This window comes from Paenibacillus radicis (ex Gao et al. 2016) (assembly GCF_014641555.1).
Lineage (GTDB): Bacteria > Bacillota > Bacilli > Paenibacillales > Paenibacillaceae > Pristimantibacillus > Pristimantibacillus radicis.
On sequence record NZ_BMHY01000008.1, the window covers coordinates 1 to 57,671 of the forward strand.

General features: G+C 50.7%; 48 protein-coding genes (1 of these 48 running past the window's edge). 35 read left to right on the forward strand and 13 right to left on the reverse strand.

Annotated features, from left to right (window positions below; genetic code table 11):
* Nucleotides 1-66: 66 nt before the first annotated feature.
* Both IEX98_RS19125 and IEX98_RS19130 read right to left on the reverse strand, forming a co-directional pair.
* The gene (locus IEX98_RS19125) at nt 67-369 is read right to left on the reverse strand and encodes a hypothetical protein (RefSeq protein ID WP_188890810.1); all 303 of its coding nucleotides are present in this window, start codon (nt 367-369) and stop codon (nt 67-69) included.
* A 5-nt stretch (nt 370-374) separates the two neighbouring features.
* A complete protein-coding gene (locus IEX98_RS19130) occupies nt 375-1,271 on the reverse strand; it encodes a DMT family transporter (RefSeq protein WP_188891008.1) in 897 nt (298 codons plus the stop codon).
* 168 nt (nt 1,272-1,439) lie between these two features.
* Between IEX98_RS19130 and hisA the strand changes: the two genes are divergently transcribed.
* Nucleotides 1,440-2,201, forward strand: coding sequence for a phosphoribosylformimino-5-aminoimidazole carboxamide ribotide isomerase (gene hisA, locus IEX98_RS19135; protein WP_188890811.1), 762 nt, complete (start codon nt 1,440-1,442; stop codon nt 2,199-2,201).
* Between the two features lie 85 nt (nt 2,202-2,286).
* Here the strand turns inward: hisA and IEX98_RS19140 are convergent, their stop codons facing one another.
* Nucleotides 2,287-3,090 (reverse strand): 3'-5' exonuclease, encoded by an 804-nt coding sequence (locus IEX98_RS19140; RefSeq protein ID WP_188890812.1) that lies wholly within the window; start codon nt 3,088-3,090, stop codon nt 2,287-2,289.
* Between the two features lie 195 nt (nt 3,091-3,285).
* On the opposite strand from IEX98_RS19140, the gene IEX98_RS19145 reads away from it, so the two are divergent.
* Nucleotides 3,286-4,272, forward strand: coding sequence for a diaminopimelate dehydrogenase (locus IEX98_RS19145; RefSeq protein ID WP_188890813.1), 987 nt, complete (start codon nt 3,286-3,288; stop codon nt 4,270-4,272).
* Nucleotides 4,273-4,831: 559 nt separating this feature from the next.
* On the forward strand, nt 4,832-6,211 hold the full coding sequence (gene gdhA / locus IEX98_RS19150; RefSeq protein ID WP_188890814.1) for an NADP-specific glutamate dehydrogenase: 1,380 nt from the start codon (nt 4,832-4,834) through the stop codon (nt 6,209-6,211).
* Between the two features lie 1,627 nt (nt 6,212-7,838).
* On the opposite strand, the gene IEX98_RS19155 is transcribed toward gdhA, so the two are convergent.
* Nucleotides 7,839-8,993, reverse strand: coding sequence for a winged helix DNA-binding domain-containing protein (locus IEX98_RS19155; protein ID WP_188890815.1), 1,155 nt, complete (start codon nt 8,991-8,993; stop codon nt 7,839-7,841).
* Nucleotides 8,994-9,105: 112 nt separating this feature from the next.
* Here IEX98_RS19155 and IEX98_RS19160 point away from each other — a divergent pair, with 112 nt between their 5' ends.
* On the forward strand, nt 9,106-9,402 hold the full coding sequence (locus tag IEX98_RS19160) for a 4a-hydroxytetrahydrobiopterin dehydratase (RefSeq protein WP_188890816.1): 297 nt from the start codon (nt 9,106-9,108) through the stop codon (nt 9,400-9,402).
* Between the two features lie 94 nt (nt 9,403-9,496).
* Nucleotides 9,497-9,931 (forward strand): DUF4395 domain-containing protein, encoded by a 435-nt coding sequence (locus IEX98_RS19165; RefSeq protein ID WP_188890817.1) that lies wholly within the window; start codon nt 9,497-9,499, stop codon nt 9,929-9,931.
* Nucleotides 9,932-10,022: 91 nt separating this feature from the next.
* Here the strand turns inward: IEX98_RS19165 and IEX98_RS19170 are convergent, their stop codons facing one another.
* Together IEX98_RS19170 and IEX98_RS19175 are read right to left on the reverse strand one after the other, a co-directional pair.
* Entirely contained in the window at nt 10,023-10,229 is a 207-nt protein-coding gene (locus tag IEX98_RS19170) for a hypothetical protein (RefSeq protein WP_188890818.1), read from the reverse strand.
* A gap of 5 nt (nt 10,230-10,234) precedes the next feature.
* Nucleotides 10,235-11,011: a collagen-like protein gene (locus IEX98_RS19175; RefSeq protein ID WP_188890819.1), complete on the reverse strand. Its 777-nt coding sequence runs from the start codon at nt 11,009-11,011 to the stop codon at nt 10,235-10,237.
* 253 nt (nt 11,012-11,264) lie between these two features.
* Here IEX98_RS19175 and IEX98_RS19180 point away from each other — a divergent pair, with 253 nt between their 5' ends.
* The 4 genes from IEX98_RS19180 (at nt 11,265) to IEX98_RS19195 (ending at nt 16,381) form a co-directional block, all read left to right on the forward strand.
* Complete coding sequence (locus IEX98_RS19180) at nt 11,265-11,933, forward strand: bifunctional 2-keto-4-hydroxyglutarate aldolase/2-keto-3-deoxy-6-phosphogluconate aldolase (RefSeq protein ID WP_188890820.1); 669 nt, start codon at nt 11,265-11,267, stop codon at nt 11,931-11,933.
* Between the two features lie 223 nt (nt 11,934-12,156).
* The gene (fumC, locus tag IEX98_RS19185) at nt 12,157-13,545 is read left to right on the forward strand and encodes a class II fumarate hydratase (RefSeq protein WP_188890821.1); all 1,389 of its coding nucleotides are present in this window, start codon (nt 12,157-12,159) and stop codon (nt 13,543-13,545) included.
* 189 nt (nt 13,546-13,734) lie between these two features.
* A complete protein-coding gene (locus IEX98_RS19190) occupies nt 13,735-15,687 on the forward strand; it encodes an ABC-F family ATP-binding cassette domain-containing protein (RefSeq protein WP_188890822.1) in 1,953 nt (650 codons plus the stop codon).
* Between the two features lie 64 nt (nt 15,688-15,751).
* Entirely contained in the window at nt 15,752-16,381 is a 630-nt protein-coding gene (locus tag IEX98_RS19195; protein ID WP_188890823.1) for a fumarylacetoacetate hydrolase family protein, read from the forward strand.
* A gap of 107 nt (nt 16,382-16,488) precedes the next feature.
* Here IEX98_RS19195 and IEX98_RS19200 read toward each other — a convergent pair whose 3' ends face one another.
* Nucleotides 16,489-16,938 (reverse strand): Dps family protein, encoded by a 450-nt coding sequence (locus IEX98_RS19200; RefSeq protein WP_188891009.1) that lies wholly within the window; start codon nt 16,936-16,938, stop codon nt 16,489-16,491.
* A 329-nt stretch (nt 16,939-17,267) separates the two neighbouring features.
* Nucleotides 17,268-18,215, reverse strand: coding sequence for a thioredoxin-disulfide reductase (gene trxB / locus IEX98_RS19205; RefSeq protein WP_042167333.1), 948 nt, complete (start codon nt 18,213-18,215; stop codon nt 17,268-17,270).
* Between the two features lie 144 nt (nt 18,216-18,359).
* On the opposite strand from trxB, the gene IEX98_RS19210 reads away from it, so the two are divergent.
* The 7 genes from IEX98_RS19210 (at nt 18,360) to IEX98_RS19240 (ending at nt 26,397) form a co-directional block, all read left to right on the forward strand.
* Nucleotides 18,360-19,034, forward strand: a complete 675-nt coding sequence (locus tag IEX98_RS19210) for a response regulator transcription factor (protein ID WP_188891010.1) — start codon at nt 18,360-18,362, stop codon at nt 19,032-19,034.
* Nucleotides 19,031-20,407, forward strand: a complete 1,377-nt coding sequence (locus tag IEX98_RS19215; RefSeq protein WP_188890824.1) for a sensor histidine kinase — start codon at nt 19,031-19,033, stop codon at nt 20,405-20,407. The genes IEX98_RS19210 and IEX98_RS19215 overlap by 4 nt, the downstream gene beginning before the upstream one ends.
* A gap of 70 nt (nt 20,408-20,477) precedes the next feature.
* Nucleotides 20,478-21,353 (forward strand): UTP--glucose-1-phosphate uridylyltransferase GalU, encoded by an 876-nt coding sequence (gene galU, locus IEX98_RS19220; RefSeq protein WP_188890825.1) that lies wholly within the window; start codon nt 20,478-20,480, stop codon nt 21,351-21,353.
* 83 nt (nt 21,354-21,436) lie between these two features.
* Nucleotides 21,437-23,137, forward strand: coding sequence for a ribulokinase (locus IEX98_RS19225; protein WP_188890826.1), 1,701 nt, complete (start codon nt 21,437-21,439; stop codon nt 23,135-23,137).
* Nucleotides 23,138-23,248: 111 nt separating this feature from the next.
* A complete protein-coding gene (locus IEX98_RS19230) occupies nt 23,249-23,761 on the forward strand; it encodes a DinB family protein (protein WP_188890827.1) in 513 nt (170 codons plus the stop codon).
* A 229-nt stretch (nt 23,762-23,990) separates the two neighbouring features.
* Complete coding sequence (locus tag IEX98_RS19235; RefSeq protein WP_188890828.1) at nt 23,991-25,232, forward strand: FxLYD domain-containing protein; 1,242 nt, start codon at nt 23,991-23,993, stop codon at nt 25,230-25,232.
* 25 nt (nt 25,233-25,257) lie between these two features.
* A complete protein-coding gene (locus IEX98_RS19240; protein WP_188890829.1) occupies nt 25,258-26,397 on the forward strand; it encodes a S1C family serine protease in 1,140 nt (379 codons plus the stop codon).
* Nucleotides 26,398-26,497: 100 nt separating this feature from the next.
* Here IEX98_RS19240 and IEX98_RS19245 read toward each other — a convergent pair whose 3' ends face one another.
* Both IEX98_RS19245 and IEX98_RS19250 read right to left on the reverse strand, forming a co-directional pair.
* Entirely contained in the window at nt 26,498-27,238 is a 741-nt protein-coding gene (locus IEX98_RS19245) for a hypothetical protein (protein WP_188890830.1), read from the reverse strand.
* A 150-nt stretch (nt 27,239-27,388) separates the two neighbouring features.
* Nucleotides 27,389-28,000, reverse strand: coding sequence for a superoxide dismutase (locus IEX98_RS19250; RefSeq protein WP_188890831.1), 612 nt, complete (start codon nt 27,998-28,000; stop codon nt 27,389-27,391).
* Nucleotides 28,001-28,356: 356 nt separating this feature from the next.
* On the opposite strand from IEX98_RS19250, the gene IEX98_RS19255 reads away from it, so the two are divergent.
* The 7 genes from IEX98_RS19255 (at nt 28,357) to folE (ending at nt 32,750) form a co-directional block, all read left to right on the forward strand.
* Complete coding sequence (locus tag IEX98_RS19255) at nt 28,357-28,779, forward strand: GNAT family N-acetyltransferase (protein WP_188890832.1); 423 nt, start codon at nt 28,357-28,359, stop codon at nt 28,777-28,779.
* A gap of 114 nt (nt 28,780-28,893) precedes the next feature.
* Nucleotides 28,894-29,457 carry a DUF402 domain-containing protein gene (locus tag IEX98_RS19260; protein WP_188890833.1) on the forward strand — a complete coding sequence of 188 codons (564 nt, stop codon included), beginning with the start codon at nt 28,894-28,896 and terminating at the stop codon, nt 29,455-29,457.
* The gene (gene lepB / locus IEX98_RS19265) at nt 29,435-30,025 is read left to right on the forward strand and encodes a signal peptidase I (protein ID WP_229692268.1); all 591 of its coding nucleotides are present in this window, start codon (nt 29,435-29,437) and stop codon (nt 30,023-30,025) included. Before IEX98_RS19260 ends, lepB begins: the two co-directional genes overlap by 23 nt.
* Nucleotides 30,026-30,038: 13 nt before the next feature.
* Nucleotides 30,039-30,476, forward strand: coding sequence for a ribonuclease HI (rnhA, locus tag IEX98_RS19270; RefSeq protein ID WP_188890834.1), 438 nt, complete (start codon nt 30,039-30,041; stop codon nt 30,474-30,476).
* 54 nt (nt 30,477-30,530) lie between these two features.
* Nucleotides 30,531-31,697: a tRNA epoxyqueuosine(34) reductase QueG gene (gene queG, locus IEX98_RS19275; protein WP_188890835.1), complete on the forward strand. Its 1,167-nt coding sequence runs from the start codon at nt 30,531-30,533 to the stop codon at nt 31,695-31,697.
* 195 nt (nt 31,698-31,892) lie between these two features.
* On the forward strand, nt 31,893-32,114 hold the full coding sequence (locus IEX98_RS19280; protein WP_042167307.1) for a YneF family protein: 222 nt from the start codon (nt 31,893-31,895) through the stop codon (nt 32,112-32,114).
* Between the two features lie 42 nt (nt 32,115-32,156).
* Nucleotides 32,157-32,750 carry a GTP cyclohydrolase I FolE gene (gene folE, locus IEX98_RS19285; RefSeq protein ID WP_188890836.1) on the forward strand — a complete coding sequence of 198 codons (594 nt, stop codon included), beginning with the start codon at nt 32,157-32,159 and terminating at the stop codon, nt 32,748-32,750.
* 79 nt (nt 32,751-32,829) lie between these two features.
* On the opposite strand, the gene IEX98_RS19290 is transcribed toward folE, so the two are convergent.
* Complete coding sequence (locus IEX98_RS19290) at nt 32,830-33,921, reverse strand: alpha/beta hydrolase (RefSeq protein ID WP_188890837.1); 1,092 nt, start codon at nt 33,919-33,921, stop codon at nt 32,830-32,832.
* Nucleotides 33,922-34,160: 239 nt separating this feature from the next.
* Here IEX98_RS19290 and IEX98_RS19295 point away from each other — a divergent pair, with 239 nt between their 5' ends.
* The 8 genes from IEX98_RS19295 (at nt 34,161) to IEX98_RS19330 (ending at nt 42,144) form a co-directional block, all read left to right on the forward strand.
* Nucleotides 34,161-34,904 (forward strand): IclR family transcriptional regulator, encoded by a 744-nt coding sequence (locus IEX98_RS19295; protein ID WP_188890838.1) that lies wholly within the window; start codon nt 34,161-34,163, stop codon nt 34,902-34,904.
* A gap of 222 nt (nt 34,905-35,126) precedes the next feature.
* Nucleotides 35,127-36,341 carry a flagellin lysine-N-methylase gene (fliB, locus tag IEX98_RS19300; RefSeq protein WP_188890839.1) on the forward strand — a complete coding sequence of 405 codons (1,215 nt, stop codon included), beginning with the start codon at nt 35,127-35,129 and terminating at the stop codon, nt 36,339-36,341.
* A gap of 131 nt (nt 36,342-36,472) precedes the next feature.
* Nucleotides 36,473-37,780: an amidase domain-containing protein gene (locus tag IEX98_RS19305; protein ID WP_308421811.1), complete on the forward strand. Its 1,308-nt coding sequence runs from the start codon at nt 36,473-36,475 to the stop codon at nt 37,778-37,780.
* A 26-nt stretch (nt 37,781-37,806) separates the two neighbouring features.
* Nucleotides 37,807-38,916, forward strand: a complete 1,110-nt coding sequence (locus tag IEX98_RS19310; protein ID WP_188890840.1) for a D-alanine--D-alanine ligase — start codon at nt 37,807-37,809, stop codon at nt 38,914-38,916.
* Between the two features lie 21 nt (nt 38,917-38,937).
* Nucleotides 38,938-39,255, forward strand: coding sequence for a hypothetical protein (locus IEX98_RS19315; RefSeq protein ID WP_188890841.1), 318 nt, complete (start codon nt 38,938-38,940; stop codon nt 39,253-39,255).
* Nucleotides 39,256-39,258: 3 nt separating this feature from the next.
* Nucleotides 39,259-40,284, forward strand: a complete 1,026-nt coding sequence (gene uvsE, locus IEX98_RS19320) for a UV DNA damage repair endonuclease UvsE (protein ID WP_188890842.1) — start codon at nt 39,259-39,261, stop codon at nt 40,282-40,284.
* Between the two features lie 67 nt (nt 40,285-40,351).
* Nucleotides 40,352-41,170, forward strand: coding sequence for a sulfite exporter TauE/SafE family protein (locus tag IEX98_RS19325; protein ID WP_374705368.1), 819 nt, complete (start codon nt 40,352-40,354; stop codon nt 41,168-41,170).
* Nucleotides 41,171-41,289: 119 nt separating this feature from the next.
* Nucleotides 41,290-42,144, forward strand: coding sequence for an inositol monophosphatase family protein (locus IEX98_RS19330; RefSeq protein ID WP_188890844.1), 855 nt, complete (start codon nt 41,290-41,292; stop codon nt 42,142-42,144).
* 510 nt (nt 42,145-42,654) lie between these two features.
* Here the strand turns inward: IEX98_RS19330 and IEX98_RS19335 are convergent.
* Together IEX98_RS19335 and IEX98_RS19340 are read right to left on the reverse strand one after the other, a co-directional pair.
* Nucleotides 42,655-44,286, reverse strand: coding sequence for a response regulator transcription factor (locus IEX98_RS19335; protein WP_188890845.1), 1,632 nt, complete (start codon nt 44,284-44,286; stop codon nt 42,655-42,657).
* A 3-nt stretch (nt 44,287-44,289) separates the two neighbouring features.
* Complete coding sequence (locus tag IEX98_RS19340; protein ID WP_188890846.1) at nt 44,290-46,083, reverse strand: sensor histidine kinase; 1,794 nt, start codon at nt 46,081-46,083, stop codon at nt 44,290-44,292.
* A 274-nt stretch (nt 46,084-46,357) separates the two neighbouring features.
* Between IEX98_RS19340 and IEX98_RS19345 the strand changes: the two genes are divergently transcribed.
* From IEX98_RS19345 to IEX98_RS19360, 4 genes are all read left to right on the forward strand, one after another.
* Nucleotides 46,358-47,212, forward strand: a complete 855-nt coding sequence (locus IEX98_RS19345; RefSeq protein ID WP_229692289.1) for an ABC transporter permease — start codon at nt 46,358-46,360, stop codon at nt 47,210-47,212.
* Between the two features lie 15 nt (nt 47,213-47,227).
* Complete coding sequence (locus IEX98_RS19350) at nt 47,228-48,106, forward strand: carbohydrate ABC transporter permease (RefSeq protein ID WP_188890848.1); 879 nt, start codon at nt 47,228-47,230, stop codon at nt 48,104-48,106.
* A 123-nt stretch (nt 48,107-48,229) separates the two neighbouring features.
* Nucleotides 48,230-49,990 carry an extracellular solute-binding protein gene (locus IEX98_RS19355; protein WP_188890849.1) on the forward strand — a complete coding sequence of 587 codons (1,761 nt, stop codon included), beginning with the start codon at nt 48,230-48,232 and terminating at the stop codon, nt 49,988-49,990.
* Between the two features lie 137 nt (nt 49,991-50,127).
* Nucleotides 50,128-57,671: the 5' portion of a hemoblobin-interacting domain-containing protein gene (locus tag IEX98_RS19360; protein ID WP_188890850.1), read on the forward strand. Its footprint extends 1,198 nt past the window's final position; 7,544 of the gene's 8,742 nt are visible here — the first part of the coding sequence; the start codon lies at nt 50,128-50,130; the stop codon falls past the right edge of the window.

Below are 57,671 nucleotides of genomic sequence, written 5' to 3' on the forward strand. Positions count from 1 at the left end.
CATGTAACAGCATGAAATAATGAGCTTTTCTTCAAGCACCTGTTATTTGTAGGGTAAAACTCCGGATTACGGGGGCCAAACCGAAACCGCTCGTTCAAACTGTACTTTTACATTTTGAAGCGTAAAAACGGCTATTTTCATTGAAACAAAATGCACTTTTGCATTTTGTTCGATAGGTGACCGAGCACCGCTTGCCGGATGGCACCGTGCGCCGGAAGTAAGCTGCCTTTTGCACGGTGCAAGGCGGCTATTCGCTATGTCTTTCCATACACGCGGCAGGCTTGCATCTGCTTCATGCAGCGGAAAAAGTGCGATTGCGTTTTTTGCATACGAGGGCTGTTGCGCTTCATAGTAGTCGGAAGAAGGCAATCGCTCTAGGCTCCAGCCGGCTCCTTCTCTTTGCCATAACGGATGAAAAGCCAAACGCCGAACAAGATGAATAGGCCCGCGCCAAGCTGGTAGCCGGTCAGCGGCTCCTTCAGCAGCATCCAAGCAAGCAGCGAAGCGATGACAGGCTCGCCAAGCACGGACATCGACACGGCAGCAGCCTTCATGTACTGCAGCAGCCAGTTGAACAAATAGTGGCCGAACAGCGTCGGCACGATCGCCAGCAGCAGGAAAATGCCCCATTCCTTGCTGCTATAGCCGCCGAAGGCATTGCCTTTGACAAGGTTGTAGAACGCCAGCGCCGTTGCTGCGAAGAGAAATACCCAGAAGTTATAGGCGAAGGCGTTCACTTCCTTGCGAAGCTCTTTGCCGATTAGCATATGGACAGCGACTGCGGCTGCTCCAAGGAGAGACAGCAAATCGCCAAGCAGCGCCTGTGGCGAAAGCCCGAAATCACTGGAACCGATCACGATGGAGCCGATTAAGGCGATGCCCATACCGAGCAGCATCATCCGGTTCGCTTTTGTCCGGAACAGGAAGTAGGAGCCGATCATGACGAATACAGGCTCGAGCGTAAGAATCACGGTGGAGCTCGCGACGGTCGTCAGCCGAAGGCTGGCCATCCAGAGCAGGAAGTGGAGGGCAAGCATAATGCCGGAAGCGGCAAGCCAAGCCCATTGCCGGGCGCTTAGACGGAACATGCTGCTGCGATATTTCCAGACGAAGGGTAGCAGCAGAAGGTTAGTCAAATACAAGCGATACATCGCAATGACGGCGACGTCGGCCTCCGACCAGCGGACGAAAATAGACGAGAACGAAATGCCGATAATACCGATTATAAATAGCAGCTCATGGGTTGTGAATATTTTGACGCTGCGGTTCATGCCTTGCGCGGTTTCCAATGCCGATAACACTCCAAACGGGTTGAACTTCGCCTGTAATACTACTACAGTGGGAAAGCACGTTGCAAATGGTAATTTCGTCAGCTGCTCAACGAAGCGCGGCAATTCTGGTACAATAGGAGCAGAATATGTCGGGAAAGAGGAGATTGGATGAAATTCAGGCCATGTATCGATCTGCACAGCGGCAAAGTGAAGCAAATCGTCGGGGAGACGCTCGACGAGAATCCGCAGCAGGTTGTCGAAAACTTCGTGTCGGAGCATGACTCGGCTTATTACGCTAATATGTTCAAGCGGGACGCCTTAACCGGCGGCCATGTTATCATGCTGGGCGGCGGCAATGAGGAAGCGGCGATTCAAGCGCTGCGCGCGTACCCGGGAGGTCTTCAGCTTGGCGGAGGCATCAAAGCCGAAAACGCAGCCTTTTATCTGGAGCAGGGAGCCTCGCAGGTTATTGTGACGTCTTCGATCTTCCGTGACGGCGAGCTGGATTGGGACAGTCTGAGAAGCATTGTCTCTGAGGTTGGCAAGGATAGGCTCGTCATCGATCTCAGCTGCAAGCAGCGGGACGGGGAATGGCATGTCGTCACGAATCAATGGCGTACGTTCAGCAGCCTGGTCGTGAATGAAGCGAACTTGCGGGAGCTGGAATCGTATTGCAGCGAATTTCTTATCCATGCGGTTGATGTGGAAGGAAAGCGGACAGGCATCTTGGAAAGTCTGGTTCAGCAGCTTGCGGAGTGGGTACACATTCCGACCACCTATGCAGGCGGAGCTCGCTCCATGGAAGACCTCGAATTGTTCCGGCGATTGTCGGGCGGCAAGCTGGACATTACGGTGGGCAGCGCGCTGGATATTTTCGGAGGTAATCTGTCCTACGATCAAGTCGTTGCCTATTCGGCGTCGATTCAATAAATGAGTTAAAAAAAGAGAGCCAGTTTTGCTGAGTACAGGCATATTGTGTATGCTCAGCGACTGACTCTCTTTTTGTGTTTGGAAATTAATTTGCAGTTGCGGAATCGACGGCTGCCGCAGGTTTTTGCGGCTTCTGCTGTGCTTTGAGCAGCTCGGCGTCAAAGCATTCGCGCAGCTCGACGATTTTACGCAAATCGGTCAAAACGACCTTATCCTTCAGATACTTGTCGTGGAACAGCTCCCATGTTGGGGCTGTTTTTTGCGCCATCAGCGTACGGACTGCATTTTTAACCATTCGTCTTTCTTTCGCGTTGGTATATGTATCCTTATACAGCTGCTTCCGCTCGAAATCGAGGTCCTGGAATACGGCCCGGAATACATCCGCCGTCATGCGTGCGTCGTCAAGCGCCCGGTGCGCCGTGCCTTCCGGCGTAATCTCGAGGTCCTGAAGGGCTGCTTCCACGCTGACGTCGTTCGTGACATTTTTATAGCGCAGGTAGCCTTTGAGCAGGTCGAAATAGTAGGCGGACATCCAGAAGTTGTCGTCAAGCTTGTGCATACGCGTATCATAGACGATTCGCTTCAAATCCTCGCCGCCCCAGGTGAGAAGGAGAAATTCCTCTTCGCCCCGGCCCAGCCATGCGATAAAGTCGGTAATTACTTTTTTAAATCCGCTTGCGCGGTCGATATCTTCTTGCGGGATACCTGTTTTTTTCTTGATGAAGCTATTTAGCTTGGAAAAATAAACCGGCTTGATTAAAGCCGAAAACTCATCCGTCTGACGCAATTCCGAATTAAGGCGGACAGCGCCGATCTCGATGACTTCCATAGGCAGCTCGCTCGCGAACTTGCGGCCGTTGAACTCGATATCTAGTACGATATAATCCATCGTTTTACCCCCGAATAAATGACTCCCTGCTATTTTACCACAACAGGCGGGGTAAGCACTAAATTTGACGTTTTAGTGCCTTTTTTTGATTAAATTTTAGAAAAAAGCCAATCCATAGTTTACATCCAATGTAGCATCTATATACTTAGAAGGTGGAATCACTGTGGTTATCTACACCTTGAAGGAGGACTATTTATGCAAAAAACGATTAAAATCGGCATCGTAGGATATGGAAACCTGGGTAAAGGCGTCGAAAAAGCGATCGCTCAAAACCCGGACATGGAGTTGACTGCGATCTTTACACGCAGACAGCCGGACCAGCTTCAAAGCACAGGCGGAGGCGCGAAATTCGAGCATATCTCCGCTGCTGAAACGTATAAAGGAATCATCGATGTTATGATTCTTTGCGGCGGTTCGGCAACAGACCTTCCAGAGCAAACACCGGTATTGGCTAGCATGTTCAATACGGTTGACAGCTTTGATACGCATGCCAAAATCCCTGAGTTTTACGAGTTGGTTAATGCAGCGGCTAAGCAAGCAGGTACGCTCAGCGTTATTTCTACTGGCTGGGACCCGGGCTTGTTCTCGCTCAACCGTCTGCTCGCGGAAGCTATTCTTCCAGAGGGCAAAGACTACACGTTCTGGGGCAAAGGCGTTAGCCAAGGCCACTCCGATGCGATTCGCCGCGTACCAGGCGTGAAAGCTGGCGTTCAATACACAGTGCCTGTACAAGCTGTTATTGACCGTATCCGTTCCGGCGAGACGCCAGAGCTGGAAACACGCGAGAAGCACCTTAGAGATTGCTACGTTGTAGCGGAGGAAGGCGCAGATCTGGAGCAAATCCGTCAAGCGATCGTGACGATGGAGAACTATTTTGCCGATTACGATACGACGGTTAACTTCATCACTGAAGAGCAGTTGAAAGCCGAGCACCAGGGCATGCCGCATGGCGGCTTTGTTATCCGCAGCGGTGTTACGGGTGAAAACACGAAGCAAATCATTGAGTTTGGCTTGAAGCTGGAGAGCAATCCAGAATTCACAGCCAGCGTTCTCGTTGCTTGCGCGCGTGCGGGCTACCGCATTAGCCAAGAAGGCGGCACTGGCGCGAAAACGATCTTCGATCTGCCGATCGGCTACCTGTCGCCGAAATCGGCTGAAGAGCTTCGCCGCGACCTTCTGTAATCCAGAGAGGAAGCAGCAAATATGTATAGAGAAGGGCCTTGTCCTCGGAGATTCCGGGGCAAGGCCCTTTTTTTCGCGTTAGAAGGGCTTACACAGTCATGTGGCTTTGTATGGCATCTTTGTTTTATGGTGCTGATTTTAAAATATTGCTTGTTTAAAAGTTATCGTTATTGACGTACGATTTTTAATTTTGGGCTGCGAATTGTAGTCAATTGACTTTGTTTCGGGAGGAAAATAGAGGGAGGAAACGGTCGGATATTTTATTTTTTGGTCAGGGGAAGGTTTCCTTACATTTCCTTTCGCAGTCAGGATCTGGCTTGATTTTAGGGGACGTTCACTTTCTTAAATTATTTAAATTTTAGGAATTGTAAAAGTTTGAAAGCGTTTCAAATCCTGTAGTAAAGCCGAACAATGTCAGGTTATAGAACGAATTAATCAAGGTAAAAAATAATTTTTATTGGCATGTCATAATATATATGTTTTAGTATTTATGCAACAGAGTGCAAAGTATCTTCAAAAAATGCAAATGACTCGTGAGCCAGCCAAATAAGGAGTGTGTATGACCTTGACAACAGCGGTAACAGAACAGCAAGCGACGGCAAAAAAATACGTGCAATCGGTTTTTGAGACGATCTCCAAACGCAATCACCATGAGCCTGAGTTTCTTCAAGCGGTTAAAGAAATCGTAGATTCCCTTATTCCAGTGTTTGAAAAACAGCCCCAGCTTATGGAGCTTGGTATTCTGGAAAGAATCTCAGAGCCGGAGCGCGTCGTGTATTTCCGCGTACCTTGGGTTGACGACAAAGGTAAAGTACAAGTCAACCGCGGTTACCGCGTACAGTTCAACAGCGCACTTGGTCCATACAAGGGCGGTCTGCGTTTCCATCCTTCCGTTAATGCCAGCATTATCAAGTTTTTGGGCTTCGAGCAAATTTTCAAAAACAGCTTGACCGGCCAACCGATTGGCGGCGGCAAAGGCGGCTCCGATTTTGATCCAAAAGGCAAGTCGGACAACGAAATCATGCGCTTTACACAAAGCTTCATGACAGAGCTGTACAAATACCTCGGACCAGACGTTGACGTACCAGCAGGCGACATCGGTGTTGGCGCTCGTGAGATCGGCTTCATGTTCGGTCAATACAAACGCATTCGCGGCGGTCACGAAGCTGGCGTACTTACAGGTAAAGGCCTTGGCTACGGCGGCAGCTTGGCTCGTAAAGAAGCAACAGGCTACGGCACTGTATACTTCGTACAAGAAATGCTTGCTTCCAAAGGACTTAGCTTCAACGGCAGCCGGGTTGTCGTATCCGGTTCCGGTAACGTATCGATCTATGCGATCGAGAAAGCTCAGCAATTGGGCGCTCATGTTGTTGCTTGCAGCGACTCCAACGGTTACATCATCGACGAAGACGGCATCAAACTGGATACCGTTAAACGTCTGAAAGAAGAAGAACGTAAACGGATTAGCGATTATGTATTAGAGCATCCGAATGCGGTTTATGTGGAAGGCTGCCAAGGTATTTGGTCGGTCGCTTGTGATATTGCACTTCCTTGTGCAACACAAAACGAAATCGACGAGAATGATGCGGCTAAGCTGATTGAAGGCGGAGTTAAAGCAATTGGTGAAGGTGCGAACATGCCTTCGACGCTGGAAGCGATTGACGTATTCCTGAAAAACGACGTATTGTTTGGACCAGCGAAAGCTGCCAATGCAGGCGGCGTAGCGGTATCGTCGCTGGAAATGTCGCAAAACAGCATGCGTTTGTCTTGGACTTTCGAAGAAGTTGACGCGAAACTGCATATCATCATGAAAAACATCTACGACAACAGCGTTAAAGCAGCTGAAGAATTCGGCTACCCGGGCAACCTCGTAGTTGGCGCAAACATCGCAGGCTTCATGCGTGTTGCCAATGCAATGGTATCCCAAGGCGTTGTGTAAAATATACGGATTGTAAAGAAGGATTGGACCTTATCAAATGGCTGTTTACGGCCATTTGATAAGGTCCTTTTTTTACGTTTAGCGTGTTAGCAAGTATGCTGATAGTTGCATTGGCAGTCGTGTTGGCAGTGCTGTCAGCTGGCGTGTCAGCAAGCGTGTCACAGGAAACGTACCGCAGCTGACATAGCTGCTAGGCCGGGTGTAATTTGCGAAGCTGCTTCGCTAAATAGTGAAGCTGGGTTCGCTCTAGAGGCTTGTTTGAAGGACTGAAATGGGATTAGCGAAGCTAGCTTCGCTTTCCGTGAACCTAGGTTCTCCAATAGCGAAAAAGGGTTCGCTATCACGCCCCGGGGCACTGTCAGTATAGTGCTGCAGCGAAGTTCGCTTCGCTGTATTGCGAATCTGATTCGCTATAGGCTGTAATAAGTGCCAGCATACAGCTGTAACGAAATTCACTTCGCTATATTGCGAACATGGTTCGCTAAATGCATTGTTTGAGCCAGCCGGGTGATGATAGCGAAGCTGCTTCGCTAAATAGTGAAGCTAGGTTCGCTCTAGAGGCTTGTTTGAAGGACTGAAATGGGATTAGTGAAGCTAGCTTCGCTTTCCGTGAAACTAGGTTCTCCAATGCGAAAAAGGGTTCGCTGTACGCCTCAGGACAGTATCTGGATAGAGCTGTAGCGAAGTTCACTTCGCTGTATAGCGAACCTGATTCGCTATAGGTCATTGTCAGTGCCAGCATAGAGCTGTAGCGAAGTTCACTTCGCTGTATTGCGAACCTGATTCGCTATAGGCCATTGTCAGAGCCAGCATACAGCTGTAGCGAAATTCACTTCGCTATATTACGAACATGGTTCGCTAAATGCATTGTTTGAGCCAGCCGGGTGATGATTGCGAACCTGATTCGCTATAGGCCATTGTCAGTGCCAGTATAGAGCTGTAGCGAAGTTCGTTTCGCTATAGGCTGTAGTAAGTGCCAGCATAGAGCTGTAGCGAAGTTCGCTTCGCTATATTGCGAACATGATTCGCTGTAGCAGGTAATAGTTGGTGGAGAATGAGATGGGGATGTGTAGAGAGGTAAGTTAGTGGGAATGAGACCAGTATGGGGTAAGCTGCAGGGTAAGTTGTTGGGTGCGCGCCGATTGATCAAGGTACGTATCTTAAGTAACCATGATGAGTTGTTGAGGAACAAGCCGACCGCTGGAGTAGCTCGTGTGACGTTATCTGTCGGCGATCAATCGAGTATTAGTTAGTTTGGTTAATGCGCTCTAGAGGCAGGAGGTTGGGGAGCGCGCAGAGTGATCAAAGTACGTTACTTGAGTAACCAGGATCATGTGGTTTTAGGAGCCTATCGACGGATTTACCAGCGAATGAACGTTGTAGCAGCTGTTGAGTAACTGTAGCTAACAGAGTAGTGTTAGATTAGCTGAACTAATCTGAGGTATATTGGGCTGAACTAATCTGAGCTATGCCGATCTGAGCTGACGCCCAGAGCAAATCATTAGATACTTAGTTCATTAATCTAGTTAATCCAATCGAGACAACCGATGCAGTGAGCTCGACTTTAGCGTCCAGAAGAAGACAAAAGCGGCCTTCTTCGCAGGAGGCCGCTCACAATTCAAAATAGCTAACTATTCACTCCGCCAATGCGAATCTCCCGCTTTGACGCATCAGGCTCGGCAAATGCAAGCAGACGCTCACCTTCGGCGGCTAAAGCTTCTTTTTCCGCTGCCGAGTGCTCACTGAATAGTTCAATATGAAGAATGGCAACGATGCCATCCTTCTCTTTCAGGTTCTCCAGCCGCCAGATTCCGGTTACAAAACCGTCGACCAGTATCGTGGCTTTAATAATACCGTTCACCGTAAAAACAAGCGGTTTATACTCGTCTGGCAGAATGCGCGATCTGTCCGCATAGGAGAGAAGCATGTTGTCGAACTCGGATAAAAATCGCGGAGGGGCGGGAGTATCAGGATCGGGTAAGGACATGTCCGCCAGATCGAACAGCTCGACGCCATTATCGTCGCGGTAGACGACAAGCTGGCCGCGCAGCCGCTGTACATGCGCCCGTAAGCCAGTCAAGCCGCACCATGTTTGCATGTCTTTGACGGAAGCCGGCCCGAACGCGGCAAGGTAGCGGAGAATAAGCCTCTCCGGCTCAACGCTCTCGGAAAGCGGCTGGCCGAGCCAAGCTTCGGCAGTCGTATGGCGGGCTTGTCCGCTTTTGCCCCAAATGCCTCTGGGCGGCACCTGTATGAGAGGCAGCACTGCTCTTGAAATTTGCGCCAAGGTCCCGGATTCGTGTCCGGGAGCGAGCGGCTGCAGCAATTCGCCAAGCTCCTGGAAGCTGAGTGGGTCTTGTTCCACATGTATACGGCTCGCTTCCGCTATCACGGTTATATCGACGCCTTCGAGACGTTTGCGATAGGCGCTTCGAAATGCCTGATCCAGCATGGGTTGCAGAACGGGACGCATCCAGAGACAGTCTTCGGCGCTGACGAGATGAATCGTTGAACGCATGAGACTGATACGGACGGCCTCACGACTAAGGAGCAATTCGGCGAGCTGCTCCTGACGGAAATTGCTCAGCCGCGTCCATAATGCAAAGTAAGGCGGGAGCGGCGCCTGGGACTGCAAGCCGGCCAAATGCTCGATGGCCTCAAGGACACCCATATTGGAACGACGCAGCAGGAGCTGACGATCCAGCAGAGCGCGGTTAAGGGCTCTACGGCTTAAAAGCTGAGGCTCCGCTGAGGCAGAGCGTTGCAACGGATTCTTTTTCATGACAGAGGCGGCTTCCTTTCTGCTTGCATGCCCCGGCGGGCAACATATCTTTTCCAATAATTATAGTTAACTTTATAATGGATGAAAAGAAACGATCAGGAGGAGCGATCATATGGCTAAACAACCGTTGCTTACCGAACAAGAGCTGCAGGAGGCGTTGTCCAGCGCGGAAGGCTGGAGACTCGAAGGGGAAAAATGGCTCGTGAAATCGTATCTGCATCCTACTTTCCCAGAAGCTGTCGATTTCGTTAACCGGGTAGCCGAGGCTGCAGAGGAAGAAGAGCATCATCCGTTCATTGCGATCGAATATCGGAGAGTCCAATTGAAGCTGACCACTTGGCATTCCGGAGGCTTGACTCAGCTGGACCTCATAATGGCCCGAAGATGCGATACACTTTTTATAAAATAATACCTACTATTCTTATTGGTTATATAGTACAATATGACTAGATAAAGCAACAGGATTTCTCATCCCTATCATAGATAATGGAGGATTGAAAAAGATGACTCAGACGGATACCCCCGTTCCTTCCGTTCCGCTGCCGCTCGTGCGCTTCAACACTTGGGTAACGCTGGCTTTTGTAGTCGTTAGCTGGCTGACCGGCCAGGCTTGGATTCTCATACTGCCGATTGTGTATAACGGACTTGGTGCGGCGGCAGGCTGGAATCCGCTTATCGTATTGGCCAAACAGTTCTTCAACAGGCCTCCATCCTCATATGTATCGGAAGAAAAAGCACAGCTGCGCTTTAATCTGACGCTCAGCACCTCGATGCTGGCAGCAGCGCTCATAAGCGCATTGGCGGGCTGGACCGTTGGCTACTATATTTTCACGATCATGCCTGCACTGGCGATGATCGCAATGCTGGCCGGCTTTTGCATCGGCTGCGTAATTCGTTACCGGTGGCAGCAATACCGTTATTCCAAAAGCAAAGCTTAGTTAACTAGGCTTGTCCTGTCCTGTCGATAGCTTCATAGAAACGCCAAAAAAACCGTTCCATACCGGAACGGTTTTTTTGGTCATGCATCCATTAAGGATTGGCGTGCACATAAATAATATTGGCGTAAAAAATGCGCAGCTCATACGTAAAGCCGCTTTCTTCAAAGGAGACGAGAATATAATCATTGCCTACACGTTCAAGAATTCCGATGACGGCAAGCTGGCCGAATCCGTTGGTTACGACCGTTACTTCAGAGCCGATAAGCGGAATTAAATCGCCGGAAATCGTAGTTGCCATTTGCGTCACACTCCTTGCGGGCTTAAATCCTCGATATTAGTAATAAAAGCGAGCGGAATCGTCATCGTCGTCCCGGCGCTGGTCAAAAAGGTGGCGATCGTCTGCTGAACGCTCGTAACCGTGCATGCCATGCCTGTAGGCTGACCCGGCGTCATGACGTTAATAAGTGTCCCAGCGGCCAGATAACCGTCTAGCAGTGTGATAAGCTCGGCAAAGTCGCCCGATGGTCCCGGAGGTCCTGGAGGCCCAGCAGGGCCGTCTGCACCGGGTACACCTTGTGCCCCTTGCGGTCCAGCGGGTCCGGCAATGCCTTGCGGCCCCGGCGGACCCTGCAAGCCTTGTGAGCCGTCGGCGCCCGGAAGACCCGGATCGCCCTGCACTCCCGGCGGCCCAGCGAGGCCTTGCGGTCCAGCAGGTCCAGCCAGTCCCTGCGGACCAGGTACACCGGATACGCCCGGCATGCCGTCAACGCCTGCAGGCCCGGCTGCTCCACGCATGCCATCGGTTCCGGGAGGTCCGGAACTGCCGGGCGAACCGTGAATGCCTCTAGGTCCCCGTTTGCACTTGATTACCTTAATAATGATTTTCTTGCGTTTACGGTGACATTTCCGGCGATGATGCGGGTGTCGCTTTTTTCTTTTTCGAACGGGCTTGCATCTTCTTTTGCGTGTTTTCTCCGAGTTATTCCGTTGGACATGCTCCACAAGCTTAACCAAAGAATTAGGGTCTTTCAGCCAGATTAAGTTATGCTGCTTAGGCCTCCGTCTGATCGGAGCAATCATCAGCCTACATCCTCCTCCGCAAAAGCTGTTTCTATTAATTTATCCGTTGCAGCGGCGGAGTGGACTAGTGATATGTCCTATTTTTGCGCACATTTTCGCGGCAGCGGAAAGAGGGAGAACCATTGCTGAAACCGCTTAAAGCGAATATAATAAAACGGTAATGATCATACCTTTTCGAACAAATGCACACGCAATGCGCCGACTTCAAGTCTAATCCACGTAATTGGCGCACAATATGAGGGGGATTATCGAGATGAAGAAGATACGAGTGCTGCAGCAGCTCGCCGACGCAGGCGTTGTTGCCGTTCTCCGCGCCGATTCGCCGGAGGAAGTGGCAGAAATGGCCCGTCATGCTATTAAAGGCGGCATTAAAGCGATTGAAATTACAATGACAGTTCCGTTCGCGCTTCGCGCTATCGAGGAGCTGTCTAAACAATATTCCAGCTCGGCGTCGCCGGATGCCGACAACTATGCCATTATCGGCGTCGGCACGGTGCTTGACCCGGAAACGGCCCGCGCAGCTATACTGAGCGGTGCGGAATTCGTTGTGGCTCCGGCGCTCAATCCTGATACGATCAAGCTATGCAACCGCTACTCCATTCCAATGATGCCGGGGACGATGACGGTTCATGAGATTCAAAGTGCACTCGAGCTCGGTGCAGATATTGTTAAATTGTTCCCGGGCAACCTGTTCTCGCCAAGCGTCATTCCGTCCATTAAAGGCCCGCTGCCGCAAGCGAATATTATGCCAACGGGCGGCGTATCGCTGGAAAACTTGAAGGACTGGATCAAAGCCGGCGCCGTTGCGGTAGGCATTGGCTCCGACTTGACGAAGGAAGCGGTCCAAAAGGGCGATTTCACGCTCATCGAGAAAAAAGCCGGTGCGTATATGGAAGCTTACCGCAGCGCCAAAGGGCTGTAATCGCAGCCAAGCACAGGCACAGTGCTGCCTGAATAGGAGACAAGCCTCTTGAAGCACCGGAATAATCCGGCTCGGGAGGCTTTCTTTTATGCGACAAACTCATCCCGCATTGCACCAATAAATAAGAAGATTCGATGAAATAGCGGACGCCGTATTGAAATGGTCGCTTTGTTATGTATAAAGTAGTAATATGTGCTTGGAAAAGACGAAGGAGGCTGTAATCATGGAATTCCGGATTGAGAAAGACACGATGGGCGAAATCAAGGTTCCTGCGGACAAGCTGTGGGGCGCGCAAACGCAGCGCAGCTTGCAAAACTTTAAAATTAGCGGCGAACGTATGCCGATTCAAGCTGTCTATGCGATGGCAATCGTGAAGAAAGCGGCGGCTAACGCCAACCTGAAGCTGGGCGTGCTGGATGAAGTGAAGGCAGGCGTGATCGGCGAAGCGGTCGATGAGATTTTGGCCGGCAAATGGGATGAAGAGTTCCCGCTCGTCGTATGGCAGACAGGCAGCGGCACGCAAACGAATATGAACGTGAACGAGGTGGTTGCACACCGCGCCAACCAATTGCTGCAAGAACGCGGCAGCTCCGTACGCATTCACCCGAATGACGACGTCAACCGCTCGCAAAGCTCCAATGATACATTCCCGGCTGCCCTGCATATTGCAGGAGTCATTGAGGTAGAGGACCGTTTGCTACCTGCGATTGACGTCTTAAGCCGTACTTTTCAAGAGAAACAAGAGAAGTTCGCGAACATCGTGAAGATCGGCAGAACGCATCTGCAGGATGCAACGCCGATTACGCTTGGCCAAGAAATTAGCGGCTGGCACGCGATGCTGGAGAAAACACGCAGCATGATCGTACAAAGCGTTGATACGATGCGTGAACTGGCGCTTGGCGGCACTGCGGTTGGCACAGGCTTGAACGCTCACCCGGATTTTGCTGTAGAAGTGGCGGCTGAAGTGACGGCGTTGACAGGCAAAACCTTCATCACTGCGCCAAACAAATTCCACTCGCTGACGAGCCATGATCAAATTACTTACGCTCACGGCGCGATCAAAGCGCTGGCGGCGGATCTGATGAAAATCGCTAACGACGTTAGATGGCTGGCCAGCGGTCCGCGCTGCGGCATCGGCGAAATTTCGATTCCAGAGAACGAGCCGGGCAGCTCCATTATGCCGGGCAAAGTGAATCCGACGCAAAGTGAAGCGATTACGATGGCGGTATGCCAAGTGTTCGGTAACGATGCTACGATCTCGTTCGCTGCAAGCCAAGGCAATTTCGAACTGAACGTATTCAAACCGGTTATTATCTACAACTTCCTGCAATCCGTTGCGTTGATGGCGGACGGCATGATTTCCTTCAATGACAACTGTGCGGTCGGTATCGAGCCGAACGAAGCGGTTATCAAGCGCAACCTGGATCAATCGCTTATGCTCGTTACGGCGCTCAATCCGCATATCGGCTACGAGAATGCGGCAGCGATCGCTAAAAACGCGCATAAAAAAGGTTTGACGCTGAAAGAATCCGCAATTGCGAGCGGCCTGCTTACTTCCGAGCAATTCGATGAGTATGTGAAGCCAGAAGCGATGATCGGTACGCGTAAATAAATTCGGTTACCATTCCCCCTATCTCGAAAGCACGCGAAAGCCTGCCTCCGGGAAAGGGGGATTTTTATTTGGGGGAAAAGACGCCGGAATCCGCTCCGAACCGTGATCGAACACGCGGATTATGGTATGATACGGTTGGTAAGCCGAACCAAGGCGAGCCATCAATCCGATGCAAAGTAGGTTGTACACATGCATTTATTATCTGTTGAACATATAACGAAAAGCTATGGCGAAAAAATGCTGTTCGAAGACGTCACGTTTGGGGTCGAGGAAGGCGAGAAGATCGGCATCATCGGCGTTAACGGCACAGGCAAGTCAACTTTTCTGAAGGTGATAGCGGGAATTGAGCCCGCCGATTCCGGGAATATCTCGATCGGCAATCGCGTGACGGTGCGCATGCTGGCTCAAGACCCTGTATTTGAGCAAGGCGAGACAGCGCTGGAGCATGTGCTTGGAGGCCAGTCGCCGCAGCTTCGTGCCGTGCGGGACTATGCCAGCGCGCTTGCTGCCATTGAGCTGAATCCGAATGACGAAGCGCTGCAGCAGCAGCTTATCTCGGCGAACCAGCGCATGGACGAATGGGACGCGTGGACGCTGGAAAGCGATGCGAAAGTTGCGCTTGCTAAGCTCGGCATTCTTAATTTCGACGATAAGGTCGACACCATGTCAGGCGGTCAGCGCAAGCGGGTTGCGATGGCGGCTGCACTGCTGCAGCCATCCGACATTCTCATACTGGATGAGCCTACCAACCATATCGACAACGATTCTGTTGCCTGGCTGGAAAGCATGCTGCAAAAGCGCAAAGGCGCGCTGCTTATGATTACCCATGACCGGTATTTCCTTGATCGGGTCAGCAACCGCGTTATTGAGCTGGATAAAGGCCGGGCGCATTTCTATGAAGCCAACTACAGCCGTTTTCTGGAGCTGAAGCTGGAGCGTGAAGAACGCGAGGCGGCTTCGGAGGACAAGCGGCAAAACCTGCTGCGCAACGAGCTGGCTTGGATTCGTCGCGGTGCGAAAGCAAGGACGACGAAGCAAAAGGCCCGAATTGACCGCTTTGAAGCGTTGAAAGCGCAGGCTCCCAAACAATCGGGCGGCAAAATGGACGTATCCGTTGCTTCCTCGCGACTCGGCAAAAAGATTATCGAAATCGAGAGCGTCTCGAAGCGCTTTGGCGAGCGCACGCTCATTCGCGATTTCAGCTACATTGCAGTGCCGGAGGACCGCGTCGGCATTGTTGGCCGCAACGGCAGCGGCAAGTCGACGCTGCTTAAGCTCATTGAAGGCAGATTGCAGCCGGATGCGGGCTCTGTCGTGCTCGGACCGACCGTTAAGCTCGGCTGGTTCTCGCAGGAGCATGAAGAGATGGATGAGTCGCTGCGCGTCATCGAATATATTCGCGAGGGTGCGGAGCAGGTCAAGACGGCGGATGGGCTGATGATATCGGCTGGGCAAATGCTGGAGCGGTTTCTGTTTGCTCCGGCGATGCAGTGGTCGCTTATTGCTAAGCTGTCCGGCGGAGAGAAACGCCGTTTGCAGCTGCTGCGCGTACTGATGAATGCGCCTAACGTACTGCTGCTTGACGAGCCTACCAATGATTTGGACATCGCCACTTTGTCCGTGTTGGAAGATTATTTGGACGACTTCCCGGGCGTCGTATTCGTCGTCTCTCATGACCGCTATTTCCTCGATCGGACAGTCGATAAAATATTGGCGTTCGAAGGCGAAGGAACGATCACTCAGCATACCGGCAATTACTCTGAGTATCAGGAATTTGTCGCCAAGCATGGCAGTGAATCTGCTGCAACTGGTTCAGGCAAAGCGGCTGCAGCAGCCGGCAAACCGAATGCAAGCGCTGGCGCTGAGAAGACAGAAGCGGCGCCGCGCTCATCGGAGAAGGCGCTGCGTATGTCGTATAAGGAGCAGAAGGATTATGAGCAGATCGATGGCTGGATCGCTGAAACGGAAGAGGCGTTGAATGCCATCGCCGGACGGATGGATGCATCCGGAAGTGATTCCGTGCTCCTGCAGCAGCTTATTGAAGAGCAGCAGCAGCTTGAGGCCAAGCTGGATCAACTGCTGGAGCGTTGGACTGAATTGAATGAACTGGCGGAACGGATTGCCGAGCAGAAGAAAAACTGATCTTTGCGCCTTTTACGAAAGCTTACAACATGAGGGCTTTGCTGCCCGATAGGAGACGATGGGAATGACGGACCAAATTCGTAATATTTACTGCATCGGGCGCAATTATCGCCTGCATGCGCTGGAACTGGGCAATGAGGTGCCGGATTCGCCGCTCGTCTTCACGAAGCCGTCCCATGCAGTTGTTCCAATGAATGGCAATGTCGTTACACTGCCTGCTGACCGAGGTGAAGTGCATTTCGAGCTGGAGCTCGTGCTGCGAATCGGGAAAGCGCTCCAGCCAGGCATGAAGCCGGATGAATGCGTCGACGGCTTGGCGCTGGGGCTGGATTTGACGCTGCGTGATGTGCAAAGCAAGCTGAAGGCGAAAGGCCAGCCTTGGCTGGAAGCCAAAGGCTTCAAAAATTCGGCACCGCTGGGCGGCTGGGTGCCGTATCCGGGCGAAGAGGCATTAAAGATGAGCAGCTTTAAGCTGATTCGCAATGGGGAACAAGCACAGCTGGGCAATTCCGGCGACATGCTGTTTGGCATTTCTGAACTGATTACTCACATCGATAACGCTTATGGACTGGGACGCGGCGATTTGATCTTTACCGGAACGCCAGCTGGCGTAGCGGCCCTTCAGGATGGCGATGTGCTGGAAGCTTATTTGGACGACAAACTTGCGGCCAACTGCACAATTAAACTGTCGTAATCGACAGACATATTAGAAGTCTTGGAACAAAAATAGGGGCAGCCACCGTAGGGAAATGAATCCGACGGTGACTGCCCCTATTTTGCCGGGAGCCGGTATTCTATCAATTAAGCATTGAAAGCTCTAAGCATCCATACATGCTTCTCGAGCGTCGTGTGGACGGCGAGCAGCATATCGGCTGTCGTCTCGTCTCCGGCTTCTTGAGCGATGCCCATTCCTTCTTTCAGCTCATCAATGATGGTGGAGAAGTCGGCAATTAGCGAATCGACCATTTGGGTAGCTGATTCTCCGCCGCTGGCTTCCTTGATGCTGGATGTTTTCAAATACTCCGACATCGTGGCGAGCGGCTTGCCTTGCAGCGCCAGCAGTCGTTCAGCCAGCTCATCGACATGAAGCGCAGCCTCCTCGTAAAACTCCTGGAATTTCACATGCAGCGTAAAAAACTGCGTTCCTTTTACATACCAGTGATAGTTATGGAGCTTAACGTAAAGCACGCTCCAGTTGGCGATTTGTTTGTTCAAAACGGCTTGAGTCGAAGTCGTTGTCGTTGTAGTAATAATGATCTCATCCTTTCTCCGCTTATTGTGCGCCCTTCCAGCGCTTTCATGCAAAGGAAGCGGGCAACGTTATTAATTATATTAATTCCTTGTTTATAATTATTACAAATAACGAAGCCAATGTCAAGCATCCTTCTTCTTATTTACCCTCGAGCCGGCTGCATGAAACAAAAAAAGGTACAACCGCCGTTTTTCAACGTGGTTGCACCTTTTCATTTACGGACGAAGGATCGTCCTTATGCACGATAGCATTGCCATTTATTTTATCTCTCAACATGTTGAGTATACTACGTTCTGAGGCAATAAACTACCTTTTTATGCGAAAAAAATTAAGCTTTAACGGCTGTTTGCAGGCTATGAGCCTCTTCCAGATACCGTTCGCAGTCTAAAGCTGCCATACAGCCGCTGCCTGCTGCTGTAATCGCCTGACGATATTTATTGTCCTGTACGTCGCCGCAAGCGAATACGCCAGGGATATTCGTCTCCGAAGTGCCAGGCTTCACGATGATGTAGCCTTGCTCGTCTGTCGTGATTTGACCATTAAGGAAACCGGTGTTAGGCGTATGGCCGATTGCGATAAAGACGCCATCGGACTCGATCAATTCTTCTTCGCCAGTCTCGTTGTTGCGTACTTTCATGCCTTGCAGTCCTTGCTCGCCAGCAACAACTTCAAGCGGTGTGCGATTCAGGTTCCAGCTGATTTTCTCATTGCTGCGAGCGCGGTCCTGCATGATTTTGGAGGCACGCAGCTCTTCGCGGCGATTCACAACCGTTACTTCGGATGCGAAACGGGTCAGGAATCCGGCTTCTTCCATTGCAGAGTCGCCGCCGCCGACGATAATCAGCTTTTTACCGCGGAAGAAGAAACCGTCGCAAGTTGCGCAAGTGCTGACACCGCGGCCAATGTTGTCTTGCTCGCCTGGAATACCGAGGTATTTGGCTGAAGCGCCTGTTGAGATAATAACAGACTCCGCTTTCAACTCGCCGATGCCTTCTACGTCAAGCGTGTAAGGGCGTTCGCTGAAATCCACGCTTTTCACAGAGCCCGTACGGAACGTAGCGCCGAAGCGCTGCGCTTGTTTGCGCATATTGGACATCAGCTCGCTGCCGAGAATACCTTCAGGGAAGCCTGGGAAGTTCTCGATCTCTGTCGTTGTAGTCAACTGTCCGCCAGGCTGCCAGCCTTCGATAACGAGAGGCTCCATATTAGCGCGCGCCAGATAGATCGCCGCCGTTAATCCGGCAGGGCCGGTACCGATAATAATTGTTTTATGCATCGTAATCCCTCCATTTGTTACGGTTTCGGTTACACTTTCTAGTTTAAAATTATTGTAATCTAGATGAAATGTCAACAATGTTCATCTTAAATTCATGTAGCTATATTATGGTTAGAAAGAATGCTGGAAATAGGGGGAATTATGGTGCCAAAAATACTAGTCGTCGATGACGATCCGAATATTCGCGAGCTGGTCATTCTTTTTTTGCGGAGAGAAGGCTATGAGATTATTGAGGCAAAGGATGGCGAGGAAGCGCTGGCTTGGCTGGAGGAGGTACGTCCTGATCTTGCCATCATCGACGTCATGATGCCGCGTATGGACGGATGGGCGCTTTGCTCGGCTTTGAGAGAATATTATGATCTGCCCATATTGATGCTGACGGCAAAAGGGGAGACCGCGCAAAAGGTAAAGGGATTTGAACTGGGTGCTGACGATTATGTGGTCAAGCCCTTTGATCCGCCTGAATTGATCGTACGGGTCAAGGCGCTGCTGAAGCGGTATCGGATCGCCTCCTCGAAGACGGTAGATTTCGGACGGATCACGATGAATCGAAGCGAGTATCAGACGTTGGCCGGCGGAGCAGAGGTCATGATGCCGCCAAAGGAATTCGAGCTGTTGTTCAAGCTGGGAAGCTATCCCGGCAAAACCTTTTCCAGAGAGCATCTGATCGAGCAGCTGTGGGGGATGGATTATGAAGGAGATGAACGGACGGTGGACGTGCATATCAAGCGCCTTCGCGAGCGGTTTCCCGAAGAGAAGTCGGGTTTTCGGATCGTGACGATCCGTGGACTGGGCTACCGGCTGGAGGAGTCGTTATGATACGCAGTCTTTATGTCCGCATCACGATTACCTTTCTTATTATTGTGCTGGTCAGCATGGGGATCGCTTTCTTTATGGCAAATTTGCTGTTTCAACGCGATATGAAGGGGAAGTTTGGCGGCTCAATGGAGCATACGATCGATCGAATCGAGCAGCTGTATACGGGATCTGCCCCTCGCTCGCTGCCTGTATTTCTAGAGCAGGTCGCCAACCTGCAAGGGTTGACGCTAGTTGCGGTTGGGCGGAATGGCATGCTCATTTCGGTGGGGCTCAATCGTGATTCGCTCGTTAATCACTTAACGAGAGAGACACTGACGAGCGTTTTTGCAGGACAGACGGTACAAGTAGCGATTGGCGAGGAGGGGGAGGACAAGCCCAGCAAGCCTCCGGCAATCGGAAGAACCGTCCGGTTCGGGAACATGGATTGGGCGTTATTCGTGACGCCAGACCGAGCCATGGAAGTGAGAAGCTTCCAGCGCAATACGTTTACAATTCTGACAACGGTGCTGGTAGTCGGGGGCATCTTAATTTTAGTAGCCGCCAGATACTTGGTGAAGCCGCTCAAAATGATGACAGCGGCAACGACGCGAATCGCCAAAGGCGATTTTGACGTCCAGCTCCCGCTGCAGCGCGGGGATGAGCTTGGCGAGCTGGCCGACAGCATTAACCGGATGGCGGTCGGGTTGTCGCAGCTTGAAATGATGAGACAGGACTTTGTCTCCAATGTCTCGCATGAAATCCAATCACCACTGACGTCAATCGGCGGCTTTGCGGAGGCGCTGCGCAGCGAGCAATTGACCGAGGCGGAGCGGGGAAGATATGTCGGCATCATCAAGCAGGAGAGCAGCCGGCTGTCGAGGTTAAGCGAGAACCTGCTCAAGCTCGCCTCTCTTGATTCACAGCAGCATCCTTATGCTCCGGCGCCATACCGGCTGGATCGGCAGCTTCGTGATACGGTGCTGTCCTGCGAGCCGCATTGGGTAGCGAAGCAGCAAACGGTGGAGCTGTTTCTGGAGGAGACGATCATTACAGCAGACGAGGATCAGCTGAGCCAGGTATGGATTAATTTGTTGACGAACAGCATGAAATTTACGCCGGAGGGCGGCCATATTTCATTTCATTTAACCGAGCATGAAGGCTTCGCCATCGTCCGGATTGCCGATTCCGGCAGCGGGATTCCGCCGGAAGACCGCGAGCGCGTATTTGAACGTTTCTATAAGTCGGATGCCTCCCGTGATCGAACGCTTGGCGGCAGCGGGCTGGGCCTGTCAATCGTCCATAAGATCGTTGGCATTCACGGCGGGACGATCGAGATTGAAGAAGGGGAAGGTGAGGGAGCGGTATTCATCGTCCGGCTGCCAGTTGCGCTATAGGGATGGATAAATATTGGAAGACGAGTTATGATGGATGCATATATTTTTCTGAAGGACGGGGGCTAGGCGGATGAAACAAACGGTACGCAAAGCGATAATACCTGCTGGCGGTTTGGGGACGAGGTTTTTGCCTGCAACCAAAGCGCAGCCGAAAGAGATGCTTCCGATTATCGATAAACCGGCTATTCAATATATTGTGGAAGAAGCGGTGCAATCGGGCATTGACAGCATCGTAATCGTGAGCGGGCGTCATAAGAGAGCGATAGAGGATCATTTCGACAAATCCTTCGAGCTCGAGGCGGAGCTGGAGGAACGGGGCAATGAGCAAATGCTGGCCATCGTTCAGGAAATCTCCAAGCTGGCAGACATTTATTACGTGCGCCAAAAGGAGCCGCTTGGTCTCGGTCATGCCGTGCTGTGTGCAAGACGCTTCATCGGGGACGAACCATTTGCCGTATTGCTCGGCGACGATATCCTGAAATCCGATCCGCCTTGCTTGAAGCAGATGATGGACGTGTATGAGAAGCGGCAAACCTCTGTAATAGCGGTTACGGAAGTTCCTTGGGAACAGACGCATAAATACGGGATTGTCGATTTCGAGCCAGGCAATAAAGACGGCCTCCTGCGCGATTTGGTGGAGAAGCCGATGCAAGGACATGCGCCTTCCAATTGGGCTGTCGTCGGACGTTATGTGCTGGAGCCCGCCATTTTCGATTTGCTGGAGCGGGCCGTCCCAGGCAAAGCTGGTGAAATTCAATTGACCGACAGCCTGCAGAAGCTGAATCGTATTTCGCCGCTCATTGGCCATCGGTTTACGGGCAAGCGCCATGATGTGGGGGACAAGCTAGGCTTTGTGCAAGCGACGATCGATTTTGCACTGGAGCGCGAGGATTTGTCCGACGATGTAAAACGGTACTTATTGGAGCGGTTAGCTCAATTATCTTAGTGGCAGAAAACGTTCCAGCATAGGGGAACGTTTTTTGCTCGAATGAAATGGAAGCGTTCACATTATAGGGTGGAGGAGATTTCATGAGTCGAAAATATGCAATCGGCATCGATTTTGGCACGCAATCCGGCCGTGCCGTTCTGGTGGATCTATCGAATGGAGAGGAAATGGCTGAGCATGTAACGCCTTACCGCCATCTTGTAATCGATGAAAGACTTCCAGTATCCGGCGTCAAGCTGGAGCATGACTGGGCGCTGCAGCATCCTATGGATTACATGGAAGTGCTGGGGCAATCCGTACCGGAGGTGCTGAAGCTATCTGGCGTTTCGGCAGAGCATGTGATCGGAATCGGCGTCGATTTTACCGCGTGCACCATTATGCCGATTGATGCGGCCGGTGTTCCGCTATGCCTATTGGATGCGTATCAGGCTAATCCGCATAGCTGGGTGAAGCTATGGAAGCATCACGCCGCGCAGCCGGAAGCGAACCTTGTGAACGAACTCGCGGCGGAACGCGGCGAGCGGTTTCTTGCGCGTCATGGCGGCAAAGTATCGTCCGAATGGATGATTGCGAAGGTTTGGCAAGTGTTGAATGAAGCTCCTGACATTTATGAAACAGCGGATCAGTTCGTTGAGGCCGCCGATTGGGTCATCGGCCAAATGACCGGACGTATCGTCAGAAACAGCTGTACAGCCGGCTACAAGGCGAACTGGCATAAGCAGGAAGGCTACCCGAGCCGGGAATTTTTTGCGGCATTGGATGCTAGGCTTGCTGATTTGGCGGAGACGAAGCTGCGCGGGGAAGTAGTGCCGCTAGGATCGAAGGCAGGCGAGCTTACCGCAGAGCAGGCGGAGCGAATGGGATTGATGCCGGGTACAGCAATTGCGGTTGGCATCATTGATGCGCATGCGGCTGTGCCCGGCTTGGGTGTCGTGACACCCGGCAAGCTCGTGATGGCGATGGGTACCTCGATTTGCCATCTGCTGCTTGGAACGGAGGAGAAGGTTGTAGAAGGCATGTGCGGCGTCGTCGAAGACGGTATCATACCGGGTTATTTCGGCTATGAGGCGGGGCAAGCCGCGGCGGGTGATATATTCGAATGGTACGTCGAAGAAGCGCTTCCCGCCTATGTGCGTGATGAGGCGCAGCGCGAAGGGGAGAGTGTTCATACGTATTTGGAGCGGCAAGCATCCTTGCTGAATGTTGGACAATCCGGGCTGCTGGCGCTCGACTGGTGGAACGGCAACCGGTCTGTGCTGGTCGACACCGACTTAACGGGGACGATTATCGGCTTGACGCTGTCATCGAAGCCCTGGGAAATCTATCGATCCCTGCTTGAAGCTGCCGCATTCGGTACCCGTAAAATCGTTGACGCCTTTCACGGCAGCGGCATAGAAATCCATGAGCTGTACGCTTGCGGCGGCCTGCCGCAAAAGAACCGGCTGCTTATGCAGATTTATGCGGATGTGACGAATCGCGAAATTAAAGTGGCCGCTTCGAAACAAACGACTGCTATTGGAGCGGCGATGTTTGGAGCTGTGGCAGCAGGGGCTGACAGAGGCGGCTACGACAGCATCGTCGATGCCGCGGAGCGTATGGCCCGCGTCCAAGAAGAGAGTTACAAGCCTATTCCGGCGAATGTAGCGGTTTATGAGAAGCTGTATGCGGAATATCATGCACTGCATGATTATTTTGGGCGCGGCGCCAATGATGTGATGAAACGGCTGAAGGCGATAAAAGAATCAGCTGCGGATAAAAGTGTAATGCAGGAGCAAGCAAATTAATTGAAAAATAACCTTCTCCAGCCGACTGCTTGGAGAAGGCTATTTTTTATGGAAAAGAAGAGGTAAGGCATGCTATAATTTGCTCAACCAAGGCTTTAGGAGGAGATTCAGGTGAATGGAAGACCTCTAGCAGAAGAGTATGAAGGATACAATAAAGCCTATGTTGAGCTGGTGCCGGATTGCAATATTAAGGATTATCTGGGCAAGCAGTTGGATGACATGACCGCTTTCTTGAGCGAAATTCCTGAAGAGCTAGGCGATTACAGCTACGCGCCAGGGAAATGGACGCTGAAGGAAGTGATTGGACATATATCGGATAATGAACGCATTATGAGCTATCGCTTGCTCGTTATCGCACGGGGTGAACAGCAGGTGCTTCCTGGCTATGACCAGGACCCGTACATGGCGACGGTCGATTACAGCGGGAACACATTGGGTCAATTGATTGAAGATTTCGTGTTAGCCCGCCGTGCCTCGCTATCAATGATTGGTTTGCTTTCCGAAGAAGCAATGCTTCGTACAGGCACAGCAAACGGAAGGGTGTCAGTTCGAGCGCTCGCTTATATTTTGGCCGGGCACGCCCAGCATCATTGGAATGGCATTGTAAGCAATTATTTGAAGTAACGAACGAAGCGGCAGTCCGGAGCTTGCTGGTGGAGCTCATAAAGGGCTGCTTTTTTCTATTTTTTTAGCGAGTGAAAAAGGGCCATTAAAACTAGTTTAATAGACAATTGATCGTTTTCTTCCATTTTTTAAATTTTTCCATCATTTAAAAATGGAGATCATTTACTTTTTCAAGTAGAATAGAGAGAAGCATGAGAGAGAGAACTACGGCGGCAGGAGTTGAATAGAAGTGTATTGCCAGCATTGCGATAGAAAGCACGAGCCCGACGCAGTATTTTGCAGCCAATGCGGCAAGAGACTGGCGATTGCGGAGCGAGCGAATGAAACGTCGTTGGAGGAACAAGCCCGGCAGCAATTGAATACGGGTATGACGCAGTCCGGGGCCGCGATAGAAGCGGATGTTTCGGTGCGAACAAAGGCAGGCCGCAAGCCGGTTATGATCGGACTGATTCCTGTATTTATTTTCATCCTTACAGCAACGGCTGTATGCTCCTATTTCCTATATGAAACGAAACGTAATGAACAGGTAAATCAGTGGCATGAAGCCGCAAAGCAGGACGCGCTGCTTGGGAAGTATGAGGAAGCGCTGCACCGGTTGAAAGAGGCTTCCAAGCTGCGTCCGAAATACGCTTCTTTGGCAGCCGACACCGTCGTTGTTGAGGAAGCGATTGCCTTTCAGCATTCGATCGACGACATTAGCAGCAGGATGAGCCGCAATGAGCTGACGGATGCGGAACCGCTGCTCAATCAGTTGAAGCAGCAGCTTCGAGGCCGGGAAGAGCAAGCTTTTACCGTCATTCGGGAGCAGCTTTCAGAGCTGATTGTCCGAATGACAGTCGGTCAGATCGAGAGGGATCTGGACTCGCTTCAAACCGTTGAGGCATTGGCCACTAAGCTGAACCAAGTGAAAGGACTGTCCGGAAAAGAGGCACTTTCGCTGCAGCAGCAAATCGAAGCGAAAATCGTCTCAATCAGCTATAAGCAGGCTGAATTGCAGATGAAAAAGAAAAGCTTCTCGGACGCTCTGGCGACAGTACAGCTGGGGATGAATTATGCTGCGGAGAACGAGCAATTGGCGACACTCTACGGCCGGATTCAGAAGGAGAAGCAGAAGTTCGAACAAGATGAGCAGAAGCGAATCGAGAACGCGATGCAGAAAGCGGCGGAAGAGGATCTGATTAATCAGACGGCAGCCGTCGAAGTGCTGCATGTCGGAACAAGGCGGGACGAGAACGGCGACTTCCATATTGATGGACAGCTGAAGAATGCGGCGACACGGCCGATTTATTCGGTTTCGGTCGAGTATACGGTTCACGACAGCCAAGGCAAAAAAATCGAATCAGGCAAAGTGGATGCAACGCCTAAATATATTGAGGCCGGAGAGACGTTCAATTTCACCGCTGTTGTTCATGGCGTTGAGGACGAGCATGCCAAAGTTGTTATTGACCATGCAACCTGGTATTTGGATTAAAGGATTGTAGGCGGGAGACGAGAAGATGAGAAAAGCAACGTGGATCAGCATCCTTGCATCTGCTGCCGTACTGCTGGCGGGGTCAGGGGCGGCCTATGCTGTGCATACAGAGGTGCCAAAGCAGCTTACAGGCGGTCCGCTGCTGGCAGATACACAGCGCGGCAGCGCGCCAAAGTCGTTGAAGGATATCATTTATGAGACACAAAAGCTGGTCGTTATGATTGAGACCAAGGATGGGACGCAAGGCTCAGGTTTTCTCTACAACAACCAAGGAGACCTCATTACGAATGCGCATGTCGTGAGCGGGGTCAAAAAGGTCATTATAAAAACAGCCGACGCCAGAGAACTGGAGGGCGAGGTCATCGGTATTAGTACGGACATTGATGTGGCTGTTGTCCGGGTTCCTGATCTTGCAGGTATGGAGCCGCTGCAAATGGTGCGCTCAGAGAAGGCGGAAGTGGGCGATGAGGTCATTGCAGTGGGCAGTCCGTTAGGCTTTCAGAATACAGTCACGACCGGCATTATTAGCGGTCTTGGCCGCAGCTTTGAGATAGAGCCGTATACGTACAAAGATCTGTATCAAATATCGGCGCCAATCGCGCCGGGCAATAGCGGCGGCCCATTGGTGAGCAAGCGGACGGGCGAGGTGCTTGGCATCAACTCGGCAGGCATAGAGGAGAGCTCCATCGGCTTCAGCATTCCGATTGTCAACGTGCTGGAGCTGGCGGAGGCTTGGTCGGCCGAACCGATGACCTCGCTGCCGGAGCTGGCTTTTACAGACGATAATGGCGTCGTACAGCAGGACGCTTCGATAAGCGAATATGCCGGATATTTGGTTACCCACTTCTATGACAGCTTGAACAATGCCGACTATGTGTACGCCTATTCGCTGCTTGGCGGCAATTGGAAGCTTGGCACAAGCTATGAGGAGTTTAGAGAAGGTTATATGGGTACGCGCAACGTTGTCATCGACGACATGCATGTTACAACCAAAGGTGATGATGAAGCGACGGTGGCCGCAGTCCTTTCGGTGGATGAACGGGTGGATGGCGAATACAAGCTGAGCAAGTATCAGGTTACTTACGAGGTCGGCTATGAGAACGATCAGCTGAAGCTTATTATTGGCAAAGGGAAAGCGATTTTGCAGGATAAAAAACGGACATGATGTTGAGCTTGTATGCGAAAAAAAGTGCAGTGGATTCGTTTCAGACCGGCGCGCAGCGCGGTTTGTGACGAGTTTACCTGCACTTTCTTTTTGTTATGATTTATAGTTCATCGGTTCCTATTTCCACTTCATCATACACCGCTTGATTACCCTTCTTTTTCTTGACCGAGCTGAGCGACACGTCGGAAATATCGGCAAGCTCCTCGTCATCCGGGCGTCCGGATGGTGCATACTGCAGCTCCAGCGTGACGCTGTCGTTCAATTGGAGCGGGAAGTTCAGCAGGGTAGTCGGGATGATACGTCCATTGAGGCGCAGGATATAGCCGATCGGCCCGCCAATTGGAATGCCGCTGACGGATTCGATTTGACCATTGAAAGAGAACTGAACGACACCTGTGGCGGAAAGCGCCTGGAAGATCGACAGCCCCGGACGATATGGAATACGGTAGCCCTGTGTTACGTTAGGGAAAAAGCTTCCGCCGTTTATCCAGACGTTAACCGAGCCAACCGGGAAAGGGCCGGGAACGGGGAATGGAACGGGAAGCGGAAACGGAAAGGGGAAAGGCCCCGGAGGAAACGGTCCAGGTCCTGGCGGGAAATGACCATGTCCAGGAGGGAATTGTCCATGTCCAGGAGGAAAATGACCATGGCCCGCTGGAAATCCTCCGCCTGGTCCAGGAACAAATTGACCTGCACCTGGTCCTTGAGGCAGCATCCCCTGTCCCAGAGGAGGCATTCCCATGGCAGGGCCGCCTGGTGAAAGCATGCGCGGCCCGCCGCAGCCGCAATCCTTCACGACGCTTCCGTCCAGTGTATTAATGTACTTGTAAGTATATCTCATGCAACAGTCAGACTCCTTCACATTGCAGATTAGGCGTTTATCCTCATCCATCATATGCGGCAGATGCCTATCCCTGTGCATGGCTGTCAAAGCAGAAAAAAAGCGGCGCTTTCTCCGAGGAGAAAGCGCCGCTTCAGTTATTAGCTAATATTACAGAGCTGCTTCGTAGCGTTTGCCAACTTCAGCCCAGTTCACTACGTTCCAGAACGCCGCGATGTAATCAGGGCGTTTGTTTTGGTAGTTCAGGTAGTAAGCATGCTCCCAAACGTCCAGACCAAGCAAAGGTGTTTCGCCTTCGAAGATCGGGCTGTCTTGGTTAGGCAAGCTGGATACTTTCAGTTTGCCGTCTTTCACGGAGAGCCATGCCCAGCCGCTGCCGAAACGAGTAGTTGCTGCTTTAGCAAAGTCAGCTTTGAACGTTTCGAAGCCGCCCAGTTCGCTTTCAATTGCTGCTGCAAGAGCGCCAGTAGGAGCGCCGCCGCCGTTTGGTCCGATAACTTCCCAGAACAGGGAGTGGTTCGCATGGCCGCCGCCATTGTTGCGTACAGCTGTGCGGATTGCTTCAGGAACGATTGCCAGGTTGTTGGCAAGCAGTTCTTCCAGCGATTTGTCTTGCAGCTCAGGAGCGGATTCCAGAGCAGCATTCAGGTTCGTCACATAAGCATTGTGGTGACGGTCGTGGTGAATCTCCATCGTCAACGCATCGATATGCGGTTCCAGTGCGTTGTTTGCATATTGCAGAGCAGGTAGTTGATGTGCCATAGTTAACAGCCTCCTAATTAGTAGATATGTAGATCTCTTCAATTATTATCCCTTATCCGAGTGAATAAATCAACATTTATGTTGAAAAAGTCGGAGCTAGGTAAAAGGGCGGATAACATCATTAGAATGGCATGATTTTGAAGCATTTATGCAATATCGCGAGCATTTCAGTCAAAACATGAGAAAACATGAAATAATATCATTGTAAGCGCTTAATATAAAGCGTTTTCACGAAATATTCGAGAATTTATTTAAAATTTTTAAGTTTTTTTAAATTTTTAAGCAGGAAATCGTTTTTTCATGTCGTATTTTATATACTTGCAGCACTATGACAAGGTATAGAAGGTGTATATGTAATGAACGTTCGTTCCTTCCAGTTATCGGACTACAGACCACTAACGGCACTTCTTGAAGATGTACTTACCGAGGAGTGTTACGAGCAAACGATGGAAGCTTTTGCACGTCAATTGTCATGGGACAGCGAATTGGTACTTGTCGCTGTCGAACAGTCGGAGATTGTAGGTATGATTATCGGTACAATAGATAATAACAAAGGTTACTATTATCGTATTGCCGTCCTTCCTAGCCATCAACGGAGAGGAATCGGCAAGGCGCTTATCCAATCTTTGCGTCAGCGCTTCGAACAGCGTAATGTTATGAAGATATTGATAACAGCTGACGAATACAATGAACCGGTGCTTCCGCTGTATGAAGCAATGGGCTATGCCTCGAACGATTTTTATCGTTCCTTCCAAAAATTGAGTATTATTGCAGGCTAAGCGGTTTCGTTACCGCGAATAGCCATATGTGCAGAGCATATCTGTACCGCCATTGCTTTTGGCGGTGAGATATGCTTTTCTATTTATATAGCAAACAAGTACGAGGAGAGCGGCATGAACATATACCGGCACTGTGTCATTAAAAGCTTTAAGCATGACGGACATCTGCATCGGACTTGGCAGCGCAATTGGCTTGTGCCCAAAGAGCGTCTTGCCGCTGCGCAGAGGGATGAGGATATGATTGTGCTCATCAATCGCCAGACACCGATTCAGGAAGCTGACGGCAAGCTATGGATTAGCCGAGTGCCGGCCGTTTCTTTTTTTATCCCCGGGGAATGGTATAATGTCGTTGCATTGCTGGAGGATGCGGGTATTCGTTACTATTGCAACATTGCATCGCCGCCATTTATGCAAGGGGATGTATTGACGTATATCGACTATGATCTTGATGTGATCCGTACCATCGACGGCAGCCGGCATATCGTGGATCAGGATGAGTATGAGCTGCATAAGCTCGCTTATCATTATCCGAAGAGAGTCGACGATCTGGTCTGTCAGGGACTAAAATCGCTTCTGCTGCGTATTGATTTGGGGCAAGCTCCATTTCAGGAAAGCCAGGTGTTAGCTTATTATAAGGAATGGGACGAACAGTTTGATGAAAGCGAAAGCGAGGGTTAAGCGAATGGATGTCTCCTCACCGGAAAATACGGCGCCAAAGCCTGCGTGGCTGAAAGAGCTGTGGGATTGGACGAAGACGATCGTGGTTTCTTTTGCTATCGTTATGGTGCTTCATTTGTTTGTATTCAATCTGTCGACCGTTCAAGGACATTCCATGGAGCCTACGCTGCATGAGCGTGAATGGCTGTTTGTCAATAAAATTGTATACATGCTGGGAAAACCGAAGGTAGGCGACATTGTCATTCTGGAAGATCCGATGACTTACGGCGACAAAGAGGAACTGCTCGTCAAACGGATTGTCGGCGTACCTGGAGACCGGCTTGAAATATTCAATAAAGAGCTCTACCGCAACGGAGAGCTAGTAGAAGAAACATATATTGATTCGGCTATTGAGGATCTGGACTTTATGCCGATTCAGCTGGCTAAGGATTCTTACTTTGTTATGGGAGACAACCGGCATGCGAGGGCGAGTAAGGATAGCCGGATTTTTGGAACGGTGAAGGAATCGACCATTCGGGGAAGAGCAGATTTTATCGTGTGGCCGCTGGGCCAGCTCAAAGCTTTGTAAAGGATGTCGGCGAATGAAGGACGTTATGATCTATACGGACGGCGCTTGCTCGGGCAATCCCGGGCCGGGCGGCTGGGGTGCAGTGCTGTTCTACGGGCCGCATCAGAAAGAAATTTCCGGCGGAGAAAAGCAGACGACGAACAACCGGATGGAAATTGCAGCTGTTATTGAAGCGCTGCGGCTGTTGAAGGAGCCCTGCAAAGTGAGTGTCTATAGCGATTCGGCTTATGTAGTCAATTGCTTTCAGAAGGGCTGGATTCACGGGTGGCTGCGCAATGGCTGGCGCAACAGCAAGAAGGAGCCGGTGGAAAATCAGGATTTGTGGAAAAGCTTGTGGGAGCTGATGAAGCTTCATGAGGTAACTTACATTAAGGTTAAGGGACATAGCGACAATGAATGGAATAACCGCTGCGATGAGCTGGCCCGCGGGGCGATTAAACGGCTCGCTTAAACGTTAAAGCCATTCTATTGAGCAGTTGGATGTCGCAGGCAAGGAGGGATAGGGATGACAGACAAGGATCGCTGGACGCGGCTAAAAGAAGAGATGAATGAAGCGGCAAGGTCGCTTGGTATCGATAAAATCGGCATAACCTCCGCAGATCCGTTCACGTCGCTGAAGCAAATCTTGATTCGCCACCGTGAGCTGGGACGTGAATCGGGCTTCGAAGAACCGGATTTGGACAAACGGACCAATCCGGCTCTTCTCTTCGATAATCCGCAATCCATCATTGCGATTGCAATTGCCTATCCTTCCAAGCTGCATAACCCGCCCAAATCTGAGCCCGGCGCAAGACGGGGTATTCTCGCCCGGGCTTCGTGGGGCGAAGACTATCATAAGGTGCTGCGCGACCGGCTGGCAAAGCTGGAGAACTGGCTGCGCGAGCGGGTTCCTGAGCTGCGGGTCGAGAGCATGGTCGATACGGGGGCGTTGTCCGATCGCGCGGTTGCGGAGCGGGCGGGCATCGGTTGGGGCGCCAAGAATTGCATGATCATGTCGCATGAGCTAGGCTCCTGGATTTATTTGGGCGAAATGATTACGAATTTGCCGCTTCCGCCGGACAAGCCTGTTACAGAGGGCTGCGGCGAGTGCACCAAGTGTATTGATTCTTGTCCAACCGGGGCGTTAGTTGGCCCTGGACAACTCGATTCCAAGCGTTGTATTTCTTTTGTAACGCAGACCAAGGAGTTTGTACCGGACGAGTTCATGCGTAAGATCGGCAACCGGCTCTATGGCTGTGATACTTGCCAGACCGTCTGTCCCGTCAATAGAGGGAAAAACTGGACGCATCAGCCGGAGCTCCAGCCGGATCATGAGCAGGTGAAGCCTTTGCTTGTTCCGCTGCTGACGATTGGCAACAGGGAGTTCAAAGAGAAATACGGCAGCACGTCTTCGGCATGGCGGGGCAAGAAGCCGATTCAGCGGAACGCGGTTATTGCACTCGGCAACTTCAAAGAGAAAAGCGCGGTGAAAGATTTGGAGCAGGTGCTGCGGCAGGACCCGAGGCCAGTGCTTAGAGGCACAGCTGCATGGTCGCTTGGCCGTATCGGCGGAGAAGAAGCAGAAGCCGCTTTGCGCGAGGCACTGCCTCTTGAGAGCGATGAGGAGGCAAAGGTCTATATTGAGCGAGCGATTGCTGCTCTTGAAGCTGCTGAGACAACCGTAGAGATTTAATAGTAGAAGATTATGGATAAGAAATGCGATAGACCTGGCTAGAGACTGCGGGCTGGTGTTTCGAAACAGCAGATAAAGCTAGTAATATTTACTTTTATACCGCTGTTTGCGAAGGCTTGCTTTCCATGCTATTATAGGGGACATTATTACAGACATAAGAGAGTTTATAGCGGGAAAGGGTCAGGTGAATTATTAATGGGAGTATGGAGTTATATTATTCCGATTGTTACGTTGATCGTAGGGGCGGTTGGCGGATTTTTTGGCGGCGTTTTCTATTTGCGCCGGCAGCTTGAGCGGATGCAAAGCGATCCGGAAATGATTCAGAAGATGGCGAAGCAAATGGGCTACAACTTGAATAAGCAGCAAATGCAGCGTGCGCAGCACATGATGAAAAATCAAAAAGCGCCGCGTAGATAATAGCGCAATTCGTGAGAGGTAGCCGGAGAGGAGAATGCGGAAATGGCGGGAAGAAAGGATTACGTCAATTCGGCTGTGTCTCGTAACCGGGAGCAAATCGAGCATCACGTGAAAGAGATATTGAAGCTGATTGGCGAAGACGTGGAACGTGAAGGGCTGCATGAGACGCCTGCTCGTGTTACTCGGATGTACGAGGAGATTTTTGCTGGTTATGAGGTAGAGCCGCGTGAAGTGTTGGGCGTCACTTTCGACGAGCAGCATGAAGAATTGGTCATTGTAAAAGATATTGTCTACTATAGCCAATGCGAGCATCATATGGCTCCATTTTTTGGCAAAGTGCATATTGGCTATCTTCCAAGCGGCAAGATCGCCGGATTAAGCAAATTTGCCCGACTCGTTGAAGCGGTAACGCGTCGTTTGCAAGTACAGGAGCGAATTACGACGCAGATTGCGAATGTGATGGAGGAAGAGCTTCATCCGCATGGCATCATGATTGTTGTAGAAGGTGAGCATCTGTGCATGTGTTCGCGCGGCGTAAAAAAACCGGGCAGCAAGACGATTACATCAGCGGTACGCGGCGAATTCCGTTCCAATCCGGCGCTTCGCTCGGAATTTTTATCCTTAATTAAAGACTAACGCAAGGAACACAAAAAGGACCGTTGTCCCTCCCGCTTTACAAAGCGGGGAGAACAGCGGTTCTTTTGTTCAGTTGCTATTATACGGAATCGGAAACAAAGGTTTGATTGACCTGGCTTAAGAATAAGGCTGCGCGTTGAATATATTCGTTCGGATATTCCCGGAACAGCATCTCATGCTGACCGCGCGGAACGATCCACGAGCGGGATAGCGGGTTGCTTTGCTCCGCGGCAATTGTCTCTGCCGTTTGATATGGCGCTTTGGCATCGCTTGTGCCATGGATAATATAAAGCGGGATGTTATAGCCTTTGCTATCCATAATGCGGTCAACCGGAATTTGTTTCAAGCTGGCGCCGGACCAGATTGGCATCATCGATTCAATCAAGGTCATGGATGGGAAGCGCGGCAAGTCTACGATTTGCTTCACATTATTGTACAAAGTATCGGGGCTCGCGAGAAACAGACTATCGAGTATCATCGCATCGATATCATCGGTTTGCAGCGCTGCTTGGAGCGCAGTGCCTGCTCCCATCGAGAAGCCCCATACAACGATCTCTTCCGCGCCGCGGGATTTGGCGTAATCGACGGCTGCGAGCAGCTGCTGCGATTCTTCCAATCCGCCTGTAGCCGGTGCTTTATATTCATAGGATGCATAGCCGTAGTCGAAAAGAACTACATTGTAGTGCAGACTATGCAGCAGATTCGTTAAATCATACATCGGAACCCATGTCTCTTCCCGATTAGCCCCATAGCCATGGCTGAATACGACGGTACGGTTTGAAGAGACGGATGAAGCATTAGCAGATGAGGCCAGCGTTACATCAGCGGAATCGCCGGCTGCCGGAACATACCAGCCGCTGACCATCGTTTTGCCGCTATGGCTGGGGATGACGATATCTTCATAGTCAAGCCCGATAGCATCTTTCGGATTGGACGTAAGCGGCGCCACATAAGGGTGGGCAAGCATCCATGCAACATAACCATGAAAAACAACGACAAGGAGCAGGCACATAGCCGCAATCGCGGCTGTCCATGCGGTGAGCAAATGATAGCGCCGCGATCTCGCTTGCGGACGCTGACGGTTCAGCAGGCCGTCGATCGGCGGGAAAGGCTGAAGCACTTGGGGGAAGCCGCTTTCCAGCGGGATCGGCGTCATAATGGTTGTGCTCATGTCGTTGTCCTCCCTGCATGATGAATGTGTGAAAACGCTTCAAAGGATCTAGTACTTTTATCGTATTCCGATAGATTAGGCCTGTCAATTGATGTCGACGTAATGTTAAACAGTTGTAATGATGCTGTAATGAAGTAACTTTTCTTTACGGGTGAGATAGGATTGGGGTATACTGAACGAGAATCATTTTCACTGTCCGGAACGAATGAACAGTGATGGTCAGAGGAGGTGCGGCAAGGATGGAAGAAGGCAAATCGCATGTGCGCGCGGTTGACCGTGCGCTTGATATATTGCTTTGTTTTACGACGGGAACGAATCTGGCCATGACTGAAATTGCCGACAAGGTCGGGCTTCATAAAAGCACCGTGCATCGGATGCTAGCTACGCTGGAGGATAAGGGTTTCGTCGAGCGGGACCCAATTTCCGATCGTTATCATTTAGGTATTCGAGTGTGGGAGTTGTCCGCCCATTTGTCTGGGACTGATGAACCAGCTATTATCTGGCAGCCTGAGATGGAACGGCTGCGCGACCAATTGGGCGAGACGGTCAGCATCTATGTGCGTGATGGACAGGAGCGGATTCGCATTCAGGCGGTGCAGAGCAACCAGCCCGTACGCCGGGTAGCGCCTGTTGGCGCAAGGCTGCCGTTATATGCCGGGGCATCCAGCAAGGTGCTGATCGCTTATGCGGATCGTATCGTCCGAGAACGGATCATCGGTGATCCGTCTTGGCCGGCCATTATAGACTTGGAGCAGTATCAGGAGCAACTGGAGGAAATTCTTGCCCAAGGGTATGCGACAAGCTTTGAGGAGCGCGAGCCGGGCGTAGCTGCTTTGTCGGCGCCAATCTTCAATCGCAATGGCGATCTGTCGGCGGCCCTTTCGCTTTCCGGCCCGTCCAGCAGGCTGACGATTGAGATGATGCGCGAATATGCGCCCCTGCTCATGGAATCTGCCAAACGAATGGGAACGATGCTTCGTTAATCTATTTTTTTGTGAAGTTATGGTGCGCTGTGTAATTATCCTACACAGCGCTTATACCTTTTTAAGGTGTTTAGATGGTTGTATTTTCGCTGAGCCATAAAAATTCAAACAATCTCTTTTATTTAGTTCCTTGATTGGGGCTTAATCGATAGTGACGAGTGGCGTTGTCACTTACTCTCATCAACGGTGGATTCCAAGTATAATTATAAGGAGAGCGAGCATGTGGAGGCCTTGCAAACATTGACGTACCTTACACCAGAATATATAAAAAAATTTCAATGTATTGGCTCAGATTGCGAAGATACATGCTGTTCCTTGTGGGAAGTTTCAATAAACAAGGATACGTATGAAAAATATCAAAATATTGCGGATTCAAGTTTTAAGGAATCTTTGATAAAGAATATACAGGTCAATAAAAGCGGATCGAACTATGCTTCTTTTGTTATGAATGAGAAGACTGGAAACTGCTCTATGCTTTGCAATGGACTATGTTCAATCCAAACTACGCTTGGAGAAGAATACTTGTCTCAAACCTGCTCTACATATCCAAGGGTACTTAATAATGTGGGGAGTACTACTGAAATTTCTGCTGTTTTGTCCTGCCCTGAAATCTCACGTGCTTTACTACTTAATCCGAACGCGATGAATTTTGACAAAACATTTAAACCATCGACTCCTAACCTTAAGGTTGATACGATTAATTATAAAGAACACAAAAATAATGCAATAGATGAAGTAAGATATCTTGCATACGATGTGATAAACGACAGGCGTTTTTCTTTCCAGCATCGTCTTATCCTGCTTGGCGTATTCTTTGACAATGCAGACGATTTTCAGGAGGGTAAGCAATATGCTAAACTTCCAGCCTTTATAAATGAGTTTAAGGCAGAAGTCGAAAATAATTCGGAACTTCGTGACTACGATGCGTTTCCGCAGGACGATGCGTTTCAATTTGAGTACTTACATAATACGCTAATGGAAAACTTAAAAGCGTTTATCTGGAATAAAAGATATACCGAATGTGTTAATTCTTATATGCGAGGAATCCAACTGAACAATACTTTGTTAGAGGATTATGTTAATACATATAAAGATTGCAAAAGCGATTTCTTAGATACCTTCTTGAGCGACAGCCCTCATGTTATGGAGAATTATATAAAAAATTATATTTATCAATTTCTTGGTGACTCTATACTCAGTGGAGAAAAATTCTTTGATTTTTATATCAAAATGGTAATAGATTATGCACTTATCAAACTGCATTTGGTTGGCATTGCATCTGAACAAAAAGACTTGAATTGTGATCATGTAGTAAAATTAATTCAATCTTATACAAAGAACTATAAATTCTCAAATAAGTTCATCAATACAATCTATGACAAAGTGAAAACAAGCCAATATAATTCGCTGGGTTACATGTCGCTATTGATTAAATAAGGTAATAGAATATTTTCACTAAACTGAGAAGGCCTGCCCGGGAAACTGGGCAGGCCTTCCATTTGTAAACGAATAGCCCATCCGATTCCTTCATATAATGAACCAGCTAATGAGGATTGGGAGGGATAGCTATGTCTTCGCGAACGGTCAAGCAAGGAACGGGCGGCCGCATGGACCGGCAGCCAAAGCAGCCGTTGTTAAGAGGGACAGCTGCGAATCAATCGCCGCTGTCGCCAGTTCCACAGCCACAGCCGCAGCCGCAGCAGCAAGCCAAGCCGGTGAAGCCGCAGCCCAAGCAGGCAAAGCTGCCAGCGGATAAACAAGAGGCGGCTGCTATCGACCAAAGGGCGGCGTCCAAACTAACCTCTCTTCTGCGTTCTTCAGATTATATCGACGGCAGCCGGGACCGGCATGACGGCTGGAAATCGGCGATTCACCAATATGTGAGTCTGTACAATCAAGCAGAGACGGAGCAGCATGTCGCTGCCATAGACGGTTATGTGTCCGACCAGGATCATTGCACAAGAATGCACGGCAGATTGCAAAGGCTGCGCCAGAGAGACTTGTTGCGCGGCTGCTTGCCTTCCCGCGGAGAGACGAAGGCGGAGCTTGTGCGCGTGAATGAATCGGCAACCGAGGTTTCCGTCCTTGTGAAGCTGCATATTAAACGGCAGATGGAGCAGTCCGGACTTTACTATATTGAGGAAAGAGCAGAGTGCGAGCGGCTGTGGCTCGCTCAATCCGGAGGCTACTGGCAAATTGTCCGTATCGAACCTGTCATTGGCGAGAGAAGGCCGCGTTTTGGCATTTCTGAATATGCTAGCGGCTTTGAGGAAGCAGAAGACTATGTGGCGGAGAGCCAGTCGCTCGTCCGTTCCACTCCGTTTCTCAACTACGAGCTGTTTCCGCAGTTGAAGCATCGGCAAGCGGGTATCCCTTACCGGAGGGATTTGGCCGCCGCTTATGCGGATCAGTGGTGGAATCAGCCTAACCCTGCCTACGAGGAGTTTGAGGTGAATTGCACCAACTATACCTCACAGGCGATCTTTGCAGGCAATGGCCCAATGAACTATACTGGTAAAAGAAGCAGCGGCTGGTGGTACAAAGGCCGCAACAAAGGCGGCGAGTGGTGGAGCTACAGCTGGTCCGTATCGAATGCGCTGGCCAATTACTTGACTGCACCGCGCAGCTCGGGCATGCGCGGCAGTGTTGTAAATTCTGCTGAGGAGCTTCAGCTTGGCGACATCATTACGTATGACTGGAACGGCGACGGACGCTTCGAGCATAGCACGATCGTGACTGCTTTCGATGCGGCAGGCATGCCGCTCGTTAATGCCAATACGGTGCCGAGCAGGCATCGCTACTGGGATTACCGGGATTCCTACGCATGGACGGAACAAACGAAATATCGTTTTTTTCATATAGCGGACCTATTATAAAAAATATAGATTCCGGAGGAGCGTCCATGGGGAAGAAAGTGCATGTAGGACTCGTTTACGGGGGAAAGTCCGGGGAACATGATGTATCCCTTCAAACCGCGTTTGCAGTAGCTGGCGAGTTTGATTATGCTAAATACGAAATTACCCCTTTTTATATAACGAAGCTTGGCGAATGGAGACGGGGACAAATTCTAATTGCCAGACCTGGCAGCATCGACGAGATGAAGCTGACGGCTGTGCAAAGTGCAGCCTCAGCTGCGTTTCCGCTTGCTCCGCTATTCGATCGGTTAGGGGCAGGGGCGGCAGGCAGCTCGCCGATTGACGTCGTATTCCCGCTGCTCCACGGTACATTTGGCGAGGACGGCACGATTCAGGGACTGCTCGAGATGGCCAACATCCCTTACGTGGGAGCGGGCGTTCTTGCTTCCGCAGTTGGCATGGACAAGATCACGATGAAGAAGGTATTCGCCTACGAAGGGCTGCCGCAATGCATCTTCCGCTACTTTAACCGGACGCAGTGGGAGAAGGACTCTGCTTTCTTCATTATGGAGGTCGAGGTGTCGCTAGGTTATCCTTGCTTTATTAAACCAGCTAACCTTGGTTCCAGCGTCGGCATTTCTAAAGCAAAAAATCGCGAGGAGCTCATTGCAGCCGTTGACCATGCATTCCGGTTCGACCGTAAGGTGGTCATTGAAGAGTTCGTCGACGCCCGCGAGATTGAGGTAAGCGTGCTTGGCAATGACGAGCCGAAGGCTTCTGTGTCAGGTGAAATCGCACCTTCCAACGAATTTTACGACTATAAAGCGAAGTATATCGATGGCAAGTCGACGATGCAGATTCCGGCTTTATTGCCATCTTCGGTAACGGAGAACATTCGCGAAATGGCCGTTCAGGCTTTTCTGGCAATCGACGGATCGGGGTTGTCCCGGGTCGATTTTTTCTTGCGTAAATCGGATGGACAGCTGTTTATTAACGAAGTAAATACGTTGCCGGGCTTTACCCCTTTCAGCATGTATCCGCTGATGTGGAAGGAAACCGGATTGCCGTACCGGGAGCTGCTCGATAAGCTGATCGAGCTTGCGCTGAGGCGTTATGCCGACAAGCAGACTATCGATTACGGCGGAAGCGGCAATTAACATTAGAGGAGGAAGCTAGGGATGGGTTTTGCAACAGAGTTTAATTCCGTTTGTAAATTCAAATCAGAACAAGAGCTTTATGAATTGTTGGAATATGGTCGGGGTAAAATGGTAAAGAGCGGTTTCCGGGTCTTTCCAACCGGCCAGAAGGTGATCGCTTACACACCAAACAATGAAGCGATTGCAATTGTTCGTATTCTGGCTTCTATTGCGGAAATTAACTTTCAAGGCGAAGAGATTACCGAAGTAGAGATGGAATTAGTCAGAAAGCTGACAGAGGAAGAAGCCCGTGTCCAAACGGCACTGGCATTCGAAATGTTTTTCGGAGAGCGTGAGTAGCATATGATCGTCAGATTCGGCTTCGTCGCCATGAGCTTATTGCTCGAGAACGCCTCGCCTTCCCGTACAATGACCTATACCAATTTCGCCAAGCTGCCGGATCGGGAAGCGGCAATACGCAGGCTCGAGCAGATCGCCAAAGATAATTTGCACAATACGCTTCGTATTCTAAGACATGCCACGGAGAATGATATTCGGCTGCACCGGTTGACCTCCAAAATCATTCCACTGGCAACGCATAATGGATTGGCCGATTGGAATCCGTATCCGGAGCTGCAGTCTGCCTTTACCGAAGTGGGTGAATATGTGCAAAAAACGGGTATTCGGGTTTCCTTCCATCCCGACCATTTTTGCGTATTCAGCACGCCCCGTCCGGAAGTCCTGATCAATTCAGAGAAGGACCTGGACTACCATGTGCGAATGATTGAAGCGATGGGTTTGCCGGAGACGGTAAAGAACAATATTCATATTGGCGGAGCCTACGGCGACAAAGTCGTAGCCGGAGAGCGTTTCGTGCAGCAGTTTGGGGCACTTGCGCCGCGGCTCCGCAACCGGGTCACGCTTGAAAACGACGACAAGACGTTTAATGTTGTGGAGACGCTTGAAGCGGCCGAAGCTGTCGGCGTCCCTATGGTGCTGGACATTCATCACCATGATGTCAATGACGGCGGCATTTCGCGGGACGAGCTTTCCGGCAAGCTGTGGCAGCGGATCTTGGACACCTGGAAGCGGGAAGCGGACAGGCTGGGCTGGGATTCTGTGCAAGGCGCTGATGCGCTGCCGCCCAAAATCCATGCGTCGAGTCCGAAGAGCGAGTCGGAACGAAGAAGTCATGCCGATGGCGTGGAGGCTAGGCCGCTGCTTCGCTTTTTGCAGGAAATTGCAGGCTCGACAAGCCGTGTTGATTGCATGCTGGAGGCAAAGCACAAGGATGCGGCTTTGCTTAAGCTGATGGAGGATATGAAGGAATTAGAGGCGCTGGGCGAGGGCGTCCGCGTCATTGACGGCGGCAGCATTGAGGTGCTGTAGCCGTTTCGTTTTATCGGAATAAGCGCGCTTGTGATGCGTGAGCTGAGAAAGCGGGGGATTGAAGTTGCTGGAATGGATATTGCTTGTCCTGCTAGGCGTAGTTGCAGCTATGTTCGGCAGCATCGTTGGCCTTGGGGGCGGCATTATTATCGTGCCGGCGCTTATGCTTCTCGGACCGCAGCTCATAGGCGCTGAGATCGATCATGCAACGGCGGTCGGCACCTCCCTGACGATGCTTATCGTCACTGCGCTTGCGTCGACACTTAGCTATGCGAAGAAGAAGATCGTCGATTTCCGCAGCGGGCTGCTGCTGTTTATAACAAGCGGACCCGCCGCCATGATCGGCTCGGCTTTGACGGGGAAGCTTCAAGGCGCAGCCTTTTCATTAAGCTTTGGTATTTTTATGCTGCTCATGGCCGCACTCCTTATCGCCCGTGATTATATGAAACCGGTTACGCGGCAATGGCCGATTGAGCGTTCGATTACGGATGCGTCTGGACAAGTCCATACTTATGGTTACGGACTGCTGCCGCTGCTGCTTATTGGCTTCGCAGTTGGTCTAATATCCGGGTTGTTCGGTATTGGCGGAGGCTCCCTGTTTGTGCCGGTTATGGTGCTGCTGTTCCGTTTTCCGCCGCATCTTGCGACGGCAACGTCGATGTTCGTCATCTTCTTGTCTTCCATATTGGGCAGCGGAATGCACGGCTGGCTCGGGGAGATTAATTATTGGCTGTTGCTTGCACTGGTGCCTGGCGCTTGGGTAGGCGGCAAGCTTGGCGCCTGGGTGGCAGGACGCATGAGCGGGAAGAAGCTGCTTTGGCTGCTTCGGATTACGCTGCTTCTGCTCGCTTGCCAGCTGATAATCGAGGGATGGATGGAGCTATAGCCTGTTTCCATCCCATAACGGGACAAATTACGAAACTTTTGAGACCTCATCTCGTATTTCTATACGATAACTATTATTTTTTCAATTATTCAGACAAGTAGAAGGTAGTGTGATGCACAGTGAGCGATCAGCAGGATGCAGCCATTATTGGCAGCAAAAGCTTTACTGCCGTAGCGATTAACTGCGCGGCAAAGGCTGGCGAATGGATTAAGACAAAGCTCGGCAATTATGAGAAGCTTGATATAAAATATTCCTCGACCGACCTTGTAACGGAAGTGGACAAAGGGTCGGAGACGCTGATCAAGCGGTTGGTCCTGACTCATTTTCCGCATCATTCTTTTCTTGGGGAAGAGGGCGTAGAACCGGGGCCAGAAGCTTCGGTTCGCGCGCTTGAGTCCAAGCTGGAGAATGAATATTTGTGGATCGTTGATCCGATCGACGGCACGACGAATTTCGTCCATGGCTTTCCGTTTTTTGTCGTGTCGATTGCCCTTGCTTACCGGGGCGAAGTTATTGTCGGCGTCGTATACGACCCGATGAAGGATGAGCTGTTCTTGGCCGAGAAGGGCAAGGGCGCTTACGTTCACGGCAAGCGAATGAGCGTATCCGGCGAGGATACGCTGAGAACCAGCTTGATAGCTACTGGTTTTCCAGCAGATCAGCAGTATGCGCTGCCCCTGAATATGAAGGGCTTGCAAGCCGTTGCGCCACAAGTGCGCAATATCCGTTCCGGCGGTTCGGCGGCTCTGCATATGGCGTATGTGGCGGCCGGAAGGTTGTCCGGTTTCTGGGAAATCGGGCTGAACAGCTGGGACTTGGCAGCAGGCTCGCTGCTCATTCAGGAATCGGGCGGCACGGTTACCGATTCGCTCGGACAGCCCTACCATTTGGGTGTCCGCAACGTAGTCGCATCCAATGGGAAAATTCATGATGAGTTTGTCGGAGCTTTGGACAAGGCCGAGGCGACGTTATAGCTTGCAAAATGGAATAGGGATAGTGAATAAAGAGCACCCTGCGTTTAATCAAAACGTAAGGGTGCTCTTTTATTTATATGAAATACTTTTCATTCACAAGCAACCTCTACACCAAGTAGCACCATCTAATTCGAAGTAACCAAAGTTGCTCCAAGTAACTAGCTTTCAGCATAGCGCTACTTTACGGAGTGGCAGGAGTGGTGGTTTGGATAGGGAAAGTTGGTTGCTAAACACGTAAAAGAAAAACATACTTTATTAACTGCAGTTTTTTCCTAAATTTCTCGCCATCTGAGCCGAATATAAGCGGATTTACTCATTTAAGGTACATTTTTTCTTTATAAAGAAATGAAATGCCGCCCTTGTGAACTTTCTTACCTTACACGTTCAGATCCCACTTTTCACTAGCGAAATAAGGAAATTGTTTACTTAATAGCGAAAATGAAAAGCAGATTAGCAAAAAGACCTGCTGGATAGCGAAAAGCCATGTTAGTTGAAACGGGAGTTAGATGGTTAATGCAGCTTGTTCCGGTATTCCTGCGGCGTGAGCCCATAATGCTTTTTGAATAGCTGAATGAAATAGCTGGGCTTCTGGTAGCCGAGCATTTGCGAGATTTCATAGATTTTTTCGTCCGTTTGGGACAATAGCTGGGCTGATTTCTCCATTCGTGCGCGGAGCATGAATTCGCTGATGCCTTCGCCGGTTTCGGTCTTATAGATTTTCGATAGATAGGAAGGATTCAAGAACACATGGGACGAGATAGAGTGCAGGGAGGCATTATCTAAATGCTCATGAATAAACTCCTGCACTTTGCGGATGATGCCGGAACGGGAATCCTTTTCCTCCGTGCTGACGGAAGTTTTGTAGTTTTCGATGATGCGGTAAGCCCAGGTCCGCAGTTCGTCGACAGCTGTAATCGGACGCCCGTTGGCATACGCATGGAAGTCGTCGCCGATCGTGTCGGACAACCATTGCTTATTCTTATGGACGAGGGCGGCAAGCGTCGCGGCAATGGTGAAATAGGTTTCCAGCACATGTTCCTGGGAGTCGCGCCAATTCGTCTCAAGCTCGTGAAAGATCGTATCCAGCTTGCTGCGCACCGCATCCCACTGGCCTACCTCTAACAACTGGAGGATGGTTGGCGGGCGATGCAGCTCATTGATTAATTGCGGAGCGCCGCCGCGGGCAGGCTCTTTGGCCAACGAGATATACAGATCCTTCTCGCTGCCGATGAAGTGGCGGAAGTTCGTAATGGAAGCTTGATAGAGCGGACCTACCTCGGCCGGAAACGACCCGGATTTGCTCGTCAGGACGGATATGCCAACCCGTAAATACGATTTGACGACATGCTGAAGCTGGAACGCTCTCCGTTCGATCCACTCCTCGACGCTCTCCGCTGTATTTTCCTCAATGGTACTCTTCGCCTGCAGCAGACAAACCAGATAACCATGCGTATCCTTCGCATGCCAGAGATGCAGCCGCTCTCCGAAAATTTCCTCCGCCATATTGGCTAGGGCATAATCGATTAATGCTTCGCTTTCTCCGCCTTCGTACAGCCTTTCGCTGTCATCCAGCCGCAGCAGCATAATGTGGACCGGAGTGACTTCACGGAACGGTATTTCATACATCGTTAGCTTGGACATTAGCCGCAGCGGCTCGGCGGATTGTTTGCCGCTCAGTAAATCGAGAAGCATATATTCGCGAAGCTTCGGCAGCTGCTCCCGCAAGGAATACATCGCACGCTGGACGGAGCTGATTTCCTGCCACTCTCGCTCCAGATCGCCGATCGCCTTACGAACCGCGCCAAGCAATTCATCGTCGGAAGCAGGCTTGAGCAAATAATCGCTGGATTGCAGCTGCAGAGCCTGCTTCGTATATTCAAAGTCCGAATAGCCGGACAGAAGAATGCACTTCGTATGCTTCCAATTTCGTTTTACTTCCCGTATCAAATCCAAGCCGGACATGCCGGGCATCCGAATGTCGGTAATGATGACATCGATCGGCTGCTCATTCATAATGTCCAGCGCTTCCTGCCCGGAGTAAGCCTTATAGACATTTGTTATTCCTGCTTCGTTCCATGGAATCATATCCGCCAGATCGTCTGCCAAAATAGACTGGTCATCGATAATTAGCAACTGTCGCATGTCTTATTCCTCCTTTAATTTTCGGCTATTCGCATGAGCCTCGGCTGCGGCCGCAATGGAAGCGGCTGCTTCCCTTACGCTATCCGGTTCATTCGGCCAGTATAGCTCGACAGCTACCCCGCCTTCATCCCTTTTCAAAATGCGAAGTCCGGCTTCCTGCCCGAATTGCAGCAGCATGCGCTGCCGGGTATTCCACAACGCGCAGCCTTTGTCCTCCGTAGGCGGCATCGACATTTGCTGGCGCAGCTGCTGCAGCTTCTCGTCGCTGACGCCGATTCCGTTGTCGGTGACGGAGATGATGTTGTAGCGGTCATTTTGCGAGCCGGTGATTCGAATGTCGCCATCGCCAACCGGCTCGATGCCGTGAATAACGGCATTTTCTACAAGCGGCTGAAGAATAAGCCTCGGCAGCTCAAGCTCAGCCATTGCCTCAGGCACTTCAATGCTGAAGCGTAAGTCCTGCACGTTCATCGATTGAATGGCCAGATAGCTCTGGACAAGGTCAAGCTCCTCTCGCAGGAAGGCTGCCTGCTTCTCCGAACGGGTCGTGTACCGGTAGTAGCGGCTCAAGTGCAGCGCGAGATCCATAACGGATTCTTTCTTACCGAGCCGGGTCAAGCTGCGGATCAGCGTAAAGCAATTGTATAGAAAATGCGGATTGATTTGCGATTGCAGTTGCTTCAGGTTGGCGTCTCTGGAGCGAATCGTCTCCAAGTAGACATTTTGGATAAGTGTCTCGATCTGGGCTGCCATATCGTTGAAGCTGACGAGCAGGAAGTGAAACTCATTATTCGGGCGGAAAACGTTAAGCTTCGGATACTCGCCTTTTTTCAGCTTTTTAACACCGCGGACAAGCTCCCGGATCGGCACCTGCACATTGGTATAAAGCACATAGGCGGCAATCGTGCTTCCGATTAACAGGAAGAAGATTGAAATGTAGAAAAGCAGGCTGTTCGTTGTAATCGGGCGAACGACATCATCGATTGGCAAATAGTCGAACAGGTACCAGCCAAGCTCGGGCATCCACACGCTGCTTACCGTGTATTCAACTCCGTCGAGCTTAACGCGTTCATACTGCCGCTGCGATAACGATTTGAGCTCGACATGAGAGAGAAGCGCGGACTGCAGCTCTTTATCGGAATCTTTGACGGATAGAATCTGATAGTCTTCAGATACGAAGCTGGCATCTCCCTTGCCGCCCTGCTTGAAGCGGTCCAGCGCCTTCACCAGCTCGTCCGCTGCGAAGCTGACCTCGACGATCAAGCCTGCTTTGCGGGCGGTGCTGTCAAAGGGCTCGGTAATAAAACGAACGAATCGGGGCTGACCCCGGTAATAGGGAGCGACGATATTGGTATATTTCCAGACGCGTGAATAGTTGCTGTCAACCAGACTGGCGTTATATTCGAGATAGGTATTGGTCGATACGAAGGTTTTGGTCGCCGGGGCATAGATACTGATGGTCGTATCCCAGGCAGAAGAGGCATTGATTAAACGAAGCTTGTCGTTGACGCGAAGCTTCTCGTCCGTCTGCTCATACAAGGAAGCGATTTCGATAAACTCCAGATTGCGAACGTTGATGTCCTCGCTGATGATGAGTCCGCTTTTCGCCAGTTGGGAGGCTGTTTCGTCGGTTTTGGCCGCAAAATAGGACAAATCCTTATACATCGATTTCTCGACCTCGTTCATCACGACATCGAGGCTTGTCCGATTGGAAAACCAATAGAGCACGATGATCGGGATCAGCAGCATGACGATCAGTCCCATTACTTTTGTAAACGTATTCACACGAAGCGACATTGCCGCTCTCCTCCTCTTATCGATTGAGATAGAGACAAATAATTGGGTATCGTTCTAAAATGTTTGGCGCAGACGAGCGAATTTCCAGATTGCTATACTTACTATACAGCATGTTAATTGTCTGTCAATGAACAAAAAAGAGTATGCGGAGAGGAACGTGGGAATGGAAACAACAGTAAAGGAGACCAGCGGCAAGCAAGGCCACGGGCGGCAAGATTCCGCATGGAGCAAAGGGTGGAAAGGATTTCTGAGACGAACATGGCCGCTTCATTTAATGCTGCTGCCTGCAGTGCTTATCCAGCTCGTTTTTGCCTATGTGCCGCTCGGCGGCCTCATTATCGCCTTCCAGGATTACAAGCCCCAGCTGCGATTCGGCTCGCCTTGGGTAGGGCTTGACCATTTCAAATTTATGTTCGAATATCCCGACAGCAAACAAGTTATTATTAATACCGCGCTGATCGCCGGGTTAAAAATGATTTTCAACATCGTCGTGCCGTTCTCTTTCGCGCTTCTGCTCAATGAAGTACGGATCAATCCGTTCAAGCGGACGGTACAGACGTTAGTATACTTGCCTTACTTTATTTCGTGGGTGTTTCTCGGCGGCATTCTTAATGACATGCTCTCCTCCGACGGCATCGTTAACACGCTGCTTCATAACTGGTTCGGCATCGAATCGATTCTGTTTCTGGGCGACGGCAACTGGTTCCGGTTTACAGTTATCCTCAGTGACGTATGGCAGCAGTTCGGATTTGGCACCATCGTCTATCTGGCTGCACTTGCGGGTATTAACCCGGCTCTATACGAGGCCGCGGAGGTGGATGGCGCGAACCGCTGGAAGCAGACGATCAACATTACGATTCCATCGCTTGTGCCGATCGTAATCGTGGTAGGGACGCTTGCGCTGGGCAATATTTTGAACGCAGGCTTTGACCAAATATTCAACCTGTACACGCCGCTTGTCTATGACAAAGGCGATATTATCGATACGTTTGTCTATCGGACCGGTATTCTGAACGGGCAGTACAGCTTTAGTACAGCAGTCGGCATCTTCAAATCGCTAGTCGGCTTCTGTCTGATCGTCGTGGGCTACCGCTTGGCCTATAAACTGGCGGACTACAAAATATTTTAGAAGGAGGCTCCAGACTTGTACCATAAAACAGTAGGCTATAAGATGTTCTCGGTGCTCAACTATTTCATCCTGGCGGCTGCGGGCCTTCTGTGCGTCCTGCCGATCGTTCATATTCTGGCAATCAGCTTTAGCGCAAGCGCTCCGGCAAATGCTCATTTGGTCGGCCTGTGGCCGGTAGATTTCAACATTGAATCGTATACGAAAACGATGAATAACCCGAACTTCCTGCGCGCCTTCTGGATCGCAATCGGCAGAACGCTTCTCGGAACTTTCATCACGATGAGCGTTATTACGCTGGCAGGTTATGCTTTGTCCAAGGACAATAGAATTTTTAAAAGCCGCTCCAAATACGCCTGGTATTTTGTCTTTACGATGCTGTTCAACGGCGGCATTATCCCGTCCTACATTCTCATTCGCGAGCTTCATATGATGAATACGATTTGGGCGCTCGTATTGCCGGGTGCGGTGTCGGTCTTCAACATGATCCTGCTGATGAACTTCTTTCGGGCTACGCCAAAAGAGCTGGAGGAAGCGGCATTCATCGATGGAGCTGGTCATTTCTCGATTCTGTTCCGGGTCTACATGCCGCTGGCGATGCCTGCTATTGCGACCATCTCGCTATTCACGATCGTCGGCAATTGGAACGCCTGGTTTGACGGGCTGCTCTATATGACCGACTACCGGAAATATCCGCTCGCGACGTTTCTGCAGACGATCATCGTACAACAGGATTTCAGCAAGCTAAATCCTGATGTCAACGAGCTGAAGAATATTTCGCAGCGAACGGTCAAAGCGGCGCAAATTTTTATCGGCATTATCCCGGTACTCGTTATTTACCCTTACCTGCAAAAATATTTCGTAAAAGGAATTGTGCTAGGCGCTGTAAAAGAGTAGAAATAAGAAGATAACAAATTAGCATCGCACACAAAATAATGGTATTTATAAAAAAATAATCCAGTTCTATAGTAAGGGTAGAGCGTTAATAAAGCGTTCTCATTAATTTACGGGGGGAAAAAAATGCGCAACTCATGGAAAAAGGTTTTGCTCTTGTCGCTAGTCACCGTTCTGACATTCACGCTTGCTGCTTGTTCGGGATCGAACAATAACAAGCCGAGCAATAGTCCGACTGCGGCACCGACGGAGGGCACAGATAACGGAGCAGCAGCTACGGATAGCGGCGTAGACGCAACGGGCTGGGACGGTTCGAAATATACGACACCGGTTACCCTTTCCACAGTGAAAGGCATCGGTACCAACTATTTCTTCAAAAACGGCGAGACGATGGAGAACAACGTCTTGCACACTTATATGAAAGATAACCTCGGTATTGATGTGAAGTACGACTGGGTCGTAACCGACACGAACGATGCTTACAAAACGAAGCTGCGCCTGATGCTTTCCTCGGGCGAGAAAATGCCGGATGTCGTCACGTACCGCGGCGACTTGGAAACGGTTAACATGCTGATTGACTCCGGTCAATTCATGGACGTAGGCGAAGTGTTCGACAAATTCGCTGGCGACAAATACAAGCAAGCTGTAGATTTGAATGCCGACACTTGGCTGCCAGTTGTACGGGACGGCAAGCGGATGGCTCTTCCAGTACTCGACTATGCGTACAATGACGACATGGTTCTCTGGCTTCGCCAGGACTGGATGGATAAACTGAATCTGCAAGCTCCAAAAACGGTAGCAGATCTGGAAGTGATCATGGACGCTTTCGTGAATCAGGACCCAGACGGCAACGGCAAGAAAGATACGCTCGGTTTGGCGCTTGGCTTTAAAAACACATTCCTGAACTGGATGAGTGATGTAAGCTGGCTGTTCGGCGCTTACGGTACAATGCCAGGTCAATGGAACAAAGGCGCAGACGGTGCACTTGCTTATGGATCGATCGATCCAGGTGCTAAACAAGCCCTCGCAACGCTGAAAACATGGATGGATAAAGGCTATATTTCCAAAGATTCCGGTTTGAAAGACGATGTATCCGGCTCTGAGTTCTTCACGAAGGGTCAAGCAGGCGCAATCGTCGGCAGAAACTGGCTGCCAGACTGGCCGTTTGGCGATTTGATCAACAACGTGCCAGGTGCTAAATACAAAGCTTACCCGATTCCTGCAGGACCAGACGGCAAAATTGGCGCACAAAGCGGCAACCCGTCGGTTAACGGCTGGATGCTGATCAACAAAAATGCGAAAAATCCTGAAGCTCTTATTCGCTACTACAACTTCTTCTTCGACAACTGGGCGAACCCTGAAAAGGGCAGCACATTCGAAAACGGTTTTGCAGAAGGCTATGACTGGGCGAAATTGCCGGACGGTACGATTACGAAGGAACCGGAAAAATATCCGGATCTATTCAAGGATTATGCCGACCGTACGCACCTTGTAGAGCCAATCTATTACTCGCTGACGTTTGAAGGCGCACGTATCCCGTCGCTGTATGCGGATACCATGATCAAGCTTGGCAACGGAGAAGCGCCAACTACGCCATACGAGTCGCAAACGGCTGCAGTGCGCAAACCGGAAAACGTAGATGCAATGAAGATTGTTATGGAGCAAAAGGACATTCGGATGAAAAACTACTTCCAAGGTCCATTGACGGAAACGATGAAACAGAAAAACGAGCTGTTGAACAAATTGCTTAACCAAACCTATTCGAAGATCATTTATGGCCAATCGCCGATCGATGAATTCGATAAGATGGTTGACAACTGGAAGAAATCGGGCGGCGAGCAAATTACGAAAGAAGTTAACGAATGGTTCGCATCCGCTTCGAAGTAATCCATTAAATCTAGCGCGTTGAACAAAGGAAAAGGAATGCCTGCATCTTTAGCAAGGGCATTCCTTTTCTGTTGCACGGAATTATTAAAGCCATTAATTGTTAGCGCTTTCAAATAAACGGAGGAGGCTGCAGCATAATGAAATGGAAGGGATATGCAACAAAAAAACTACGCAGGAAGCTGGGCGTATTCGCGCTTTGCTTGACGATGTTAGCCAGTTACATACCGGCGGTTCAAGCGTCAACAACACCGATTGGAGATCCGGATAAGAGCTTGGATGGACACTGGGCTTCAGCGCAGGTCAGCAGATGGTCGTCGAAAGGGCTTGTCAGCAGTTACCCGGACGGACAATTCAAACCGGATAAGTCGATTACTCGCGCAGAGTTCGTCAAGCTTGTGAATACACTATTCGGATTTCATACCAAAGGGAAAGAAGGGGCACCCGGATTTACCGATGTGGGGGACAAAGCCTGGTATGGGGAGCAGGTCGACATTGGCCGTCAAGCTGGCTATATTGCCGGATATCCGGACGGCACCTTTAAACCGGATCAGGCAATTGCAAGACAAGAAGCGGCATCGATTGCCGCTGGCCTCTTCCATGTGAAGACGGCCGGGGAAGCATTGAGCGGTTTTGGAGATAGCGCTAAGGTGGCTTCTTTTGCCCGCGAAGCGCTCGCAGGTCTTGTGTCCGGCGGTTATTTGAAGGGTTTCGCCGATGGTACGATTCGGCCGCAGCAGCCGATTACAAGGGCAGAAGCCGTGGTGCTCTTCGATCGTTTGGCAGGAGAGATTTATAGCGAAAAGGGCAAGTTCGGCGACAAAGCGACTACATTGGCAAGTGCGATCATTAATACGACAGACGTTACGCTGGAACATGCAACGATTAATGGCGGACTGATTCTTGCTCCAGGCATTGGCGAAGGCGATGTGACGCTTAAGGGAGTTCAGGCGAAGGGCACCGTTTATGTGAATGGCGGCGGTGTGAACAGCGTACATGTTATTGATTCCAATGTGAACCATATCGTCATTCATCGAACGGACGGTCCAGTACGTGTCGTATTTTCAGGGGATTCCCGTGCGGGTACGCTTGATATCGAGACGAATGCCATTATCGAAGCTGGCAGTGACTCAGATATCGGAGAGGTGCATAACGAATCGGGGTCTGCGACCTTTAACGGAGAATCATTGAAAGCTGGCGAGAGATTTGAAGTGAAGCAAGGCGTACCGGTTCGCAATCAGCAAGGAGGCTCGGGATCAGGCGGTTCGGGCACAGGTTCGACTCCAAGCCCGAGTGCAACTCCGACGGCAACCCCGAGTCCAAGCCCTAGTCAACAGGATTGGGAGCTTGTCTGGAGCGATGAGTTTGACCGTTCGGGCAGCAATCTGGACAGCAACGGCGTCGATTTGGACAAATGGGGCTACCAGCTTGGTACGGGCTCACAATATGGCCTGGACGGCTGGGGCAATCAGGAGCAGCAATATTACCGCTCCGAAAACATGTCAGTTGAAGACGGCAAGCTCGTCATTACCGCTAAAAAAGATGGTTATGGCGGCAAAGACTACACGTCGGGCAGAATTTATACACAGCCGACCTTTACGAAGGCGTATGGAAAATTTGAAGCGAAAATATCGATGCCGGTCGGCAACGGGTTGTGGCCAGCGTTCTGGATGATGCCAGCGGAAAGCGAATACGGCGTCTGGGCAACTTCGGGCGAGCTGGACATTATGGAAGCAAAAGGACGTCTTCCTGGCGAGGTTGGCGGAACGATTCATTACGGCAGACCTTGGCCGGGCAATAAGAGTACAGGAGCGACCTATCATTTTAAAGAGGGTAAAAACATTTCCGAGGAGCATGTATACGGCGTTGAATGGGAGCCTGGCGAGATTCGCTGGTACGTAGACGGCGAAGTCTATCAGACGCTGAACAATTGGGATGGTACGGGTCTGGATAAGCCCGCGAAGTATGCGTACCCTGCACCTTTCGATAAGCCTTTTTATATGATTCTGAATTTGGCGGTAGGCGGCACCTTCGATAATGTCGCCGTTGATGATTCCAAAATTCCGGCGCAGATGAAGGTTGACTATGTTCGTGTCTATGAGAAAGGCACGCCATATCTCAATCCGACCCAGGAGCCGGTCGTGGAGAAAGAGCCGCTCCCGCAGCCTCATAAAGAGGCGATTGACGGCAATTATGTACATGACGTGGCCTATAATGAGCCATTCAGTATTGTAGCGAGCGCGGGTGATCAGCTGAATACAGTGCATTGGAATTTTGTCCATATGCCTGATTTCAACGGAAACGGGACCGTATCGGTCGATACAGTGAACGGACAGCGATTTGCCAAGGCTGATATTAGCGCAAGCGGCAGTGCGGCGCATTCGGTACAGCTCATTCAGAACGTGACCGTTGGCAAAGGCAGATGGTATAAGTTAAGCTTTGATGCTAAATCTTCGACGAACCGTCCGATCTCGGCAAAAATTGGCGGCGGCGAGAACCGCTCATGGACGACGTACTCCGATAGCATCAGCTTTAATCTCACGACTGAGCTGCAGCGCTATGATATGACGTTCCGCATGACGGAAAACTCGGATGCGTTAGCGCGGCTTGAGTTCAACTTGGGGCTGAACACGAATCCAGTGTGGATCGGCGGGGTTAAGCTGGAGGAAATCGAACCTCTAGATCCTTTCAACGAGCTGCTGCCGAAAGAGCCGCTGGCAGGCAACTACATTTATAACGGCACCTTCGATCTGGGCCGGATGGATCGGATGACGTATTGGAATTTCGATGTGCAGGGCGGAGCATCCGCTGCAGCGTCAGTTGATCCTGCAGCCCGGGAGCTGCTCGCCACAATTACAAATGGCGGCACTTCGGCCGAAGCGATTGCTTTGTCGCAGTCAGGTCTTAAACTGCAAGCGGACAACAATTATAAAATGACATTCAAAGGAAGCGCGGATGCGAATAGAACAATTGCCGTAGCTATCCGCAAGGCAGACGGTACGGATGTGGTTGAGCCGATCCCTGTTTCTTTAACGCCAACAGCGTCTGAACATGAAGTGTTGTTCACGGTCAGCGATGCGAGCGACAACAACGGTAAAGTCATCTTCTTGCTGGGCGGCAATGATGCAAATGTCCGGCTCGATGATATCGCCATGTTCAACCTTACAGCCGCTGAGGCTGAGCTGCCGCTTACCGAGCAGTTTCCGGTGAAGAACGGCGACTTCTCAAACGGTAAGACAGGGTGGACGGATTTTGTTCTCGGGCGTTACGAGAATAACAGCTCCAGCGCCAACTTTACGACATCCAACGACGGGATGCGGATTGCGATTGCGAATGAAGGCACCGCAGACTTCAACGTCATGCTGATGCAGAATGATTTCCAGCTTCGCGAAGGCAAAACGTATGTTGTGACGGTTAAGGCAAAGTCGAGCGTGGATAGAGAGACGGAAATCGTCATCGATGACGCTTCCTATACCAAATATATCTCGAAGAAAGTCCAGCTCACGAACGATTACCAGACCTTCACTTACGAGTTTAAGCCAAACTCGGACGTACTCGCTTCGTTCAAGCTGCTGCTGGGTAAACTGGGCGGCGCAAATGCGCTCGGCGCGCATGACGTATACGTGGAGCAAGTACGTGTGGAACAGAAGGGGGCGCGTGAAAAAGCGTTCCTGCTTCAAAACGGTACTTTCACAGACGGTTTCGAGCATTGGGGCAAGCACGTACAAGGCGATTATGACGGTGATTCACGGGCTGTCATTGCTGCAGCTGGAGGGGCACTCAAGGCTGCAATTGCCAATACAGGAGCCAATCCATGGGATATTCAATTGTCGCAAAGCGGCCTTGAGCTGAAATCAGGCAAAACCTATCTCGTAACCTTTGATGCGCGGTCGACATTGGCCCGGCAAATCGAAGTAATAGCTGAGAATGGCGTCTACCATCGTTATTTGAATCAGCCGGTTCGGATTGAAGAGACGACGAATAGCTATACATTCGAGTTCACGATGCCGCAGGATGATACGGCAGCTTTGAAATTTTTACTAGGCCAGCCGCAAGAAGCAGAAGAGAAAATTTCAGCAGCGCATGACTTGTTTATCGATAATGTCCGCTTCGAGCTGAAAGGAGCGAAGGAAGCAGCAGGCGAGAAGGCCGCAACAGCCAATCAAATTAGACTTGCTGCTCCTCCTGTCCTGCTGGAGGATGCCGACGGCAATTCCATCGGCGAGACCATTGCCGTAACGTTCACGAACAATGCGGCTTCGCAAGCATGGCTCGCCGCACTCACTGCAGTGAAGATCAATGGAGCTATAGTTGATAGCGCAAGTTATACGACAAGTCCCGGAAAAATCGAGTTTTTACCGGCTGTTTTTCCAAGTGCAGGCGACTATAACATCGCAATCAGCGCTGCGGGGTATGAGCTTGCTTCTGTACGGCAGCATATAGAGGCTGAGAAGATGTGGAGCCTTACTTGGTCAGATGAATTCGACAATTACGATCCATCCGCAACTGTGGATACAAATGGCGTTAATTTGGACAAATGGGGCTATCAGCTTGGCACAGGCTCGCAATATGGCCTTAGTGACTGGGGGAACGGAGAGCTGCAATATTATCGTCCAGAGAACCTGAAGGTGGAGGACGGAAAACTGACGATTGCAGCGCGCAAAGAAAACTTTGGCGGCAAAGGGTACACGTCAGGCCGGCTATGGACGCAGCCAACGTTTACGCAAGCCTATGGCAAATTCGAAGCGAGAATGAAGCTGCCGGAAGGTCAGGGCTTATGGCCTGCATTCTGGATGATGCCTGCGGACAGTGAGTATGGCGGCTGGGCGTCGTCGGGCGAGCTCGATATTATGGAAGCGAGAGGAAGATTGCCGGAGGAGGTCGGCGGCACGATCCACTTTGGCAAAGGTGCTCCGAACAATCGCAGCACCGGCAAAGCTTTCATTTTCCCGAATGACGGGAAAATTTCGGACTTCCATACTTACGGTGTGGAGTGGGAGCCAGGGGAGATTCGCTGGTATGTCGACGGAGAAGTCTATCAGACCGTCAACAACTGGCATAGCTGGGGCGCAGATCAGCCTGATAAGTATGCGTTCCCTGCTCCTTTCGACAAGCCATTCTACATGATATTGAACCTTGCAGTTGGCGGCGTCTATGACGGCAACAGGCTGCCTGATGATTCAAAGATTCCTGGTGAGATGGTGGTCGACTATGTCCGCGCTTATGAGCTGACGGGCAGACCTTACAAAACGCCGGTTGAGCCGTCCTTAGACAAAGAGCCGATGCCGGCCGATGCGAAGCTGCCAATTGACGGCAACTATATCTATGATCCTGCCTTTGCGAAAGGCTTGAAGGATATTGATACGGCGGATAAACCGCTGGACAGCTTGTATTGGAACTTTCTTCATACGCCAGCCTTTGGCGGAGCCGGCTCGGCTTCGGTAGACGGGGGCTTTGCGAAAGTGGATATTACGAGCGGCGGCAATGCCACCCATGCGCTCCAGCTCATTCAATACGCGACGCTGGTTAAAGGGCATATGTATAAGCTTAGCTTTGATGCGAAAGCGTCGGGCGACCGCAGCATTAGCGTCAAGCTGGGGGGCGACGAGGACAACGGCTGGGGAGCGTATACGGACAATTATAATGTTCCGTTAACGTCCACTGCCGGACATTATGAGTACCGCTTCCAGATGACGGCAGATACCGACTCTACTGCTCGTCTGGAGTTTAACCTGGGCGGCAATACGAGATCGGTCTGGATCGGCAATGTGAAGGTCGAAGAGGTCGATGCGCTCGTAGATTTAGACGGAGCGAAAGCACCGATGGGGAACGGCGAGCATGTATACAACGGCAGCTTTGACCTTGGCACGATGGATCGGATGAACTATTGGATCCTAGAGGGTGCAGACGGTTTTGTTGACGCTTCGCGCAGACAGCTGGAAGTATTTATTCCGAGCGGCGGTGCAGATGCAAATGCAGTTAAGCTGCGGCAGAAAGGCATTAATTTGCAGCAGAGTGACACGTATGAGCTGACGTTCTGGGCGAGCGCTCCTTCTGCAAGAACGCTGAACGTTGAGCTGAGAAGCAAAGACGGCTCCTCAGTCTATGCCTCGGAGACGGATATTGCGATTGGAACGACGCTGACGAAGCATACGGTTTCATTCGATATGGAAGATGGCGTAACCGATCTCGAAAGCCAGTTGATTTTCCTGCTTGGCGGTCAAGCGGGCACGATCGTACTGGATCAGATTAGTCTGATCCGGTTAACGGATCGCAACGTCGATTTTAGCGGCATCGATCTTTACCCGATTCAGAACGGTGACTTCTTCGACGGATTGAATCATTGGGAGATGTACACAGAGGGAGCAGCAAGCTATTCTGCTGCTGCTGGAGAAGCCAGCATTCAAATATCGAATACAGGCGCCAATACGTACTCCGTAATGCTTAGCCAATCGGGTCTGAAGCTCAAAGAAGGATTGAATTACGAGCTTTCGTTTGATGCTAAGTCAACAGTAGCTCGAGATATTCTGCTTACGCTGGAGAATGCGGGTTATCAGCGCTACGCATCAAGCTCCTTTTCGATAGGAGCTGGCGTTTCGCACTACACCTTGAAGTTCAGAATGCCGGCCGACGATACACTGGCTTTGAAGTTCCAGCTTGGAAAAACTTCAAACAGTCCTGCTGGCGCTCATACAATTACCATCGATAACGTGGTGCTGAAGGTGAGAAATGCGCCGCTGCTCCAAGCTCCTACTATTGTAGCGGATCAGACGGACAATAAGGCAGGCAATGCGATTACGATCGCATATGCGGGCAACAGCAACTGGCAGCAAGCGGTGACTGGCATTGAGGTTGACGGTACGGCATTGTCACTGGGAGATTACGAGACTGGTCAGAATGCGATTGTCATTCATTCCAGCGTGTTTAGCCGCGACGGCAATTACGAGATTCATGTGAAAGCAACGGGATATGTGGATGCTGTCGTTCGTCAATTGATCTTTTCATCAGACGGCAATCTGATCTTGAACGGCGATATGTCGGGTGGCAAGTCTGCTTGGGAATATTGGACGGAAAATGCCGATTATTCGGAGTATACCGTTGAGGATGAGAAGGCTCGTCTCGATATTCACTATCATGGGGGCATCCATCCGGAGTGGAATGTGCCCGTTAGCTGGTCGACGCAATTTATGCAATCGGGCATTAAGCTGGAAGCGGGCAAGGCGTATGAATTCAGCTTCCGTGCCTGGTCCTCTGTTGACCGCCCAATCGAGGTAGAGCTGACTGGCTATAACAACGGGGAAAAGGCAGCATTCAGCTTAACGGGGGACTCATCAGTGGTGCATAAGAAAACGCTGATCCCTCAGGCAAATACGACATTGACGATCAAGTATTTGCTTGGAAACGTCATTATCGGTGATCAAAGCGTACCAAGCGGCAGCCATACGATTTATATCGATGATGTCGTTTTGAAGGAAGTGCCGGCTGGTCCGGCCATTGGAGCGGATACGACAGACAACAAAATCGGTCAGAATATTGAATTGACCTTTACCGATCAGCCGGCATGGCGGGGAGCCATCACAGCAATTACCGTCGATGGCATCGCGGTTGATCCGGGCAAACGAGTCATCGAGCCTGGCAAAATTACATTGGATGCTTCCCTGTTCACAGCAGTGAAGAACTATTC

Excerpts from the sequence above, each read along its gene's own strand:
- queG (WP_188890835.1), top strand. The coding sequence starts at position 30,531 with ATGACAGACAAGGATCGCTGGACGCGGCTAAAAGAAGAGATGAATGAA.
- lepB (WP_229692268.1), top strand. The coding sequence starts at position 29,435 with ATGAAAGCGAAAGCGAGGGTTAAGCGAATGGATGTCTCCTCACCGGAA.
- IEX98_RS19310 (WP_188890840.1), top strand. The coding sequence starts at position 37,807 with ATGGGGAAGAAAGTGCATGTAGGACTCGTTTACGGGGGAAAGTCCGGG.
- IEX98_RS19340 (WP_188890846.1), bottom strand. The coding sequence starts at position 46,083 with ATGTCGCTTCGTGTGAATACGTTTACAAAAGTAATGGGACTGATCGTC.
- IEX98_RS19140 (WP_188890812.1), bottom strand. The coding sequence starts at position 3,090 with ATGGATTATATCGTACTAGATATCGAGTTCAACGGCCGCAAGTTCGCG.
- IEX98_RS19255 (WP_188890832.1), top strand. The coding sequence starts at position 28,357 with ATGAACGTTCGTTCCTTCCAGTTATCGGACTACAGACCACTAACGGCA.
- fumC (WP_188890821.1), top strand. The coding sequence starts at position 12,157 with ATGGAATTCCGGATTGAGAAAGACACGATGGGCGAAATCAAGGTTCCT.
- IEX98_RS19190 (WP_188890822.1), top strand. The coding sequence starts at position 13,735 with ATGCATTTATTATCTGTTGAACATATAACGAAAAGCTATGGCGAAAAA.
- IEX98_RS19290 (WP_188890837.1), bottom strand. The coding sequence starts at position 33,921 with ATGAGCACAACCATTATGACGCCGATCCCGCTGGAAAGCGGCTTCCCC.
- IEX98_RS19355 (WP_188890849.1), top strand. The coding sequence starts at position 48,230 with ATGCGCAACTCATGGAAAAAGGTTTTGCTCTTGTCGCTAGTCACCGTT.
- rnhA (WP_188890834.1), top strand. The coding sequence starts at position 30,039 with ATGAAGGACGTTATGATCTATACGGACGGCGCTTGCTCGGGCAATCCC.
- IEX98_RS19130 (WP_188891008.1), bottom strand. The coding sequence starts at position 1,271 with ATGAACCGCAGCGTCAAAATATTCACAACCCATGAGCTGCTATTTATA.
- IEX98_RS19145 (WP_188890813.1), top strand. The coding sequence starts at position 3,286 with ATGCAAAAAACGATTAAAATCGGCATCGTAGGATATGGAAACCTGGGT.
- IEX98_RS19280 (WP_042167307.1), top strand. The coding sequence starts at position 31,893 with ATGGGAGTATGGAGTTATATTATTCCGATTGTTACGTTGATCGTAGGG.
- IEX98_RS19195 (WP_188890823.1), top strand. The coding sequence starts at position 15,752 with ATGACGGACCAAATTCGTAATATTTACTGCATCGGGCGCAATTATCGC.
- IEX98_RS19315 (WP_188890841.1), top strand. The coding sequence starts at position 38,938 with ATGGGTTTTGCAACAGAGTTTAATTCCGTTTGTAAATTCAAATCAGAA.
- IEX98_RS19175 (WP_188890819.1), bottom strand. The coding sequence starts at position 11,011 with ATGATTGCTCCGATCAGACGGAGGCCTAAGCAGCATAACTTAATCTGG.
- IEX98_RS19250 (WP_188890831.1), bottom strand. The coding sequence starts at position 28,000 with ATGGCACATCAACTACCTGCTCTGCAATATGCAAACAACGCACTGGAA.
- galU (WP_188890825.1), top strand. The coding sequence starts at position 20,478 with ATGAAACAAACGGTACGCAAAGCGATAATACCTGCTGGCGGTTTGGGG.
- IEX98_RS19165 (WP_188890817.1), top strand. The coding sequence starts at position 9,497 with ATGACTCAGACGGATACCCCCGTTCCTTCCGTTCCGCTGCCGCTCGTG.
- IEX98_RS19215 (WP_188890824.1), top strand. The coding sequence starts at position 19,031 with ATGATACGCAGTCTTTATGTCCGCATCACGATTACCTTTCTTATTATT.
- IEX98_RS19170 (WP_188890818.1), bottom strand. The coding sequence starts at position 10,229 with ATGGCAACTACGATTTCCGGCGATTTAATTCCGCTTATCGGCTCTGAA.
- trxB (WP_042167333.1), bottom strand. The coding sequence starts at position 18,215 with ATGCATAAAACAATTATTATCGGTACCGGCCCTGCCGGATTAACGGCG.
- IEX98_RS19160 (WP_188890816.1), top strand. The coding sequence starts at position 9,106 with ATGGCTAAACAACCGTTGCTTACCGAACAAGAGCTGCAGGAGGCGTTG.
- folE (WP_188890836.1), top strand. The coding sequence starts at position 32,157 with ATGGCGGGAAGAAAGGATTACGTCAATTCGGCTGTGTCTCGTAACCGG.
- IEX98_RS19180 (WP_188890820.1), top strand. The coding sequence starts at position 11,265 with ATGAAGAAGATACGAGTGCTGCAGCAGCTCGCCGACGCAGGCGTTGTT.
- IEX98_RS19245 (WP_188890830.1), bottom strand. The coding sequence starts at position 27,238 with ATGAGATATACTTACAAGTACATTAATACACTGGACGGAAGCGTCGTG.
- IEX98_RS19260 (WP_188890833.1), top strand. The coding sequence starts at position 28,894 with ATGAACATATACCGGCACTGTGTCATTAAAAGCTTTAAGCATGACGGA.
- IEX98_RS19225 (WP_188890826.1), top strand. The coding sequence starts at position 21,437 with ATGAGTCGAAAATATGCAATCGGCATCGATTTTGGCACGCAATCCGGC.
- IEX98_RS19305 (WP_308421811.1), top strand. The coding sequence starts at position 36,473 with ATGTCTTCGCGAACGGTCAAGCAAGGAACGGGCGGCCGCATGGACCGG.
- IEX98_RS19345 (WP_229692289.1), top strand. The coding sequence starts at position 46,358 with ATGCTGCTGCCTGCAGTGCTTATCCAGCTCGTTTTTGCCTATGTGCCG.
- IEX98_RS19155 (WP_188890815.1), bottom strand. The coding sequence starts at position 8,993 with ATGAAAAAGAATCCGTTGCAACGCTCTGCCTCAGCGGAGCCTCAGCTT.
- IEX98_RS19295 (WP_188890838.1), top strand. The coding sequence starts at position 34,161 with ATGGAAGAAGGCAAATCGCATGTGCGCGCGGTTGACCGTGCGCTTGAT.
- IEX98_RS19240 (WP_188890829.1), top strand. The coding sequence starts at position 25,258 with ATGAGAAAAGCAACGTGGATCAGCATCCTTGCATCTGCTGCCGTACTG.
- hisA (WP_188890811.1), top strand. The coding sequence starts at position 1,440 with ATGAAATTCAGGCCATGTATCGATCTGCACAGCGGCAAAGTGAAGCAA.
- IEX98_RS19335 (WP_188890845.1), bottom strand. The coding sequence starts at position 44,286 with ATGCGACAGTTGCTAATTATCGATGACCAGTCTATTTTGGCAGACGAT.
- uvsE (WP_188890842.1), top strand. The coding sequence starts at position 39,259 with ATGATCGTCAGATTCGGCTTCGTCGCCATGAGCTTATTGCTCGAGAAC.
- gdhA (WP_188890814.1), top strand. The coding sequence starts at position 4,832 with ATGACCTTGACAACAGCGGTAACAGAACAGCAAGCGACGGCAAAAAAA.